The sequence below is a fragment of the Bacillus sp. OV166 genome (genome assembly GCF_900177675.1).
GTDB lineage: Bacteria > Bacillota > Bacilli > Bacillales > Cytobacillaceae > Neobacillus.
Genome location: NZ_FXWM01000001.1, coordinates 4076296 through 4133966, shown reverse-complemented (window position 1 = coordinate 4133966; position 57671 = coordinate 4076296). Strand labels below are relative to the sequence as shown.

53 protein-coding genes and 3 riboswitches (2 of these 56 only partly in view) are annotated in these 57671 nt (G+C 38.1%); of the genes, 41 read left to right on the top strand and 12 right to left on the bottom strand.

What is annotated here, in order from left to right:
* Both CCK98_RS20345 and CCK98_RS20340 read left to right on the top strand, forming a co-directional pair.
* Nucleotides 1-411 carry the end of a DUF4020 domain-containing protein gene (locus CCK98_RS20345; protein WP_088088250.1) on the top strand. It extends 3123 nt beyond the left edge of the window, so only the last 411 of its 3534 coding nucleotides appear in the window; its start codon lies beyond the left edge, outside the window; it ends in the stop codon at nucleotides 409-411.
* Nucleotides 412-592: 181 nt separating this feature from the next.
* Nucleotides 593-1702, top strand: a complete 1110-nt coding sequence (locus CCK98_RS20340) for a hypothetical protein (RefSeq protein ID WP_088088249.1) — start codon at nucleotides 593-595, stop codon at nucleotides 1700-1702.
* Nucleotides 1703-2572: 870 nt separating this feature from the next.
* Here CCK98_RS20340 and CCK98_RS20335 read toward each other — a convergent pair.
* A complete protein-coding gene (locus CCK98_RS20335; RefSeq protein WP_142292184.1) occupies nucleotides 2573-3589 on the bottom strand; it encodes a hypothetical protein in 1017 nt (338 codons plus the stop codon).
* A gap of 381 nt (nucleotides 3590-3970) precedes the next feature.
* Between CCK98_RS20335 and CCK98_RS20330 the strand changes: the two genes are divergently transcribed.
* The 4 genes from CCK98_RS20330 to CCK98_RS36460 all read left to right on the top strand — a co-directional run bounded on the left by CCK98_RS20330 (nucleotide 3971) and on the right by CCK98_RS36460 (nucleotide 6956).
* Complete coding sequence (locus tag CCK98_RS20330; protein ID WP_088088247.1) at nucleotides 3971-4240, top strand: hypothetical protein; 270 nt, start codon at nucleotides 3971-3973, stop codon at nucleotides 4238-4240.
* Complete coding sequence (locus CCK98_RS20325) at nucleotides 4203-5681, top strand: McrB family protein (protein ID WP_088088246.1); 1479 nt, start codon at nucleotides 4203-4205, stop codon at nucleotides 5679-5681. Before CCK98_RS20330 ends, CCK98_RS20325 begins: the two co-directional genes overlap by 38 nt.
* Before the next feature lie 53 nt (nucleotides 5682-5734).
* A complete protein-coding gene (locus tag CCK98_RS20320) occupies nucleotides 5735-6616 on the top strand; it encodes a nuclease domain-containing protein (RefSeq protein WP_142292183.1) in 882 nt (293 codons plus the stop codon).
* Nucleotides 6617-6707: 91 nt separating this feature from the next.
* Entirely contained in the window at nucleotides 6708-6956 is a 249-nt protein-coding gene (locus CCK98_RS36460; protein WP_256942420.1) for an HD domain-containing protein, read from the top strand.
* Between the two features lie 352 nt (nucleotides 6957-7308).
* Here the strand turns inward: CCK98_RS36460 and CCK98_RS20310 are convergent, their stop codons facing one another.
* A complete protein-coding gene (locus tag CCK98_RS20310; protein WP_142292235.1) occupies nucleotides 7309-7437 on the bottom strand; it encodes a YjcZ family sporulation protein in 129 nt (42 codons plus the stop codon).
* A gap of 364 nt (nucleotides 7438-7801) precedes the next feature.
* On the opposite strand from CCK98_RS20310, the gene CCK98_RS20305 reads away from it, so the two are divergent.
* Nucleotides 7802-8269, top strand: coding sequence for a DUF3291 domain-containing protein (locus tag CCK98_RS20305; protein WP_088088243.1), 468 nt, complete (start codon nucleotides 7802-7804; stop codon nucleotides 8267-8269).
* A gap of 120 nt (nucleotides 8270-8389) precedes the next feature.
* On the opposite strand, the gene CCK98_RS20300 is transcribed toward CCK98_RS20305, so the two are convergent.
* Nucleotides 8390-9154, bottom strand: a complete 765-nt coding sequence (locus tag CCK98_RS20300) for a DUF3891 family protein (RefSeq protein ID WP_179195874.1) — start codon at nucleotides 9152-9154, stop codon at nucleotides 8390-8392.
* Between the two features lie 202 nt (nucleotides 9155-9356).
* Between CCK98_RS20300 and CCK98_RS20295 the strand changes: the two genes are divergently transcribed.
* From CCK98_RS20295 to CCK98_RS20285, 3 genes are all read left to right on the top strand, one after another.
* Nucleotides 9357-10724 carry a sigma-54-dependent Fis family transcriptional regulator gene (locus CCK98_RS20295; RefSeq protein WP_088088241.1) on the top strand — a complete coding sequence of 456 codons (1368 nt, stop codon included), beginning with the start codon at nucleotides 9357-9359 and terminating at the stop codon, nucleotides 10722-10724.
* Nucleotides 10725-10819: 95 nt separating this feature from the next.
* Nucleotides 10820-11812 carry an agmatinase gene (gene speB, locus CCK98_RS20290; protein ID WP_088088240.1) on the top strand — a complete coding sequence of 331 codons (993 nt, stop codon included), beginning with the start codon at nucleotides 10820-10822 and terminating at the stop codon, nucleotides 11810-11812.
* A 38-nt stretch (nucleotides 11813-11850) separates the two neighbouring features.
* Nucleotides 11851-13233, top strand: coding sequence for a cytosine permease (locus CCK98_RS20285; RefSeq protein ID WP_088088239.1), 1383 nt, complete (start codon nucleotides 11851-11853; stop codon nucleotides 13231-13233).
* Nucleotides 13234-13403: 170 nt separating this feature from the next.
* On the opposite strand, the gene CCK98_RS20280 is transcribed toward CCK98_RS20285, so the two are convergent.
* From CCK98_RS20280 to CCK98_RS20265, 4 genes are all read right to left on the bottom strand, one after another.
* On the bottom strand, nucleotides 13404-13802 hold the full coding sequence (locus CCK98_RS20280; RefSeq protein WP_088088238.1) for a DoxX family protein: 399 nt from the start codon (nucleotides 13800-13802) through the stop codon (nucleotides 13404-13406).
* 378 nt (nucleotides 13803-14180) lie between these two features.
* Complete coding sequence (locus tag CCK98_RS20275; protein ID WP_088088237.1) at nucleotides 14181-15665, bottom strand: amidohydrolase; 1485 nt, start codon at nucleotides 15663-15665, stop codon at nucleotides 14181-14183.
* Between the two features lie 339 nt (nucleotides 15666-16004).
* A complete protein-coding gene (locus CCK98_RS20270) occupies nucleotides 16005-16391 on the bottom strand; it encodes a hypothetical protein (protein WP_088088236.1) in 387 nt (128 codons plus the stop codon).
* Nucleotides 16392-16629: 238 nt separating this feature from the next.
* Nucleotides 16630-17499, bottom strand: a complete 870-nt coding sequence (locus tag CCK98_RS20265; RefSeq protein WP_088088235.1) for an SDR family oxidoreductase — start codon at nucleotides 17497-17499, stop codon at nucleotides 16630-16632.
* 361 nt (nucleotides 17500-17860) lie between these two features.
* Between CCK98_RS20265 and CCK98_RS20260 the strand changes: the two genes are divergently transcribed.
* The gene (locus tag CCK98_RS20260) at nucleotides 17861-18154 is read left to right on the top strand and encodes a hypothetical protein (RefSeq protein ID WP_088088234.1); all 294 of its coding nucleotides are present in this window, start codon (nucleotides 17861-17863) and stop codon (nucleotides 18152-18154) included.
* A 378-nt stretch (nucleotides 18155-18532) separates the two neighbouring features.
* Nucleotides 18533-20281, top strand: a complete 1749-nt coding sequence (locus tag CCK98_RS20255; RefSeq protein WP_088088233.1) for an AAA family ATPase — start codon at nucleotides 18533-18535, stop codon at nucleotides 20279-20281.
* 523 nt (nucleotides 20282-20804) lie between these two features.
* Here the strand turns inward: CCK98_RS20255 and CCK98_RS20250 are convergent.
* Nucleotides 20805-21728: a DsbA family protein gene (locus CCK98_RS20250; protein WP_088088232.1), complete on the bottom strand. Its 924-nt coding sequence runs from the start codon at nucleotides 21726-21728 to the stop codon at nucleotides 20805-20807.
* 22 nt (nucleotides 21729-21750) lie between these two features.
* Complete coding sequence (locus CCK98_RS20245; protein WP_306298956.1) at nucleotides 21751-22077, bottom strand: helix-turn-helix domain-containing protein; 327 nt, start codon at nucleotides 22075-22077, stop codon at nucleotides 21751-21753.
* Between the two features lie 215 nt (nucleotides 22078-22292).
* Here CCK98_RS20245 and CCK98_RS20240 point away from each other — a divergent pair, with 215 nt between their 5' ends.
* The 26 genes from CCK98_RS20240 (at nucleotide 22293) to CCK98_RS35545 (ending at nucleotide 52005) form a co-directional block, all read left to right on the top strand.
* Nucleotides 22293-23288 carry a macro domain-containing protein gene (locus CCK98_RS20240; RefSeq protein ID WP_088088231.1) on the top strand — a complete coding sequence of 332 codons (996 nt, stop codon included), beginning with the start codon at nucleotides 22293-22295 and terminating at the stop codon, nucleotides 23286-23288.
* A gap of 77 nt (nucleotides 23289-23365) precedes the next feature.
* Nucleotides 23366-24019, top strand: coding sequence for a vWA domain-containing protein (locus CCK98_RS20235; protein WP_088088230.1), 654 nt, complete (start codon nucleotides 23366-23368; stop codon nucleotides 24017-24019).
* Between the two features lie 156 nt (nucleotides 24020-24175).
* On the top strand, nucleotides 24176-24544 hold the full coding sequence (locus CCK98_RS20230; protein ID WP_088088229.1) for a protoglobin domain-containing protein: 369 nt from the start codon (nucleotides 24176-24178) through the stop codon (nucleotides 24542-24544).
* Between the two features lie 276 nt (nucleotides 24545-24820).
* Nucleotides 24821-25516 (top strand): polysaccharide deacetylase family protein, encoded by a 696-nt coding sequence (locus CCK98_RS20225; protein WP_088088228.1) that lies wholly within the window; start codon nucleotides 24821-24823, stop codon nucleotides 25514-25516.
* A gap of 446 nt (nucleotides 25517-25962) precedes the next feature.
* A complete protein-coding gene (locus CCK98_RS20215) occupies nucleotides 25963-27534 on the top strand; it encodes a spore germination protein (protein WP_373408542.1) in 1572 nt (523 codons plus the stop codon).
* 25 nt (nucleotides 27535-27559) lie between these two features.
* On the top strand, nucleotides 27560-28651 hold the full coding sequence (locus tag CCK98_RS20210) for a spore germination protein (protein ID WP_088088225.1): 1092 nt from the start codon (nucleotides 27560-27562) through the stop codon (nucleotides 28649-28651).
* A complete protein-coding gene (locus tag CCK98_RS20205; RefSeq protein WP_088088224.1) occupies nucleotides 28648-29856 on the top strand; it encodes a Ger(x)C family spore germination protein in 1209 nt (402 codons plus the stop codon). The genes CCK98_RS20210 and CCK98_RS20205 overlap by 4 nt, the downstream gene beginning before the upstream one ends.
* Before the next feature lie 172 nt (nucleotides 29857-30028).
* Nucleotides 30029-30143, top strand: a riboswitch (TPP riboswitch).
* A 142-nt stretch (nucleotides 30144-30285) separates the two neighbouring features.
* Nucleotides 30286-32070, top strand: a complete 1785-nt coding sequence (thiC, locus tag CCK98_RS20200) for a phosphomethylpyrimidine synthase ThiC (protein ID WP_088088223.1) — start codon at nucleotides 30286-30288, stop codon at nucleotides 32068-32070.
* 470 nt (nucleotides 32071-32540) lie between these two features.
* Nucleotides 32541-33038, top strand: a complete 498-nt coding sequence (locus CCK98_RS20195; protein WP_088088222.1) for a TRAP transporter small permease — start codon at nucleotides 32541-32543, stop codon at nucleotides 33036-33038.
* 1 nt (nucleotide 33039) lies between these two features.
* Nucleotides 33040-34335, top strand: coding sequence for a TRAP transporter large permease (locus CCK98_RS20190; protein WP_088088221.1), 1296 nt, complete (start codon nucleotides 33040-33042; stop codon nucleotides 34333-34335).
* Nucleotides 34336-34388: 53 nt separating this feature from the next.
* Nucleotides 34389-35414 carry a TRAP transporter substrate-binding protein gene (locus CCK98_RS20185; RefSeq protein WP_088088220.1) on the top strand — a complete coding sequence of 342 codons (1026 nt, stop codon included), beginning with the start codon at nucleotides 34389-34391 and terminating at the stop codon, nucleotides 35412-35414.
* 98 nt (nucleotides 35415-35512) lie between these two features.
* Nucleotides 35513-37351, top strand: a complete 1839-nt coding sequence (locus CCK98_RS20180; protein ID WP_218780164.1) for a sensor histidine kinase — start codon at nucleotides 35513-35515, stop codon at nucleotides 37349-37351.
* Complete coding sequence (locus CCK98_RS20175; protein WP_088088219.1) at nucleotides 37348-38115, top strand: response regulator; 768 nt, start codon at nucleotides 37348-37350, stop codon at nucleotides 38113-38115. Before CCK98_RS20180 ends, CCK98_RS20175 begins: the two co-directional genes overlap by 4 nt.
* A gap of 390 nt (nucleotides 38116-38505) precedes the next feature.
* A riboswitch (glycine riboswitch) is annotated at nucleotides 38506-38605 on the top strand.
* Between the two features lie 344 nt (nucleotides 38606-38949).
* Nucleotides 38950-40338: an amino acid permease gene (locus CCK98_RS20170; RefSeq protein WP_088088218.1), complete on the top strand. Its 1389-nt coding sequence runs from the start codon at nucleotides 38950-38952 to the stop codon at nucleotides 40336-40338.
* 210 nt (nucleotides 40339-40548) lie between these two features.
* Nucleotides 40549-40646: riboswitch (glycine riboswitch) on the top strand.
* A gap of 149 nt (nucleotides 40647-40795) precedes the next feature.
* The gene (glyA, locus tag CCK98_RS20165) at nucleotides 40796-42046 is read left to right on the top strand and encodes a serine hydroxymethyltransferase (protein ID WP_088088217.1); all 1251 of its coding nucleotides are present in this window, start codon (nucleotides 40796-40798) and stop codon (nucleotides 42044-42046) included.
* A 15-nt stretch (nucleotides 42047-42061) separates the two neighbouring features.
* The gene (locus CCK98_RS20160) at nucleotides 42062-42574 is read left to right on the top strand and encodes a serine dehydratase beta chain (RefSeq protein WP_088088216.1); all 513 of its coding nucleotides are present in this window, start codon (nucleotides 42062-42064) and stop codon (nucleotides 42572-42574) included.
* Nucleotides 42574-43455: an L-serine ammonia-lyase, iron-sulfur-dependent, subunit alpha gene (gene sdaAA, locus CCK98_RS20155; RefSeq protein WP_088088215.1), complete on the top strand. Its 882-nt coding sequence runs from the start codon at nucleotides 42574-42576 to the stop codon at nucleotides 43453-43455. The genes CCK98_RS20160 and sdaAA overlap by 1 nt, the downstream gene beginning before the upstream one ends.
* 15 nt (nucleotides 43456-43470) lie before the next feature.
* Nucleotides 43471-44583, top strand: coding sequence for a glycine cleavage system aminomethyltransferase GcvT (gene gcvT, locus CCK98_RS20150; protein WP_088088214.1), 1113 nt, complete (start codon nucleotides 43471-43473; stop codon nucleotides 44581-44583).
* Between the two features lie 126 nt (nucleotides 44584-44709).
* Nucleotides 44710-45105 (top strand): glycine cleavage system protein GcvH, encoded by a 396-nt coding sequence (gene gcvH, locus CCK98_RS20145; protein WP_088088213.1) that lies wholly within the window; start codon nucleotides 44710-44712, stop codon nucleotides 45103-45105.
* A 1-nt stretch (nucleotide 45106) separates the two neighbouring features.
* Nucleotides 45107-46459 (top strand): aminomethyl-transferring glycine dehydrogenase subunit GcvPA, encoded by a 1353-nt coding sequence (gene gcvPA / locus CCK98_RS20140; protein WP_088088212.1) that lies wholly within the window; start codon nucleotides 45107-45109, stop codon nucleotides 46457-46459.
* Nucleotides 46452-47936 carry an aminomethyl-transferring glycine dehydrogenase subunit GcvPB gene (gene gcvPB, locus CCK98_RS20135; RefSeq protein WP_088088211.1) on the top strand — a complete coding sequence of 495 codons (1485 nt, stop codon included), beginning with the start codon at nucleotides 46452-46454 and terminating at the stop codon, nucleotides 47934-47936. The genes gcvPA and gcvPB overlap by 8 nt, the downstream gene beginning before the upstream one ends.
* Before the next feature lie 123 nt (nucleotides 47937-48059).
* Nucleotides 48060-48938 (top strand): lipoyl synthase, encoded by an 879-nt coding sequence (lipA, locus tag CCK98_RS20130; RefSeq protein ID WP_088088210.1) that lies wholly within the window; start codon nucleotides 48060-48062, stop codon nucleotides 48936-48938.
* A 31-nt stretch (nucleotides 48939-48969) separates the two neighbouring features.
* Nucleotides 48970-49272, top strand: coding sequence for an iron-sulfur cluster biosynthesis family protein (locus CCK98_RS20125; RefSeq protein ID WP_088088209.1), 303 nt, complete (start codon nucleotides 48970-48972; stop codon nucleotides 49270-49272).
* A gap of 114 nt (nucleotides 49273-49386) precedes the next feature.
* Entirely contained in the window at nucleotides 49387-50787 is a 1401-nt protein-coding gene (gene lpdA / locus CCK98_RS20120) for a dihydrolipoyl dehydrogenase (protein WP_088088208.1), read from the top strand.
* A gap of 39 nt (nucleotides 50788-50826) precedes the next feature.
* Nucleotides 50827-51696 carry a formyltetrahydrofolate deformylase gene (purU, locus tag CCK98_RS20115; protein WP_088088207.1) on the top strand — a complete coding sequence of 290 codons (870 nt, stop codon included), beginning with the start codon at nucleotides 50827-50829 and terminating at the stop codon, nucleotides 51694-51696.
* A 141-nt stretch (nucleotides 51697-51837) separates the two neighbouring features.
* Nucleotides 51838-52005 carry a hypothetical protein gene (locus CCK98_RS35545; RefSeq protein ID WP_179195873.1) on the top strand — a complete coding sequence of 56 codons (168 nt, stop codon included), beginning with the start codon at nucleotides 51838-51840 and terminating at the stop codon, nucleotides 52003-52005.
* Nucleotides 52006-52070: 65 nt separating this feature from the next.
* On the opposite strand, the gene CCK98_RS20110 is transcribed toward CCK98_RS35545, so the two are convergent.
* From CCK98_RS20110 to CCK98_RS20100, 3 genes are all read right to left on the bottom strand, one after another.
* A complete protein-coding gene (locus CCK98_RS20110) occupies nucleotides 52071-53195 on the bottom strand; it encodes a cupin domain-containing protein (RefSeq protein ID WP_088088206.1) in 1125 nt (374 codons plus the stop codon).
* A 79-nt stretch (nucleotides 53196-53274) separates the two neighbouring features.
* A complete protein-coding gene (locus tag CCK98_RS20105) occupies nucleotides 53275-54225 on the bottom strand; it encodes a fumarylacetoacetate hydrolase family protein (protein ID WP_088088205.1) in 951 nt (316 codons plus the stop codon).
* Between the two features lie 215 nt (nucleotides 54226-54440).
* On the bottom strand, nucleotides 54441-55202 hold the full coding sequence (locus CCK98_RS20100) for an IclR family transcriptional regulator (protein WP_088088204.1): 762 nt from the start codon (nucleotides 55200-55202) through the stop codon (nucleotides 54441-54443).
* Nucleotides 55203-55381: 179 nt separating this feature from the next.
* Here CCK98_RS20100 and CCK98_RS20095 point away from each other — a divergent pair, with 179 nt between their 5' ends.
* The 3 genes from CCK98_RS20095 to CCK98_RS20085 all read left to right on the top strand — a co-directional run.
* Nucleotides 55382-56578: an FAD-dependent monooxygenase gene (locus CCK98_RS20095; protein WP_088088203.1), complete on the top strand. Its 1197-nt coding sequence runs from the start codon at nucleotides 55382-55384 to the stop codon at nucleotides 56576-56578.
* Between the two features lie 131 nt (nucleotides 56579-56709).
* On the top strand, nucleotides 56710-57204 hold the full coding sequence (locus CCK98_RS20090; RefSeq protein ID WP_088088202.1) for a DinB family protein: 495 nt from the start codon (nucleotides 56710-56712) through the stop codon (nucleotides 57202-57204).
* A 172-nt stretch (nucleotides 57205-57376) separates the two neighbouring features.
* Nucleotides 57377-57671 carry the 5' portion of a TetR/AcrR family transcriptional regulator gene (locus CCK98_RS20085; protein WP_088088201.1) on the top strand. 332 nt of this gene lie beyond the right edge of the window, so only the first 295 of its 627 coding nucleotides appear in the window; the start codon lies at nucleotides 57377-57379; its stop codon lies off the right edge, out of view.

Genomic DNA, 57671 nt, shown 5'->3' with positions numbered 1-57671 from the left:
AATGAAGCTAAAACCACCATTTGGAATAAATGGATTAAAGGGTATTGGGAACAAAGAATTCTTGGTGCAGTACCTCTAAGTAAAGAAGAAGTGGAAAAAATGTTACAGTGGTCAATACAATTAGAGCCAGTTTTTGATGAAGTGGTTGATAAAATTATCAATAGTCCAATTCCTTCCTTAGAGCATACGTATTATTATAATGACCTCGAAAGTAGTAATATAATAGAAAAGTTTCCAAAGAAGGTCATCGAATTATTAGAATATTTGTTATCTGCAACGGTTGACCCTTTTTACAATTGTTCTGTTTTGGAAAATATAGTGAAAAAATTAAGGCTAGCTATTAATGGTGAAGATGAGTTGCTCCGACCTGTACGGTTACAACTTAGCAGGCTTGGATGTAACATCTCATAAAAAAATACAATGCACTTTTAAAAATAGAGGAGTTCATACTCTTGGATATTACAAGTAAAATTGAATGGGTTGGTAAAGATTGAAAAAATGTATGTTAAAATAATTGCTATTTTTTCAGACAAAGTAAATTTCAGACTATTCTACGGATATAAATGAAGAGTCAAAAGAGGTGTAGTATAGTATGATTTTAAAAGATATTGACGTCGATGTTAATTCTCATTCATGGGTTGGAAGTACTCCTCCAACTAGCTTAAGTTCCTTAACAGGAACTAACAAAATAAATATATTTTTAGTGATGATTCATATAGCTTTTAGAACCAGTCCTCCACAAAGCTATGGATTCGCATTGGGAGATATGTGGGCGTGGTTTAGATATTTTCCAGCGATATCTTTAGATTCAAACTTAAAGCTAAGACCTGAATGGCAAAATATTGACCAGCACCAAAAAACCATACTAAGTGATGATTTTGGCATGGGTTTTTCATCTTATGTTCTTACAAATGCCTTGGATTTAGTGGCAGTGATACCAACAAATTATTTATTGGATCGTATTTCTTTTTTTAGACTGGGACCAGCGGAAGGAAAAAGAGGTCCGAAAAAATCCCCTGACTTTATAGCGTTTGATAAAAGGTTGAATTTCCATATATTTGAATGTAAAGGGACACAGTCAAGTATTAGGGATTTGGAAGATCAATTCAAAAAAGGAAAGGTGCAGAAAAGAAATGTGCTTGACCCTCATCGCTTAATTGATCAAAGTCTCGTTGTGGGAATGTTCATTCCTCAAGATGGAAAAAAAGAGAAAGCCTTGTTAAAAATAGAAGATCCGGAAATTCAATTAGATTTGTCTAACTGCAATAAGGATGAATTATTAAAAATTATTACAATAGGTGAATTGGCAACTTATTTTCATTTGCTTGGATTTCCTAAATTGGGAAATGCAATTGCAGTGAATACACCCTTAAAGAATATCGAGCGGACAAGAAATGAGATATTCTCCTTACCGAATGTAATGTTTGGACAGAAGAGATACATTTATCATACTTTGATGCAAAGGTTTGATTACTATGATTATATTGTTAATAATAAAGTGTTATACGGATTAGAAGTTAAATTTGGTATAGAGGAAAATGTAATAAATACTGTACTTAAACTTGAAGATTATATACAATGTACTAACGAGTTATATAACGATTTCAGGGATTTACCATCTTGGATAATTTATGAAACGGAAAATGGTGTTAGAGTGTTTACACCATTAGGATGTTTCATGGAAATTAATATGATATTTTAATAAATATCTATTTATACTCTGGGTTGGCTGTGATGAACTGGGGACATTGAATAAGAAAAGGGGCAGTTTAAAACAAACTGCCACTATTTAGTACTTATCATTTAATTAATATTCCGTATATTAAAAGCTTCATAACAACATAATCATTACAAATATAATGGTCACACTTTTGGTCACATCTAGGTCACGGATTAGATGTTTTTGAATAGTATTAGATAAAATTAAATGAAAAGTGACTATTTAAAAAGTGCATTAAATCAGACTTTACGTCATTAGATAAAACCAAATGGAACCAAAGTAGAGTACTTCCCTCAAACTTCAAAACTGCTTGAGACCTGCGTGCCAGGTCTGGTGGGTTCGATTCCCACGCAGTCCCGCCAATTAGTCAAATGTATCAAAGGTTTTCGCAATTTTATATGATCATAGTTTCTACAAATTCCTCCACAGTCTCATTCCTATCTACTGGCAAGACTGTAGAGGGGCTGTTGCCGAGACTGTAGAGTATGTTTCCTTTAACCTCCAAATAAATATTCATTGGAGGTTATTTTTATGGAAACAAAAGTTATGCCAAAAAAGGTTAAGCCGAAAGTAGGTGATTTCTTAAAATTTTATTAATGGGTAATGTCCCATGGTTATCAAGACAAGAAGGATTAAGTCTAGAATGTATTGATGTGAATGAAAATTATGAGGCTAGTAATTGTAAGTGGAGATGCACCACCAGTTTTTAGACGTGGTGAAATAACTCTGCACTTTTCAAAAAATAGAACAGAAATTGGTGCTAGCTTTTATTGACTGTTTGCATATTACGCCCAGGTCAAAGTAGGGGAGTTGGCAGCCAAAAATAATATTCAAAATTAAAAAGCTCACCAATTAAAATGGAGAGCTTACTTCGTTTTCTTTACCAATTTGTCTGGATGATTGTTTAATAGCTTTTATGAGATCACTAAAACAAAGTATTAGTTCAAACATTAGAAGAATTATGACTACCCATACGCCTACGTTTAAGATCGTATCAATAACAAAGTGCCCAATAAACAAATGGGTATGAATAAGGGATGTTAAAGTATAAAACATTGCAAAAGTAAAAACTCTACTCCACTGCGTGACATCATAAATAAAGATAGCTTTTTTAATGCCATAGTGTTTAATCCGTTTAAAAAGCCTGTAGATTTCAATAGACTCAACCGTAATGAAAATAATAAGGGCTGCTCTCCATATCAATCTTATGGTATCAATACTAATGATGCCTGTGACTAAACAGGCAATCCCGGAAATAGATAAAGCCCAATGTAAAATGCAGTTCGTATTGTTCCAATCCATTTCAATTGACCAAGAATTTTTTATGTATCTATATAAAATAAAGAAAACACAAACAAGATAAAAACCAAACCCTATGATTAGTAAGGATAGGTTAAAGATGTCCGGAAATTCTTTGAAAACAGTGTTAAGTAAAAGGACTATCGATTGTGTGCTAACAGTAGTTAGAAGAAGAATTCCATGGACATTCCGATATGATTTTGTCCCAGAAATTTCTAAAAAAGTTTTTACACTTATCCCAATATAAATAATCCACAGGACAATATTAATAATAGCAATAATGACCGAAATAAATCCCCATTGGAAAAATTGTTTATAAAATAAAATGCTATTAATAGATGTACCAGCAATCCATGTACCAATCCCAAAACGATTGATTAGATTGGAATAATGGATGTCTTTAAATTTTCCATCCAGACTGGCAATAATAAACGAAAGAATAAAGGCAAACCAAAGGGATAGGTTAATAATGCTTAGAATTTTTCCAAAAATGTGTTGGAAGAACTGGATTCCAAAATAGTTTAATAGAACACCTTGCGTAACAATCCCAAATGCCATAACGATGGCCATGGTTGAAGTTCTAATATAAAGTTTTTTAAAAGTGAAAAATAAAATAATACAAACCATAAGGAAAATCAATATCAATAAATAAACCAAATTTATCACCATATAGTCTTAGATATTTAACAAGTATACCATCAATAGATCCGGAGGTCTGCACATTTGTTCAGACTTAATTTTGATTGAGTTGTTAAAAGTTGAACGATTCTGTCTTTAAATTTCGCTTTTTTTTCCAATTCAATTGAGAAACGGGTTCATGTAAATATTATTGTACAGTAGTCTCCAAAAATTTACATAAAAATAGGTAAAAATATGAAAAATCTAGTAAAATAGGAAGAGTAGTATTATCTAAGTATAGGAATATAGTATGAATTTTGGGAGGTATTAGTAATGGAGAGGGAAATATGGAAGTGGATATTAGAAACATTTAACGATGAAGGAATAGCCAATATCGGTCAGAATATAGGAATTAAAATACCTGGATTTCGTCAAATCAATCCCCACCAAAAGAGATTTAAGATTTTAAGACCAGCACTTATACAGGAGATGATTCATCAACGAAATTCAAAAATGCTAAAGTATTTTTTTGATGAGATTGCTGAAGATGAGGAACTAGTACCTTATGGGACGAAATATGGAGGAACTACTTCTTGCTGTTGAAGAGGAGATGGCACCGTCTATCTTATTAAGTGTGCTGCTGTCGAGCGAGGATGAGGAGGACATTGAAAAAGCAGGTGAAATCTATCGAATATTAAGAGATGAAAATAAACTAGAAGTCTTTGAAAATAGGGGAGAAGAAAAGGTTGATGAAGTTGAATGCAATGAAGAGGAAAGCAAAGTAATCCACCTAAAGGATGAGTTGAAATTTGCTTTGCAAAAAAATGTAAAACTAGAAAGGAAGCTTAAAAAACTGGATCAAAGGATTGAAGAGTTAAAGGATAAAGACTCGATGGCCCAGATTGCTATTAAAAATGAGAGAAAACAATTGAAGGATGATAAAAAAGTATTATCGCATGATAATTATTCACTTAAAAATGAAGTAGGTTCTTTAACGAAAAAAGTACTCGAACTTTCTTCTGAAAAGGAGTTAAATCTGAAGAAGTTGGAAAGACAGATGAACGCTCTAAAAGCAAAGGACGAAGAAATCGCCAAATTACATGCACAAATGCTAAAAGAAAGAACGGAGAATGAAAAAGCTTTGGCTGCCAAAGAATTAGAAGTGGCAGAGGCTCGTACAGCTGGTTCTGATGAAATGACGTTTGCTGATTTACTAGCAGCGGAAGGTCAAATAGCTGCCACCATTGAAGCAGCCCCAACAAAACAGGTTGAATCAGACCAGAAACCCCATGAACTAACTGAAGAAATATTAATGAAAGAATTTGATCGTGTAACACATGAATTAGGTCTAATATATGACAAAAAGGATCTTTATAATTTCCATACGGCGATGAAATCTTCTAATCTCGTGATTTTGGCAGGTATGAGTGGGACAGGTAAATCGAAACTTGTTCAAGCATATGGGAAGGCATTAGGTTTGTTTGACAATCACAAGATGACATTTATTCCTGTTCGCCCGGCATGGACAGATGACGCAGATTTAATCGGGTATGCGGATACCCTTCAAATGGTTTACCGTCCCGGTGACTCAGGATTGGTTAATGCTCTGATGAGTGCGAAAGAAAATAGTAAAAAGCTCCACATTATTTGCTTTGACGAGATGAATCTTGCCAGGGTTGAGCATTACTTTTCACAATTTCTTTCAGTTCTTGAGAATGAACCCGGACCACAAAGAGTGCTGCAACTATATAATGGGGATCTCAAAGATAATCTTAAAAATTCAACACAATATCCACCTGTTATCCCGATCGGAGATAACGTAATCTTTGTAGGTACCGTAAATTTGGATGATTCGACTTACCATTTTTCGGACAAGGTTCTTGATCGCGCCAATGTTATCACCTTAAATGTCTTAAACTTTGGCAATCTGAGAAAGGTATCGAAAGAGGAAAAAGGAACTACCATATTGAAGGAGAATAGAACCGTTTCTTTGGAATTATTCAACAACTATAGAAGGATGCTGGACCGTTTCGGACCGTGGTAGAAAAAGAGAGAACACTGTCTGAACTAAAAAAACTTGGTGAAGTGGCTGGCAAGATGAGAGGAGCGATTCAGTGGATTAAAACGGCTCCGTGGTTTGAAAGTATTGGAACCTACCAATCTTCAGATATTCCACCTGTTATGAATAGTGACCCGAGATATCGTGCCCTTTACCAGCTTTATCGGGAACTCAAAAATGAGCAATTCCATTTACAAATCCATCAATCCTATAGCTATCAGTGGAAACGTACTGACAAGCTCTATGAAATATGGGGTTATCTTCAGTTCATAAAGACTCTTGCTGGGGGAGAATTAGGGTTTGTTCCTGAAAAAGGGTGGTTATATAGTCAGACGCTAGACGGGAACAGTCTGTTGGTCCCGACACTTCCCGCAAATACGGAGGTGGTATTTAGAAAAGATGAGCTAAGAATGCATTTAGTATATGAAGCCCTTCTGCCATCACAAAGCAGGCTTACATCCATGGAGGATCCGTTGTACACAAGAGGAACACATAACTGCCCGGATGGACGTCTAGATGTATACAGGAATGAACTATTCATCGGTACCATCATATTCGATTTTAAATACCGCCCAAGAAACTCCATCTGGAACGAGAATTTAATTGTGAATAACCAACAGAACGAGGTCATGCGGCAGTTGGTCAGTTACGGGGATCATCTCCATTCTCCCTATTTATTTGGAGATGGCAGCCATCCGTTAGTAAGCACATTGAGCCCTGTTCAAGAAGTATGGGCCATCTATCCCAACCGTTATGGAACAACTGGGAGCAAAGAATACCCTGATCATAAAGTAAGTCTAATCGAACTGACTCCAGGATTAGATCATACCTACTTTGTTGAAAAATTAAAGTTGTCGATTGATAAACTAGTGAAAAGAAGCAAGACCATCATGGAGTTCTTGGATTATATTAAAGTTTAGTGTTTTTAATGAATTGGGGATTTATAATCTTATTAAAGATAAAATAGCTGAAGGTTATGAAATTATTTATCAGATGGGGGATTTTGTAAAAATGAGCATCATTCAAAAAGCGATTAATTTTGCAGCAAAAGCACACAAAAATCAGTATAGGAAATCGACTGATATTCCCTATATCACACATCCGTTTGCAGTCGGAATGCTTTTGCAGGAAGCAAAGTGTACAGATGCGGTAGTTGCTGCAGGCATTCTTCATGACACAATTGAGGATACTCCGACCATATATGAGGAATTGACTGAAAAATTTGGGGTTCAAATAGCTAATTTGGTTCGTGCTGCATAGATCATGATAAAAACTTGCCTTGGAGCTTAAAAAAACAACATACGATTGATATGTTAAAAGATGCAAATTTAGAAGAAATCAAAGTAATCACAGCGGATAAATTACATAACTTGACAACTATCAAGGTCGATCTCGAAGCTCCATTTTGTATAGCCTTTCAGAAGAAAATGAAATGGACCGACCAAGAGCTGTATAACCAATTCAAGAGGAATGAGTCGTTTTTATAGGTTAAACATAGAAGCTTTGCTTACATGAAAGGGACATGGGATCGTACCATGTCCCTGGCTTTTGTCATCTAACTCGACAAGATCTTTATGTTTTTTTGAAGAGCTTTTAATTAGGTCTGCCCTAATTAAGAACAGAAAGCAATTGCACCGATAATGATTAATAAAATAAACAACACGATGATAATGATAAAACTTCCCCACCCACGAACATTAACACAATGTCCTTGAAAAGGAGTCGCATATCCGTAAGACATTGGAGCCTGGGGAATAGCATTAGAGTAATCACCAAGATGAGGGATTGCGTTATTATACATTCAAACACTACCTTTCAATTGTATGGAGAGTAATTAGGCTAACACCCTTTATAATATACTTAGAGATGAAATTGGAGCCCGTATATATAAAATTTAATGGGAGAGCCAGTCATCGTCCGAGTTTCGTAGATTTTTGTCGAAATAAAAAAAGTGGAGCCACCCTTCAATGAGTGTATGGAGACTACACTTTTCTTGATTAATTATCATCGTGGAAAACAACGAATGATGGTAAGTTTGTTCAACAGGAATTAGTCTAGAGTTTCTTGAATATATGTAGGTAAAAAGTGTAAAGGGAGAGATAATTATGGCTTTTGTTGCGATCTATACTGTCGGTAGACTAAAACATCCGTATGAGCATCCTGCCTCTCGTGAGTTTTTTGAGGTGGGATACGAAGTGATTCGCCAGGCTGCTAAATCAGGGCATCTTATAGAGGAGTTTTCACCTAATGGAGTGCCATTCCCTGAGGAAGTTATCCAAGGGGAGGGTGTTCCTATTCTTACACTAACGGTATGGAAAAGCCTTCAATCTTTATATCGTTTTACGTATTCAGGTCAACACAAGCAAGCCATACGAGACAGGAACAAGTGGATTGAAACTCATCAAGAGAAACAACCTACATATGTGGTGTGGTGGACGGAGAAGGTGAAGGATGTATCCTGGGGGGAGGCATTCAAGAGATACAACTATTATATTCAGCATGGACCCACTCCTTTTGCGTTTGACTATAAGCACGCATTTGATGAAGTAGGAGAGACGTTCTTGGTTAAATAGAATGAATGATTATATTCAGCCGAAACCTGTTGTAAAACCTTTAAACCTAAACGCAGATCCTAGAAAAACAATATACCGGTGGATTGCATTTTTTCGGAAAATGCTTTCCACAGGTTTCTCCTAATTAAACGCTATCTTCCTTATAGTAACAGGGGTATCCTTGTATGCCTGTAAGATGCCATGTTCCTCTATTTGGTCTTTTCTTACAGCTCTATAAGGCAGTTTTACTTCTAATTCACCTTTCAGAGGGGAGAAGGAGAGCGAAACCGTTTCTTGGTTTTTCCAATGAGCATCGATGGGTTTGTCCGTAACAAAAGGAAATAACTGTGGAAATCCATTTCGAAAAAAGGGATGTATCCTTTTATTATCTCCAGGTTCATTTAAACAAATATACAGGGAAAGATAATCACAAAATTTTAACAGATCTAAGTGGTACATTAAAGTTTCATTCTTATTTTCGTTTCCCACTATTTGCAATCCCTTTAAAAGTTGCTCCTGTCTTTGCTTTTCTTCATTCCAAAATTCCCTGACTGCTGGCTCTGTAGCATCCTGGATGAATGATGAATAGTGTAAACTGCATAAAAGTCCAGCATACCTGCTCATTTTTTCAACTTCATTCAATCCCTTTTTATAAAAAGAAATTTTAAGCACTATCGGGTAGTCGATAAAAGAGTAAGGCATCTCCGTTTTATCATTCCATACAGGAGACGTATCCAGTTCTATCCAGCCTCTGTCATGTTCTTGGATCGCCAGTTGCACTTCTTGGGTTCGTGTATGATCAAAAAAATAATCATCTTTACAGTTTCGGGCGATTTCCCCTGCAATTTTGGCGTGATCATTCTGAGTTACCATAAAATAGCTTTGTGCTCTTTCCATTATAATCATTTTCGTTAATCCTTTCTTTGCAAAACTACACCAGTTTGTATTTCTCTTGTTTTTATATTTACCACTTATCCAGCGAAATATCTGAATGTAAAATATAAATTCCCCCTTTGTATGACATAAATGGAATAAAAAAAATTTAAAATAGTTTGAATTATTAGTCATTTTTGATTATGATTAAATCAAAAATGACTAGGTGATGAAAATGAATAAAAGCTGGGATGATTCGATACTTTTAAACCATATTTTAGAACATTCTTTTGATGAAATCTTTATTGCGGATGCAACGGGAATGGTTTTATATGCAAGTCAATCTACTGAAACAGTCTTTGGTATTCCGTGTGAGCAAATCGTTAATCATAATATTTTCGAACTTGAAAAACAAGGACTTTTTTCTCCCTCTGTCATTGCAAGCGTGTTAAGAACTAACAAGGAAGTAACGCTAATTCAAGAAACAAATCATAATAGAAAACTAATCATTTCCGGATATCCGGTTTATGATCAATCAGGAATATTAATAGGCGCTACGAGTTTTTCAAGAGATATAACCGAATTTGAGTCTTTAAGAAAAGAAAATGAGCAGGTAGCAAAGGCATTACTAAAATTTCAAGAAGAAAATGAAAAATTACGAAAACAGGCGACTCAACAATTCTTTATAAGTAATGGAAAAATGGAAAAAGTATTTGAAGTTGTGTCAAAGGTAGCAGATATAAACGTTACTGTATTACTCGAGGGTGAGTCGGGGGTTGGTAAAAACCATATTGCTTATAAAATTCATCAAATGTCATCAAGAAAGGCTGAACCCTTCATTGATGTAAACTGTGGTGCAATACCTGAATCTTTATTTGAATCAGAGCTATTCGGGTACGAGGAGGGAGCTTTTACCGGGTCTAAAAAAGGGGGTAAGAAGGGGTACTTTGAAATAGCAGGAAAGGGAACTCTTTTTCTAGATGAAATTGGTGAACTGCCATTGAATCTTCAGGTAAAATTATTGTCGGTCTTGCAAAATCAAACCCTAATAAGAATTGGAGGAACAAAAAAAATTGAGGTGAATTGCAGAATTATTTGTGCTACAAATCAAAACTTAGAAAAGATGATCATGGAAAGGAAATTTAGAGAAGATCTTTATTACCGAATCAATGTCGTAAAAGTAGAGATTCCACCGCTAAGGGAACGAAAGGAAGAAATCATTCCATTAATTTACGAGATTACTGAACAATTGAATCGTAAATATCAATTGAATACATATTTCACCCCAACAATGGCTGCTTGGCTAAGCCAGCAAAATTGGCCGGGAAATGTCAGAGAATTACGAAACTATATTGAAAAGAAGATGATCACATCTAGTGGGAACGAAATAGACCTTGATTGGGGAGAAGAGGAAACTAAAAAGGATTCCTTCTCCCCGTCAACGAAAGAAATTCCCTTAAACGATTATATAGAAACACTTGAAAAGGAGTATATTGTGCGAATGTATCATAAATATCCCAGTAGCATTAAACTTGCAGAAATATTGGGAATCAGCCAATCGACTGCCAATCGGAAAATACTAAAATATGTTGAGCAAAGGTAGTCGTTTTTGACTATAACGTTCTCTTAAACGCTGTCTTTATTAGTTGGCATGAAAATTGCATTCTTTAAGTATAGAAACCTAAAGGAGGCTATTTTATGTCAAATCAAGATGAAAAGCAATTTTTGAATTTACCTTTTACTGGTATCTGCACTTTTGGAAAATATCCTGTTTGTTCAGATATTAATCAACTAGATGCGGATGTAGCCGTTATTGGAGTTCCAAATGATATGGGTACTCAATGGAAATCTGGAGCAAGAATGGGTCCAAGAGGGATTCGTGAAGGATCTACACTTTACAGTTTTGGATTAAATGGTGCTTACGATATTGAAAGAGATATTACGTATTTGGGGCCAAGATGGAAAGTAGTAGATTGCGGCGATGTGGACATGGTTCATGGAGATATGATGCAATGCCATGAAAACACAGAAGAAGCCATTAGAAAGATTGTTTCAAAAGGAGCCATGCCGGTTGTATTAGGTGGAGATCACTCCATTACCATTCCAGTTGGTAAAGCTTTAGAAGAGTTAGGACCTTTTCATGTTATTCAAATCGATGCACATTTGGATTGGGCGGATCATCGTTCCGGGCAAAGGTATGGGCATGGAAGCTGTATCCGTCGTTTATCTGAAATGGACCATGTTCAGAAGATTTTCCAATTTGGAATTCGAGGAATTTCCAGCAGTTTAAAGGAAGATGTGGATGCAGCACGAGAATATGGAAGTGTTATTTTATCACCGCGCCAAATTAGGAAAATGGGAATTGAAAGGGTGATAGAACTACTTCCAGAAGGAGAAAAATACTATATTACCCTAGATATTGATGGTTTGGATCCTTCAGTAGCACCCGGAACAGGTACCCCTTCACCAGGAGGATTTATTTACGATGAAGTAAATGAATTACTTGAAGGAATAGCTAAAAGAGGAAACGTGATTGGCTTTGATTTGGTCGAAGTAGCACCGCCATATGACCCAGCTGGAATGACCGGTCAAGTAGGTGCACGGCTTGCATTGGATTTACTCAGCTTTGTTTTAAAGGAAAAAGAAAACATAGATGAACGCAAGTTGAATAAGGAAGAAGTTCACTCCTAAGATAAGTCACCAAATAATATATTTCAGGGGGCAGATCTATGAAAATTGAGACAAGAAGTATTGAGTATATTCCAGCTAATGAACGTCATGGAAAACCAAGAGGATTGTTTGCAGTTTGGTTTGCTGCAAATATGCACATTACCACACTTGTAACAGGATCATTATGTGTCACTTTTGGCTTAAATCTTTTTTGGAGTGTTGTAGCTATTATCGTTGGTAATTTAATAGGAGCAATTTTTATGGCTTCACATTCTGCTCAAGGACCTAAACTCGGGATCCCCCAAATGATTCAAAGCCGTGCACAATTTGGTGTGATTGGAGCCGTGATTCCCTTAATTCTAGTTATTTTCATGTACTTGGGTTTTTTTGCAAGCAGTGGTTTGTTAGGTGCACAAGTACTGAGCAGTGCCTTAAACCTTAACTTAACTTTGAGTATCATTGTTCTTAATATTATCACCTTTATCGTGACAATGATTGGCCATGATCTTATTCATAAGATGCAAAAGTATTTGACATGGGTGTTCTTTATTGTTTTCATAGCTGCTACGTTTATTGTCTTCCAATTACCTGTTCCGTCTGGAAGCTGGTCTCCAGCTGAGTTCAATCTACCAATCTTTATGTTAAGTGTTAGTGTGGTAGCAACCTGGCAGATCTCATTTGCACCCTATGTCGCAGACTACTCAAGGTATTTGCCAATTGATACGAATTACTCAAAAACGTTTTGGTATACGTATGCAGGGACTGTTTTAGGCACTGTTTGGATGATGGTTTTAGGAGTTTTATTGACAACGGCCATTCCGAATTTCCTAAGTAATTCCGGCACGAATCTCGCTAATCAGTTTGGAAGTTTTTCGTTTCTTTTAATTGCTGTGATCATCCTAGGTCAGTTCTCCATCAATGTTTTTAATTTATATGGCGCCTTTATGTCAACCATATCTACTGTTGAGCCTTTTTCAAAAATAAAAGTAACCCCAAAAGTAAGAATGTTCTTTATCTTTGGAATAGGAACAGTTGGAACTTTACTGGCTATTTGGGGTCAGGGAAATTTCTTGTCCAATTTTATCAACTTTATCTTATTTATAAGTTACTTTTTAATTCCATGGACAGCTATTAACCTGATTGATTTTTACGTCCTGCGCCACGGGGAGTATAGTATTAAAGATATTTTTGATTTAAATGGAAAGTATGGAAAAGTAAACAAAATTACTGCTGTATCGTTCCTCGTTTCAATTATCGCCGAAGTTCCATTTATGAACACCTCGTTCTATGTAGGACCTGGTGCGAAAGCAATGGGGGGAGCCGATATAGCCTGGATATTAGGATTGGTGGTTCCATCAGTACTCTATTATGTAATGATGAAAAGAAAATTGAAGGAACCGTCCCAGGTACCAATCCCGTTTGAAGAGAGTAAAACTTCTTAAAATTAGTTAAGTAATGAAGTAGAAAATGGAATTATTTTTAAAGGGGTAGGGAGAGGGAAAATGTGATTCCTTTTCTATCCTTTTTTTGTTCACTAGACTTCTGAAGTACCGATTAGCTTAATTAAATCCTTACAAACGTTTGGTACTGCACCCCAAAAAACAGGGAAATCTTAGTTGGCCTTGTATAGATAAACTAGCAAAACTAACAGTACAATGTCTAAACGAGCACCAAAAGCGAATGGAAGGAAGCCAGTGTGCAGTAAAGGAACCTTTGTTAATAGAATGGCTGCGATCATAATACCAATTAAAGGTACAACTGCATTTTTAACAGCTTTATTAACCAATAATAGAATTCCGCAAACTATTTCTAGTAAAATGATAATCTTTAACATCATGTGGGAATAGGGCAATCCTAATCCAAGAAAATGATTCGCTACTTCGGTACCCATTAATTTCATAAGTGCTGAGGTAATAAAAACATAGGCAACAGTAATTCTAATAAGTTTATTTGGATATAAAATAAAAATCCCCCCTTTGTATATCTTTATGCAAGAAGAGGGACAGACCATTACAAAAAACCAACATACAGTAAAATTGATTGAAATTAAAAGGAAAAAGTTTTATGTAAGATTTTGTTGATAATATTCTGACAGCTAGGGACGGTTTAACTCTTTGTGAATGAAATGAGTGGTAACAATAATGATGTGCATGCCTATTGGCTGAGCTACTCTACTCAAAGAGACTCTTGTTTCGATGATGGAAAATGGATAGTGATGTGCGGAGAAAACGGTGTGATGGTCACATGCATGAAGGGGAAGCCACAAAAATAGTGTACAGTAAAACTCCACAGGGAGGGTTCTCATGTTATAAATTGATATGAGTGCCGATAAAAAAGGGTTAAAAGCTTGAGGATAATTCCCTCAAGCTTCGCTTTTTTGTTGAATACATCATTCACTCGTTGGTTTTTGTTGATGATAGGGAAGTGTTTTCTCTACTTCTGCTACTTGTTTATAGATTCCTTCCATATCCTTCAGATCTTTCTTGTAATCATAGGTTTTAAGCTTTTTGTTTTCTACAATCAATTTCCCATTAACGATCACATCGATTACATTTTGCGGTCCTGCTGCATACGCTAACGTTGCATATGGATCAAAGGTTGGAAAGGTATTAGGCGCATGAGTGTCTACAATAATAATATCAGCATATTTCCCAACTTCTAGTGAGCCGATTTTTTTATCCAGCCCTAGAGCTTTTGCTCCGCCAATTGTGGCAAGTTCGACAACCTTACTTGGCGGCATCACGCTTTGATCTTTGTTGACCAATTTGTGAATTCTTGCCGCATATCCGGCTGTTCCGAATACATCCATGGTGTTCGAGCTCATTGGCCCATCTGTACCCAATCCCATCTTAATCCCTGCTTTATCAATCTTAATAGCTGGTGCCACACCGGTTGCTCCTTTTGTATTCGCTATTGGATTATGGGCAATTGTGGCTCCTCTTTGTTTAATGATGTTAATGTCTTCATCATCAATATGGATGGCATGTGCAAGCATTGTATTTTCATCTAATATTCCTAAAGAATCCAAGTATTTTATAACGGAAGGATACTTTTGACCAAACTTAGTTTCTACTCTTTGTGCTTCATCAGCAAACTCTGCCGCATGAATCGCAAATGGTACCTGATATTTTTTGGCTAAATCTTTCGATGCCTTAATCATCTCAGGGCTAACTGTGTAGGGAGCATGGGCTACCACAGATGGGGTAATTAGTTCATGATTCTTATATTGTTTAATAAAGTCCTCTGCATATTTTAGTCCGCCATATGGTTCAGGAGCATCGACTGTTGGAAAGCTAATAACCGTTTCTCCAAGAACTCCTCTAATGCCAATCTTTTCTGTCGCTTTTGCTACTTCATCTTCGTGGTAATACATATCTGCATATGTCGTAACTCCGCCCATTGCCATTTCTATGACGCCATGAATGGATGCTTTATAAATAAGGTCCCTTGAAAGTAATTTTCCTTCTAGTGGAAAAAAAACATCAAATAACCGATTGCCTACTCCTTCTTCACCAATACTTCTAAACGCAACCATTGGAACATGATTATGAGTATTAATCATTCCTGGCATCACAATATTACCATTGGCATTAATGACCTTAGATGCTTTATATTGTTTTTCCAAATTTTCATCGCCAATTGCAATGATTTTCTTATCCTTTATTACAACTGTCCCTTTGACAAATGCATCCTTTTTCGCATTCATCGTTAAGATGTGCCCATTCTTAATCACAAGATCTGCCTTTTGATTATTCCCTGGGATTCTTGCTGCTTCCACACTCATCACTTTCGTATTAGGATAAAAGGATCCTATTAAAATAGATGCTGTAACCAAAACGACCATCGATAATTTATAAAGTATTCTGAGTCTCATTTCTTTCCTCCTATAAATGTACCTTAATAACCTTCAGACTATAATAAATTACCCATCATCATCCAAAATATTTATGCGTGGATACGATATAGAAAAATATAATGATCCTTTTATTTTTATAAGAGGTTGTGTTAAAGGTAATTGCTGATATTGTGACCCTGTTGATTGGAGCGGAGGGCGCGAGACTCCTGCGGGAGGCTCCACGAACCCGCCCTCGGAAAGCGAAGCGCCTGGAGCGGAAATCAACAATCTAGTTTAAAACAGCCTAATTATAAAAAACAAAAGGACTATTCGCGTAAATAGCCCTCTTGTGTAATCTATTCATTCTTTTTAAAAATCTTAATCTCGCAATCTGTCAATGACAGTACATTCCCTTGCACCTCTGCGGATTAATCGACGTGCAGCTGCTAATGGGATTTCGACAAGAACTGCTTCGTCCGTGTCGTTTTCTACATCAAACACTGCAAATGCCTCTCCATCTACAATCAAGATACAAATAAATTCTACTTCTACATCATCCGATCTCGGTACGCGGGTTCTAATTTCACAACGATGGACTCCTGCATCTAACAATGTCCTAGCCTCTTGTCGTGATATACGAATAAACACAAATTCCTCGAATGCAACATTACCTGCTTCCACTTCTATTTCTACTAAAAGAAAAAAGCGATTTCTGATTTGAACAATGCAATTTGCTCCAATTGAAATAACGTCCTCTATACTCAATAAATTTCACCTCCCTTTTTACATTAAATGTAGGAGTAAATTGGGAGGTGTGGACAAGTTGTATTAATAATGTAAATTATTTGTCTCTCTTTTTTGCTTATGGATGGGATGGTAACCACTGTTTATAAAAGGAACCGTCCTAAACTTTTAAAATATATGCTTGGAAATGGGCTATATTTCTGTTTCAGTTCTAATTCTGGAAGGGGATGTATTGCGAATCCCTTTTTATTGTATCTACCTACCCATTAATGACTTTTCCACCATTTATATGCAGAATTTGTCCAGAAACATAGGATGAATCTGAATTTGATGAAAGGTAGACATACGCAGGAGCAACCTCTTCCGGTTGTCCAGGGCGCTTCATCGGTGTATCCTGTCCAAATTTACTTACTTCTTCCGCGGTAAAAGTAGAAGGGATAAGTGGTGTCCAAATAGGTCCTGGAGCGACTCCATTTACCCTGATTCCTTTTTCGGCTAGCTGATGGGCAAGAGACCGTGTAAAGGTTGTAATTGCACCTTTAGTAGAAGAATAGTCAAGCAGCTTTGGATGTCCTTGATAGGCAGTGATAGATGTTGTATTAATAATCGCACTTCCTGGCTTAAGGTGAGGCAACGCGGATCTTGTTAAATGGAACATAGAAAAAATATTTGTCCGGAATGTCTTTTCCAGTTGTTCTGTCCCTATATCCAAAATGCTTTCTTGAGGATGCTGTTCAGCTGCATTATTCACAAGTATATCAAGTCCACCCAGCTCATCTACTGTTTGCTGTACGGCATTTTTACAGAAGGATTCATCACCGATGTCTCCAGCAATTAATAGGCATCTTCCACCTTCCTCCTCAACCAGCTGTTTGGTTACTTCGGCATCATTGCTTTCGTTTAAATAAATAATCGCAACATTTGCCCCCTCCTTTGCGAAAGCTATTGATACAGAACGTCCAATTCCACTGTCACCACCGGTAATTATGGCATTCTTTCCTTGTAGCTTGTTACTTCCTTTGTAGTTCGAATTTTCCGTATCTGGAAGTGGCTTCATATCCTTCTCAATTCCTGGTTGCTGGTTTTGTTCCTGTGCGGGTAATTTGCTTGGGTACTGTTCATTGTTCATTTGATATTACCTCCTATAAATTTGGGATGACAATACAGTACCCATTTAACAAAGTGAATAAACCATAACAATCAATCTCACAATGATTTTCATTACCCTTTGCTAGATTCAAATAGAAAGATGGAGAAAGCGGGTGTTAATTGACTTAGAGTATGGTTTTTACCAACTATCATTATGAACATCTGTACTAAAAGGAAATGCAGCAAGACTGTAGATTAACATTTATGCAGATACAGGTTAAGAATCCAAAAACCCTTTTTTTATTTAACTTCTTATTTCTGAAAATTTTGTTAATTTAACTTGTTGTCGTCTTCACCTTACATTATTACTAGCATAGTATATTGTAAGGTGGTGATGATAAATGGGCTTTACACTTTCAGACTGGATGCTCTACACAATGTGGGCTGTATTTGGACTAATGATTCTTAATTTTCTTATTGCATTCTTCCAATCTTTTTGGGCAGGCAAGTTCGATCCCACATTTGTTTTAGATTATTTAAAGGATATCGTATATATTGTTTTGCCGTTGAACATTCTAATAACCATGTTTCCAATAGATCCAACAGGATGGATTCTGATAACATTCTATTTCATAAGCGGTATAGCAGCTGTACTCAAATATTTATTGGACATTAAAAATAAATTAATTAAATAAGCAAGGTGAAGCCTTCCTACATGGAGGGCTTTTTCATTGTTTAATAGCAATATTTTGTCCATAGGAATAGGTAAATCTATCTATGCCTTTGTAGGGAAAAGGTGCCTAGATTTAAAGAACATTTTTAATAGGGATATGGAAATTATTAACAACACTTCAACAGAAAGAAATCTTAATGTCGTTCACATAAATAAGGTATGACCTGATTAGACAACGAATAAATATCAGTATGATTCTCAAGTTATTCGCCTTAAACATAATTAAAGGTGTCCGTATATGATGGACAATTGTCTTTATTAGGTGCCTGACACCTTTCTAGGCACTTTTAGGGCTAATTCCTCATATAATATTCTGAATATTCCGAAAGGTAGTGAAGCTATGAGGAAATATCAATGGGTCAAGTGGCGTAAATCGCTTCTCTGGCTTGCGGCCATCTTTTTCTTAGGAATGATTCTCTTAAGGGGAGGGCCGGCCTATTGGCAGGTAGCGTTGACTATTGTTAGTTATTTGCTGCAGTTGCTCTTTGCAATGTTGTTTATGATTATCCAGTTTGTTGCACTTTTTTGGTTCCTGGCACGGGGACGAACTTACTGGATTCTGCCTGGCGAGACTGGTTCGACTTGGGATGATTACCGAGGAAATCCCGAAATCGTTGATAATGCCAAGCGGATTGTCGTTTTGCTAAAGGGCGTCAAGGAGTTTAAGGACATGGGTGGTGAGGCGATACGAGGGTTGATGTTATGTGGGCCCCCTGGCACTGGAAAGTCCTATTTGGCACAGGTAATTGCGAACGAAGCGCAGGTTCCCTTTGCTTACGCATCGGCTCCTAGTTTTCAAAATATGTTCTTCGGTGTCGGCAACCTGAAGGTGCTGGGCCTCTATAGGAAGGCGAGGAAGCTTGCGAAAGTATACGGCGCCTGTATTATCTTTATCGACGAAATCGATGCAATCGGAATGAGTCGTTCGGCAGGAGGCGGCGGTGGTGGTATGGGTGGGATGCTGGGCATGGCGGGCATGGGTTCGGGCCTGCTTAATGAGCTGCTTCTACAGATGGACCCGCCAAATATTGATAACTCCAAGATTGCCAAATTGCTACGTTCACTTGGGTTGCGGCGCAAAAAAGCAGAACGCCCTGCAGTGCTGACAATCGGAGCAACCAATCTGCCCGATGTACTCGATCAGGCGCTGCTCCGTCCCGGCAGATTTGATCGGAAGCTTTGGGTCGATTCCCCAGATTATGATGGAAGGGTGGACGTATTCAACTATTACCTCGAAAAGGTAAAAAGGGACGCTACTCTTACACCTGAGAAGGCTGCACTTGATACGATTGGTTATAGCCCAGCACAAATCAAACACATCGTTAATGAGTCTGTTGTAATTGCACACCAACATGGTGCGCAGTTAGCAAGCTACGAGGACTTCCGGGCCGCCATGGAGACTTATGAGTGGGGACTAAAGCAGCCTCTGAGCTCTATGATGGAAGATGAGAAGCGTAATGTCGCCTACCATGAGGCCGGCCATGCAGTCGCTCAGTATCTATTGAAGCCGCACGAACGGGTTTGGAAGGTAACAATTATCCGCAGGGGCAGTGCGCTAGGTCTTGCAGCCACCAAGCCGACAGAGGAGCGGTATAATAGAAGCGATAGCGAAATCCTAGCAGAAATCCAGGTGTGTCTGGCTGCACGGGCGGTGGAAGAAGAGTTCCTCTTCAAGAAATTAAACGGAGTCACCTCCGACCTGCAGCATGCTACGCTGTTAGCTGGCGCCTACCTTGGAATGGTAGGTATGGGAGATGAGCTGTTCAGCTGGCTGGCGATAGGTTCTCGAATCGATGGACTTAGAGCGCTCCGTCCAAAAATCAACGTGTTGTTAAAAGACCAAATGCTTCAAGTAAAGAAGCTAGTAAATGAAAACGCCGACTTTGTCCATTCAATTGCAGAAGAATTGCTGAAGCGGGGCGATTTGACAGGAGAGGAAATTGAAGAAATCTACGTGCGTTTGTATGGTCAAAGTCGGCCAGAGCCGCCAAAGGTAAAAGTTATGGAGTATTTTGATTCCCCTGCGCTGGAGGCTTCTGTTATTCCAGCAGAGGATAGCGCCGATGAATCAAAAGAGTCCGATTATTAAACGGTGTTTCCTTACGATTCAAAACAGTAAATGAAAAAAATGTAGAAAATTCAAATAAAATGGAAAACGAAAAATGTTAAAAAGTTTGAGGAATCGGGAATGATAAAGTTAGTAGAAAAAACAATTGCATCTCAGATGAATATTGTTACAAAATAAGTTGTTTAAAAACTTCTTGAAACTGAACAATACTCTAATGGGGGAATGTAAAATGAAAATCCTTAAACCTGAATGGCTTTCATTAAGTAAAGAAATAAAAGTGAAGCTAATTCGTTTAGCTATATTGGAAAACCAAAGCAGATACAATAGACTTTAAAAAAGACAAAAGGCATATGCAAAAAGTACCAATTGTGTTTTTTATGTATAAGTAATCATTATCAATTGTACAAATTTAAGCACTTATTCTGTAAAAAGCTTGAAATACCACTAAAAAATGACTATCAAATTAGTTTACAATTTGATAGTCATTTTTGGTTCCATTTTTAATGTTAGCGATGGGGAACGGAACCCGTTACTGTTTTGGTGATTATTTCTTCACAAAATAGGTTTCACCTAGAATTTCCCTCACTTGAAAACTGGTTGATGAAAGTTCTTTTTCAACAAAATCGTTAATTTCTGTTTTTTCAAGATCGTACATTACCTCAATCTCTTTCGAAAATAAAAGCTTTTCTTTTTCAAGCAGGCTAGATAGCGCTGGTTGTTGTCTAGGTTGGAGAGTCTCTGAATCTAGTACTTGTTTTAGCCCTGCAACATAGTATTCTAATGGGCGAGCACCAACAATCTTCACACCTTTATTTTCCTCATTTATCATGACAATCGTTGGAAACCCTCTGGCACCTAATTTGGCAGCTAGCACGAAATCTTCATTTAATAATTGCTGTCCGCTTGGCAGCTCCGCTTCTTTTACAATTGCTTCTCCATCAAGTCCAAGATTATTCACGATTTCAACTAAAACCGATTTTTCTGCAATATTTTGATTGAATGCGAAAACCGCTTCTCTTACGCGGCGTAAAAACACACGAGCCAAAGCTTCATTTTGTTTATGAATCACTTTGAATACAATGGAAGGGGGATAGGATGAGTGAATAGGGTTGTCATACCAAAGTGTGCCATCAATTGGCATGCGTGTATATTCACCAACTTCTCTCCAGTGTCCAGCAACATCAGACGGTTTTGCGATTCCATTTGCTGGGTCGACAGGTCCATCGCCCCATTTTTCTAATAATCCTCCCATAACCGTATGGAAGGTAAAGTTATCGCCATACTGCTCTTCAAAACGACGGAGAACTGGCTCTTGTGCCCAACAGTGGGAGCAGATTGGGTCGGTGACATAATAAAGATTAATCGTTTTTTTGGGTTGATTAAAGTCAATCATTTCCATTTCCTCGTCTCCTGCGCTGCCACAAACCCCTGTTTCCAAATCGCACATCATATTATTTTTACTATTCATTTTGATCACTCCTGTTTTTTAATTAAACCTTATCTTTATTTTCAATTGCCCATTTCTGGATAGGCTGTAAGGCAGAAACAAGTGCTTGCCCTTTTTCGGTTAATTTATATGAAATCGTTACCGTTGGTGAATCTATCACTTCTTTCTTCACTAGACCATACTCTATGAGTTCAGTTAACCTCATGGATAAGACTCTGGGCGTAATATTAGAAATTTCTTGAACCATTTCTGTAAAACTGGTTGAATTGTTTTCACAAAGGGACAAATAGTGAATGATTAACCCGTTCCACTTTTTGCCTAGTATTTGGAATGAGTATTCTAAATAAGGGCAAATCTGAATAAAAACCACCTCCAAAGAGATCTAAAAACTTGATATAAAAAGTATAGCAGATATAAAAAGTATATCAAGGGCGTGCCTGTGTCACAACCCGAATTTTGTCAAACTCACATGCTTTATTAATTGAAAGACCAGTAAAAGAGTGTTAGGCACCAACTGTTAAGAATATCAAATTTTTTTCTGATATAATGAACACTATAAAAAATGGTTTGGGGAGGGGAAAACTTATGCCATTAGAAATTGTTCGCCATGATCTTATGAAGGTGGATGCGGTTGTGAATGCTGCGAATACATCGCTGAAAATGGGTGGTGGCGTATGCGGTGCTATATTTCGTGCGGCAGGTGTCAATGAGTTGCAAGAAGCATGCGATAAAATGGGGGAATGCAAGGTTGGAGAAGCCGTTTTAACAGATGGCTTTAACATGGAGGCCAAATATATCATACATACACCTGGACCTATTTGGCAGGGTGGTTCCAAACATGAAGCAGCACTGTTAAAGGCAAGTTACTATAACTCTTTGAAGTTGGCGAAAAATCATCAATGTGAGTCCATTGCATTTCCATTAATTTCGACTGGCATATATGGTTATCCAAAGGAGGAAGCATTACAAATCGCGGTTTCGACCATCGGTTCTTTTTTATTACATCATGATATGCTTGTTTATCTGGTTGTTTTTGACAAAGGTTCTTTCGGTTTAAGCAAGAAATTATTTACATCGATTCATCAATATATTGATGAGCATTATGTAGAAGAAGTAGAAATCACGTTTAATCGTAATAGAGAAGAACGATATATATTGGAACAACCGCAAGAAGTCGAATTTGTTCAGCCGGATCTGTATAAAGAAGCAGAGTATTCCTTAGTCAACCTGTTGGACCAACTCGATGAATCTTTTTCCGAGCGGCTGCTTCGTTTCATTGATGAAAAAGGAATGACGGATGTAGAGACGTATAAAAGGGCGAATATTGACCGGCGATTATTCTCCAAAATCCGAAATGAAGACGATTATACCCCGAAAAAGAAAACCACGATTGCTTTTGCCGTTGCGTTAAAATTAACTGTGGATGAAACGATGGAGCTGCTAGCTGCAGCCGGTTATACCTTGTCACGCAGCAATAAATTTGATGTGATTATTGAGTATTTTATTCAACATGCTAATTACAATATTCATGAAATCAATGAGGCTTTATTTGCTTTTGACCAGCCAATACTCGGTGCCTGAAATGTCGCTTCCCAAGCGACCATTTCGTAATGGATTAGTGTTATCCTTTGTTTATCAAAGAACGGAGGATGATATTCATGAAAAGAAATGTAACAGAATTAGTGTTTATTTTAGATAAAAGCGGCTCCATGGCAGGACTTGAGGCTGATACAATCGGTGGTTATAATGCGATGCTGAAGAAACAGCAAAAGGCTGAAGGGGAAGCCATTGTTACGACCGTATTATTTAATCACGAGTACGAATTATTCCACGACCGAATCAATGTAAGGGGCATTTCTCCTATCACTGAAGAAGATTATCAAGTAGGCGGCACCACTGCATTATTAGATACCATTGGTTTTACCATACAAAAATTCGTGAATGTACAAAAGAGAACCAGTGAGGATGAACGTGCTGAAAAAGTACTCTTCGTTATTACCACGGATGGGATGGAAAATGCCAGCCGTGAATTCACAGCCGACAAAATCAAAAAAATGGTTCAACACCAAAAGGAGAAATATGGCTGGGAATTCCTATTCCTTGGAGCCAATATCGATGCCATTTCGACTGCTGCTCGATTTGGAATCGATGAGGACTTCGCCGTTGATTACCACGCGGACAATAAAGGAACGCAATTAAATTATGAAGCGGTAAATGAAGCCGTGGTCAACCTTCGAAGTGGCAAAAAGATAGATCGAAGCTGGAAAAAAGGAATTGAAAAGGATTATAATCGCCGTTCGAAGAATGAATAATTTAATTTATATTTTGGGGACACCTGCTGTTTAGATAAACAAAGGTGTCTTTATTCTTCCAAAAGGTCTTTTTCGTGATGTAAGTCACAAATTTGGTTTATTATTTACAATATAATAATAGTAGAAACTACTCCATTCAAGAAAAAGAGGGAATTGATGATGTCCATTGCACTAGACCAGGAAAAAGTGAATGAATTGGTTGATCGCTTTTATGATAAGCTGCTAAAGGATACATACTATATTAATATGTTTAATGAAAGAAACACGGATATAGAATTGCTGAAAAATCGGCAAAGAGTATTTATCAATCGCTTAGTTTCCGAGGAATCTATTCAGGAACAAGGTGAGCAAGTATCACAGGTTAAAGAAAGACACCCATTTCAAATAGCTCCAGAAAGGGCCTCAGCATGGTTCGGCAAATTAAAAGAGACCATGGATGAAATGGACCTTGATGATAGTGTAAAAGAACATCTTAAAGAGAAAGTAGATTTTTTGTTGAATAAGATTATAAAATTAGACCAATAGTATATGGCACTTTCCGAGATTGCAGATTCTTATCGAAGTGAAGTGGTTCGGGAGAGACTTGTTAAATAATTATATGAAAAGTGTCAGTTCCCTTTTTTGAGAACTGGCACTTTTTCACATTATCGACTTAGTAAAAGGCAGATGATGATGAAATACCATTTTAATTTACTCTAGATAGTTTTAAAGTTTTACAGTAAATACCTCATCTTGGAAAGTTAGTAGATTATGTTACTATAAAAATAGACTTTAATTAAATTCGAAAGAAAGGCTGGTTTTATGAAAAAGAAGTTAATATATAGTGGAATTGGAATTTTGTTAGTGTTCCTTTTATTACTTGGAACCTATAAGTTAATGAATTCTAGAACCTTCCAGTTATTTGGTGGACTAACCGACCAAGTGGAGACCAATCAAAAGGTAGTCGCATTGACCTTTGATGATGGACCAACAAAAAATGTAGAAAAAATTCTACCCTTGTTAAAACAATACAATGTAAAAGCGACATTATTTTTAATCGGTAATGAAATTGAAAAAAATCCTGAAGAAGCTAAAAAAATTGTAAGCGGAGGGCATCAAATTGGGAATCATACATATTCTCATCAGCGGATGGTTTTTAAATTCCCTTCATATATAAAGAAGGAAATTGAAAAAACCGACGAACTAATTCGAGAATCCGGGTATAAAGGTAAAATTGATTTCCGACCTCCGAATGGAAAAAAACTCGTAGGCTTGCCTTATTATTTATATAAGAATAATAGAGATACGATCACTTGGAGTCTAGAACCAGATACTTACTACACTTCTGCCACTGACAAAGTGAGTTATGTGAAGAAACATGTGAAACCTGGTTCTATAATCTTGATACACCCAATGTATGATGATACTGGCGAAGAGCTAAATACAATTAAAGGAATATTGCAATCATTATCAAACGAGGGATATAAATTCATTACAGTTAATGAACTATTGAAATAGGTACTATCCAAAATTTTGGATGGTGCCTTTTTTAATTAATTTTGCTTTAAATTAATGAGTTACTTTTTATGCACATCCTATAAGAGTAGTCACCGCTGCTCAGGATTGGGAAATTATATCAACAGCTTGTAGAACTTGTTCGAAATACATATAAAAACTTTGAAGACCAGGGGGATGAAGGGTTGTTATATATAATGTTTAAATTTCCACGTGTAAGCCAAAGATAATGCTATCCAAGGAACATTAAGGAAATCACTTTATTTTACATACTTTGGTTCGTGATTTCAGCTACTGGTATTTGGGCATATAAAGGTGGTTAATATGTGGAATTCTATTGTTTCCTATCTTCCAGACTGGAAAGTTTTTATACAAGCTTTTAACGTGTTTTTCATTCCGTACATGATCTTCAGATTTTTTAATTGGATTCGCAAGGAAGAGTGATGAAAATGCGAGAACGGAAATTAAAGGTTAGAAAAAAAGAAAAACAACCTAACAAAATTGAAGATCAACAAGAATCTAAGCCTCAAGGCTCAAATCATCTGATTACAGATGATTTGACTTTAAACTTAGAATTAGTTAGACAAGAAATCGGTCATAACTGGGATGTGCACTTTCGAGAGTTTAATCTTGGGCGTACTGGCATTCGAGCATCCATTATTTTTGTGGATGGATTATCAGATAAAGATCTGATTAATAAACATATTATGACATCATTGATGGTTGATTTCACAACAGAATATAAACAGGAGCTATCCTTTGTGAAGGAAAGCAATTTAAACAAATTTGTAAAAAATCATGTGCTGCCTATTAGTGAAGTAGAAGAGATTGCTTCTATTAAAGAGTTAGTATCAAAAGTATTAACAGGTTCTACCGCGCTTTTAATTGATGGATCATTTGATGCGTTAATCCTTGGTACAACAAAATTAAAAACAAGGACGATTGAAGAGCCAGTATCAGAGGCATTAGTCAGAGGTCCACGGGTCGGTTTCACTGAATCCTTAAGTGATAATACATCTTTTTTGAGAGGGAATGGTGAAATTGATAATTTATCGTTAGTAAAATTTCAAGTGGGAAAGCGTTCAAAAAAAGACTTAGTCGTCGCTTACATAAAAGAAATTGTGGATCCTGAATTAGTACAAGAGGTAGAAAAGCGAATTAAGAAAATTGATCTTGATAATGTGCCAGAATCAGGTTATGTAGAGCAGCTTATCGAAGATAATTATCTTAGTCCTTTTCCACAGGTACAAAGTACAGAGCGTCCTGATCGTGTGATTGCTGCCTTGATGGAAGGTCGGGTATCCATTTTACTAGATGGGACGCCTTTCGCTTTGATCGTTCCGGTTACTTTTAGCATGATGTTACAATCACCAGAAGACTATTATGAAAGGTGGATTCCTGGCACGTTCATCCGTTTACTTCGTTATCTAGCAGCTATCCTGGCTCTTTTTACACCGGCTTTGTATATTGCATTCCTCTCATTTCATCCAGGATTGATTCCTACTAAGTTAGCCATTTCCATTATAGGTGCGAGGTCCAGTGTTCCATTTCCTGCACTTATCGAAGCATTATTTATGGAAATATCGATCGAAATTTTAAGGGAAGCTGGACTTCGGTTACCAAAGCCAATTGGTCCAGCAATGGGAATTGTCGGTGGGTTAATCATTGGTGAAGCGGCTGTACAGGCAGGGATTGTTAGCCCCATTTTGGTGATAGTAGTGGCGTTAACTGCGATCTCATCTTTTGCCAATCCTCAATATAGTGTAGGGATTACATTGCGTATTCTTCGCTTCGTAGCCATGCTTTGTGCTGCCATACTTGGATTATATGGAGTCATTCTATTTTTCCTTTTCATGACAAGCCATTTAGTGAAACTAAAAAGTTTTGGCGTGTCTTATATGAGTCCAGCCGTTCCTTATCGTTTAAGTGAATGGAAAGATTTGATGGTTCGCATGCCCCTTATGATGATGAAACGTCGTCCAAAGATGATGCATACGAAAAATCCTATACGTAAAGGATAACCTATTGTGAAAGGAACATGAAAGGATGATTGTCAGTCCAAAAGATCGAATTACCACGGCACAAGCAGCTGTTATCATCAGCAACTTTATACTTGGTTCAGGAATCCTCACACTGCCTAGAACAGCTGCAGAGAAGGTGAATACACCAGATGTATGGATAAGTGTTATTTTAGGCGGGCTGATCGCGATAATCGCAGGGGTGATCATGGTCAAATTATGCCAACAGTTTCCCCAAAAAACCATTTATCAATACAGCCGTGAAATTGTAGGAAAATGGGTGGGCGGGTTACTTAGTTTACTTATAGTATGTTATTTTCTTTTAACTTCCGGGTTTCAACTCCGTTCAATGGCGGAAGTAATAAGGTATTTTTTGCTGGAAGGTACCCCTATCTGGGCAATTATGATGCCATTTATGTGGATAGGTCTCTATCTGATCATAGGCGGTATCAACCCGATTGCCCGTCTGTTTGAAATTATATTACCTATTACGATTTTCCTTTTTTTGCTAGTAGCCCTTATGAGCTTAAAAATATTTGAGATCGATAATTTACGCCCGGTAATAGGGACTGGTTTCATCCCTGTGCTAAAAGGAGTAAAGGCGACGACTCTCGCATTTACAGGTCCTGAAATCCTGCTGGTCATCATGGCGTTTATGCAACAGCCGAACAAAGCAATCAAAATGGTTCTAGTTGGAATTTCCGTTCCATTATTTTTTTATGTGATAACAGTTGTGATGGTCATTGGAGCGTTATCCGTCGATGAAGTGGTCACGAGGACATGGCCAACGCTTGATTTGATACGAAGTTTTGAGATAACCGGTTTGATTTTTGAACGGTTTGATTCTTTGTTGCTGGTGGTATGGATTAAGCAAATGTTTACTACCTTTACCATCAGCTACTACGCAGCTGCTTTAGGGCTGGCTCAACTTTCGAAAAAGAACATTAGTTCAGTTATGTATGGTTTACTTCCGCTAATTTACGTCATTTCCATCACCCCAAAAAATATCAATGATCTATTTAAACTTGGGGATATCATTGGCAATATTGCATTGTTTTTATTTGGTTTACTACCACTTCTCCTTCTTATTATCGCGAGATGGAAAGGAAGAAAACAATGAAGTTACCTCATAACAATATACGATTTCTCTTGGTTTCGCTGTCTGCCCTTTTACTCTTTTCTCTTACAGGCTGTTGGAGCAGTCATGAAATTGAAGAGCTAAGCTTAGGTGTAGGGGTGGCATTCGATAAAGGGAAAAAGTCAACCATAGAGAAAAAGATAAACGAACAAGATGAAGGCTATTCCAAAAAAGATCAGATTACTACAACTTATCAACTTATTACCTCACAATTAGCAAGTTCAATGAGTAAAGAAGGGGGATCGCAACAACAATCTTATGTTAATATTTCTGAAACGGGAGACTCCATCTTTCAAGAGGTTCGTGAATTATCATTAAGAACGGATCTTCCTTTTAATGCCAGTCACATGAAAGTCATTGTAATCGGTGATAAACTTGCACGATCGTATAGTTTAGATCGATTACTTGATCAATATCTTCGGGATAATGATTTTAGACCAAGCTGCCTTATGTTTATTAGTAAAGGGAGAGCTAGCAATACCCTAGTATCAAAGAAAGCAGGAGAAGTTCCAGCATTTCGTCTGTTTGGAATGGTAGATAATGCCTATCGAACGACAAGAATTTTGCCTCCTATCTCGATTATTAAATTAGACGGTAAGCTAAAATCAGGATCCAGTTTTCTTTTGCAAAATGTGATCTCGGAAAATGGAGAAGTGAAATTTGCAGGAGCTGCCGTGATAAAAGGAAAGACAAAAAAACTGCGTGGTTTTTTAAATGAAGAGGAATTGGAGGGGATAACATGGATAACAGGCAAGGGGAAAGGCGGTTTGGTAAAAAGTTTTGATAAACAGACTAGTGGGCTAATCGTATATGAGTTAGATTCTATGAAAAGTAAAATCACCTCTCATGTTAAGGGAAACTATATCTCTTTTGATGTAAACATCGAATCAGAAGGGCGATTATCTGAGAATTGGGTGGTTTCAGGTAACTCTTTTGATAATACATTTCTAAAACGGGCAGAAGAATCCACCGAAAAAGAAGTAAAACGATTGGTTGAACATACAATTAAAAAAACGCAAAGGAAATATCGAGTAGACGTTGCTGGCTTTGGAAACCGTTTAAGAATTGAGCATCCGAAAGTATGGGAAAAAGTCAAAAAAGATTGGGATCAAACATTCAGTGAGGTTCCAATTTACTACAACGTAAAAATAACAATCAAAGATTATGGAGCGTCAGGTCACAAGTAAGCCTTCTTTTTTTCGGGTACAAAAAAGAATTATACTTCTTAAAACCCAAGCAAGTAGATATCTAACCTTTCTCTCTATCCTAGACATACTATCTAAAACGACTATATCACTTTAAATAATATTATGTATTTCATTTTTACCAATACTCATATATAATGTAACTTAATTGAATATAAATAACTAGGGGTGCCCAATAAGTTGGGCTGAGAAAGAAACACGATGAAGTTTCTTGACTCTTGGGACCTGATCTGGATCATACCAGCGTGGGGAAGTTAGAATAGACAATCTTTACTGCACCTATACTTCTGCATACATATTAGCCGGGTCCAACCATTTATGGGCCCGGCTTTTTGATGTACTTTTATACGCTTATTCACTTGTTATGGTCTGTATCTCGTCCTTTATATTCAAAAAAAGGAGAGATGTATTATGTCAACGACTTCATTAAACGAACAAAATATTTCCATCATGTCAAGTTTTCCAGGAAGTAAAAAAGTATATGTAACAGGTTCGAGATCCGACATTAAAGTACCAATGCGGGAAATTGAGTTAAGCCCGACAACGGGTGCGTTTGGAGAAGAGGAAAACCTTCCAGTTCGCGTCTATGATACAAGCGGTCCTTATACGGATCTAAATTATTCTGTTGATATTACAAAAGGTCTTCCTGCCATTCGAAGCACATGGATTCATGAACGAGCAGATATTGAGGAATATGAAGGTAGAGAAATTAAACCTGAAGATAATGGGTATAACGATCAAAATGATCCTCGTGCCAATCATAACGTGTTTCCTGGTTTAAAGCGCAAACCATTACGTGCAAAAAAAGGGAAAAATGTCACACAGCTTCATTATGCTAAAAAGGGAATTATTACTCCTGAAATGGAGTTTATCGCCATAAGGGAAAATATGAAACCTGAATTTGTGCGTGATGAAGTGGCAAAAGGTCGAGCGATTATTCCTTCTAATATCAATCATCCAGAGTCAGAACCTATGATAATAGGACGTAATTTTCATGTTAAAATTAACGCGAATATTGGCAACTCGGCTGTTTCATCCTCCATCGAACAAGAGGTTGAAAAAATGACATGGGCCTCGCGCTGGGGTGCCGATAATATTATGGATCTATCAACAGGTAAAAACATTCATACAACAAGGGAATGGATTGTTCGAAACTCAGCAGTTCCTGTCGGCACCGTCCCCATTTATCAAGCACTTGAAAAAGTAAATGGTGTTGCTGAAGATCTTACATGGGAGGTTTACCGTGATACCTTGATTGAACAAGCGGAGCAAGGTGTTGATTACTTCACAATTCATGCTGGTGTTCTTTTACGATATGTTCCATTAACGGCTAAACGGTTAACAGGTATTGTATCCCGAGGTGGATCAATTATGGCACAATGGTGTTTACACCACCATAAAGAAAGCTTTTTATATACTCACTTTGAAGAAATCTGCGAAATAATGAAATCGTATGATGTTGCCTTCTCTTTAGGAGATGGTTTACGTCCTGGGTCAATTGCAGATGCCAATGATGAAGCGCAGTTTGCAGAATTAGAGACTCTTGGAGAGCTAACAAAAATTGCTTGGGAACATGATGTACAGGTGATGGTTGAAGGACCTGGACACGTACCCATGCACCTAATTAAAGAAAATATGGATAAACAACTAGAAGTGTGTCAGGAAGCACCATTCTACACACTTGGGCCTCTTACGACTGATATAGCACCTGGTTATGATCACATTACATCTGCTATTGGGGCTGCCATGATTGGTTGGTATGGTACAGCTATGCTTTGTTATGTAACGCCTAAAGAACATTTAGGGTTACCGAATAAAGAGGATGTTCGTGTAGGGGTTATTACTTATAAAATTGCCGCCCATGCTGCTGATTTGGCAAAAGGACATCCAGGAGCACAAAAAAGAGATGATGCCTTATCAAAAGCTCGTTTTGAATTCCGTTGGAGAGATCAGTTTAATTTATCTTTAGATCCTGAAAGAGCGATAGAATATCATGATGAAACTTTACCTGCGGAAGGTGCAAAAACAGCACATTTCTGTTCAATGTGTGGACCAAAATTTTGTAGCATGAGAATCTCTCAAGATATTCGTAATTATGCGAAAGAAAACAAACTTGATACGAAGGAAGCTATTGAAACAGGTATGAAGGAAAAAGCTAAGGAGTTTAAGCAATCTGGGGGCAGCATATATCAGTAACTTTCCTGGCTTGTGACTGGCACATTTTCTGTGGTAATCAAAAATTTTGCGGGACAGATCTGAAACATAGTATAGAAAAAGGCACAACTAGCAAATATAGCCTAGTTGTGCCTTTTTGCGCGCAATCTTCCGAATGTCCTCGATAAGAACCGACCCCAAGGTCTATGAATTTATATAATGCAACACTACTGATGCTATTTATAATATTCCTCTACGGTCTCGGAACCACTACTAGAATTGATAGAGCCTATTTTTTTAACCAGTTGATGGAATACCGTTAACATGGTAAGTTTAATCTATATTTAATTCGTTTATTAAACTTACAAAAATAAGTAAATAGTTTCAAATAAAAAGGATTTCAAATTCCACCTAAAAAAATCACAAATTATCCTAAAAAAAGAACATTCAAAAACATTCAAAAGATTCATAAAATGAGAGACAGGAAAACGTTTTCAAATGGGGGGAATCAAATGAATGTAATCAAAAAAGTAGGTCTAGTCATCGATGCCATTTTTGAAAAATTCACACTACTATCGTTAATTGCTTTAATTTTTGTCGTCACCCTACAAGTTTTTACCAGGAAATTATTTAATTTTGTTTTCTTTTGGTCAGAGGAAGTTACTCTTTTGTTACTAGCTTGGTTTGCCTTTATGGCCATTGCGGTGGGATTTCGAGAGTATATCCATTTAGGCATTGATTCTTTCACGAATCTATTTTCTAAAAGTTTTAATAAAGTTTTAGATAAAATTATCAGTGCCTCTATTTTTGCCTTCGGATTATACTTGGTGATCCAGGGCTGGGACTTCACGGTATTGATGATGGATTCAACCCTGCCGGCGACAAAATGGCCGAGTAGTATCACTTATGCGGTTATGCCTGTCACTGGTGTGATGATTTGTGTATATTCGCTTTTGCAATTCTTTAACATTAACACCACTCGTCACAAAGAGATAGAGGAGGGTATGTAACTTGGACAGCAACACAATTGGGATCATTATCTTACTATCAAGCTTTGTTATTTTAATCTTACTTCGTTTTCCCATTGCCCTAACGCTGATTGCCTCGTCATTACTGACGGTTATCTATCTAGGTATACCTCTTCCGGTAGTGGGCCAGCAAATGATTCAAGGGATGAATTCCTTTTCTTTACTTGCGATTCCGTTCTTTATTTTGACAGGACAAATTATGAGTGAGGGCGGCCTTGCGACTCGAATTGTGAATCTGGCAAGTTTAATGGTTGGCAGAATTCGCGGTGGGCTCGCCATGGTTAACAGTGTAGCTGCATTGTTCTTTGGAAATATCTCTGGTTCTGCCGTCGCCGACGTTTCTTCTGTTGGTTCAGTTATGATTCCGATGATGAAAAAGAAGGGATACGAAGCAGACTATGCAGTGGGAGTAACGATTGCATCGGCCATTCAAGGTGTGGTAGTTCCGCCGAGTCATAATCTTGTTTTATATTCCTTAGCAGCAGGTGGTGTTTCCATCGCCAGTTTATTTATGGCTGGGATTGTTCCTGGATTTATTATGTTAATTTCCTTAATGATCACAGGTTACATTATTGCTAGAAAACGAGGCTACCAAAAAGCGGACCCTGTTCCAAAGTCAGAAATTGGCGGGATCCTTCTACATGGACTTTTATCCTTAAGCCCAGCAGTCATTATTTTGGGCGGGATTATGAGTGGCTGGTTTACAGCAACGGAATCTGGGGCATTAGCTTGTTTGTATTCTTTTATTCTAGCGTTTGTTGTCTATAGGGAAGCAAAATTTTCTAATGTATGGAAAATATTAACCCGGACGATGAGAACTGTTTCGATGGTATTTTTCTTAATAGCAGCATCCGCTTCGTTTGGCTGGATATTAGCTTACCTGAAAATTCCTTCAATGGTAACGAACTTATTTTTAAGTATTTCTGATAACCCGATTATTATTCTATTAATTATTAATATTTTGTTGCTTCTCCTTGGAGCACCAATGGACATGGCACCAATGATTTTAATTATGACACCTATTCTCCTTCCAGTTGTTACCAGCTTTGGAATGGATCCGGTGCATTTCGGAATCGTCCTGATTTTAAATGCTGGGATTGGCCTTTTAACGCCGCCTGTAGGAACCGTTTTGTTCGTTGGATGTGCGATAGGTAAGGTCTCGATACAACAAGGGACAAAAGCAATGATGCCATTTTTCTATGCTTTACTAATTGTTCTGTTGGTTATTACCTATATTCCTGAGGTAGTCCTTTGGCTTCCTAATATGTTAGTCAAGTAACCGAAGGAAAGGTGAAAATAAAAAAATATAATTTTTAAGGGAGGGTTACAAGAATGAAGAAAAAAAAGATTACAGGAATTCTTGCAGCAACGCTTTTAATGGGTAGCATCCTAGCTGCCTGTGGGAAAGAAGCAACGACGGGTACAAAAGATGGGGGTTCGAAAGCTGAGGAACCTAAATATACGTTCCGGTTGGCAGATAATCAGCCGCCAGATTATCCAACTGTTGTTGGAGACAAAAAGTTTGCCGAATTGGTTGATGAAAGAACAGATGGCCGAATTAAAATTGAGGTATTTCCATCTGCCCAATTAGGGGATGAAAAATCCGTGTTGGAACAGGTTCAGCTTGGAGCAATTGAGTTCACAAGAATCAATTCTAGTCCACTTGCCGAGTTCAATGATCAGTTCACTGCACTAGGACTCCCATATGTATTCGAAAGCGAAGAACACTTATGGAATTTTCTTAACGGTGAAATGGGTACAAAATTGTTAGATGGTTTAGAGCAGTCAAAAATGAAAGGGCTTGCTTATTTTGATTCTGGGTCACGTAGTTTTTATTCTACTAAACCACTAAAAGGTGTAAAGGACTTAAAAGGGCAAAAAATCCGTGTGCAGCAGAGTAAAATCAATATTGATTTCATGGCAGCTCTTGGGGCAAGTGCGACACCAATGCCATATGGCGAAGTATTCAGTGCGCTGCAAACAGGAATCATTGATGGTGCAGAAAATAACATCCCAAGCTTAGACTCTTCTAATCATTATCAAGAAGCGAAAAACTTTATTTTAGACCATCATCAACGGATCCCTGAAGTCCTGCTTATTAGTAAAGCAGCATGGGATAAGCTTTCAGAAAAAGACCAAAAAATTGTGAAACAAGCAGCACTTGATTCCGTTCAAGCTCAAAGAGAAGAATGGGATAAGTGGGAAGAGCGTTCTACTAAGAAACTGAAAGAGGCAGGAGTTACCTTCACTGAGGTTGATGATATTACACCTTGGAAAGACGCTGTTAAATCCATGGTTGATAAATATTCAAAAGATTATAAAGAGGTAATGGATGCCATTGAAAAAGCACGTCCATAATCTATAGCTGGCAGTAAGCCTAGTTGGTGAATATATCCATTTACCAGCTAGGTCTTTTCTGTTTAAAAAATCACTAAAGATAGGAATGAATAACAACAATGATGAAGTGGTGGAGAAAAATCGCAGAATTCCTTGAACGATACATCCTCTTAAAAAATCAATCACTGATGATAAAGCTCTGCGTTTTCTCCAGTTTTCTGGTTATTTTTCCAGTCATTTCAGTTGGAGTTATTTCATACAATCGATCATCGGTTGAACTTGAAAATGTACTTAGACAATCGAGCAGCCAAGTAATTGATCAAGTAGAGACACATATCGAATATTATTTACAAGATTTTGAGATTACCAGTCTAAAAATTATCAACTCTCCTGAATTATCGAGCCTTTTGAAATTGAAAACGTCAGAAAATAGAGATCAATTTATTGAACCAACTCGTAACACCCTTAAAGAAGCAGAATACTCAAGAGCAGATATAACAAATATCACTATACTACTTAATAACAATCAGGTTATTGATACTCTTGGAAATAGAAATTTCTATCCTGCTGCGAAAATGAAAGAGGAATATTGGTATTCGTCAGTCCCACTTAATGGGATGAGTATGTTAGTTATGAGAAAGTTAAAATTAGAAAATAAGGAACAGCCTGTCATTTCACTAGTAAGGAGACTTTATAATCCCCAGACTCTCTTACCTGTAGGCATGCTTATTATTGATATCAATTTCAGAAGAATTGAAGAAATCTCTAACAAGGTAACAATCAGTAAAAATGGCTATTTTTCCATTTTAGATGCGAACGGGCATTATATTTACCATCCTGACTACTCAAAACTCGGGAAAAGGGTTGAATTCAAACAACTTTCAAACCTGAAAACAGAAGGAAGCAGCACGGAAATTTTAGAAAATGAACGGAGAGATTTTGTTACCTATACTTTCTCTCGAAACCTCGGCTGGAGGTTTCTATCGGCAGTCCCATACCGAGATTTGACGGGGGGAATCGTTCAAATTGAAAAAGCCATATCCTTAACCATTCTTGTCTCTTTGATCATTGCCTATTTGATCGGGTTCGGATTCGCCACAAGCATCATTCGGCCCATCCGTCGTCTGCAACATTTTATGAAGGAAGTTGAAATTGGAAAATTAGATGGCAGAGTCCGAGTGGATTCTAATGATGAAATCGGACAATTGACTGCTGGTTTTAATAATACAGTTGAGAAACTATCCAATCTACTTGAAGAAGTATACGTCTCTAAGTTAAAGGAAGCAGAAATGTCACTTAAACAAAAAGAAGTGGAATTAAAAATGCTGCAATCACAAATGAATCCCCACTTTTTATACAATTCTCTTGAAACTATAAGGGGTATGGCATTGGAAGAAAATCAGGAAAATATTGCAACCATGTCTTTCTCACTTGGAAAACTACTTCGGTATAATCTAAATAATCATTCATCTACCGTGAGTTTTAGAGAAGAAGTGAATTTTTGTGAAATGTATCTGCAGATTCAAAAGTTTCGCTTTGAGGACCGTTTTGAGTACATGTTTGATATTCCTCAATGGGTAATGGAACTGGAAATGGTAAAATTTTCCCTCCAGCCGTTGGTTGAGAATTGTTTTGTTCATGGTTTTGGTCCTAATACTAGAAAATTAAAAATTGTGATATCAGCTTTCCGTCATTCTGAATCTTCCGTTGTTATTCGCATTTCCGATACTGGTGAAGGAATAAAGGATCATATTTTAGAAGAAATCAAGAAAAGAATGGACTTAAAAACGGCCACTAGTGATGGGAAAAATATAGGAATCGTAAATGTTCATCAAAGAATTCATTATTTGTTTGGACCTGAGTATGGAATAACCATTCAAAGTGAACAGGGTTCAGGGACTGAGGTATTGATCCATTTACCGATACTAGATCATCATGTGGAGGAGGAGAGAGTATGAAGAAAAATATCTTGTTGGTTGATGATGAGAGATGGGTTCGAACAGCTCTTAAGTGGACGATAAACAAGTTGAAGCTTCCTTTGCAAGTGGTCCACGAATGTGAAAACGGGTTAGAAGCGCTCGACTGGATTAAGCATAATGATGCAGATCTAGTGTTAACGGATATTCGAATGCCGATAATGGACGGGCTATCGTTAGTAAAAGAATTGAGTCAATTGAAGAAGAAACAGGATGTCATTGTGATCAGTGTTCATGACGAGTTTCAATTTGTTCAACATGCGATTCGAACCGGGGTAACCGATTATCTTCTAAAACCAGTAGAGGAAACCGAGTTAAAAGATTGCCTTGAAAAGTGGCTAGAAATGAAATCAAAAGAAGAGACAAAAAGGAATACTCAAAAAAATGAGGATGAAAATCTTCCTTCCTCAACGATCGAAAAGGTTTTGCAGTATTTAGAAAAAACACCATTAGACCACATTACACTGAAAGATGCGGCAGAATCTGTCCATATGAATCCTAGTTATCTTAGTCAATTATTCAAACAACAGCTGAACAAAAAGTTTGTCGATTTTATTACCGAGCTGCGAATTGAGGAAAGCAAACGTTTATTACTGAATACAACCTTACGATTAGCTGAGATTGCTGAGAGAGTGGGATACTCGGATTTAGCTTATTTTAGTAACAACTTTAAGAGGCTTACAGGCTTTTCACCATCAGAGTTTCGAAAATCAGCGCTTGTAAAGGTACCGGAAAAAACTCCATAAAGGTCGACGGGCCAAGAATCTAGTTTTTGGCTTTTTTTTTTTGATTGATTTAAGTTTGCGCTTAATTTATATCAATTTTGCGTTCTTATATGTTTTAAAGCTAGGACTTTAGCTATGGGTATATATATCTGAATGTTTTAAATCTTAAAAAATACAAATTCACCTAAAATGATACGTTTAAGATTTAACTAGTTTTACACTTTTTTGTAAGTATTTAATAGGAAATCGGGGGAGAAATAGAATGAAACTATTTTCAAAAAAAGCATCAACAAGTGTCTGATAACAATGCCCTCTATATTTCTAAAAAATTATAATAATATTTAAATTCAGAAAATTCATTTGACATCATGCTTTCGATAGATTAGGATTTAATTATATTAATAATTGCGGATGAGTATTGTGGGAGAGACTAAACGCATTGTTTAGCACCGAAGGAGCAAGTCCCAAAAATTGGGCTCAATCTCTCAGGTAAAAGGACCACAATAGGACGCGTCTCTGGAGAGCGCCATGTGCCACCAAAGGAGTTATACTCTCAGGTAAAAGGACAGAGGAAAATGGGGAACGCCTATTTTTCTCTGTCCTTTTTTTGTGGAGAAAAATAGTAAGAAACAAAAAAGGAGGAGTTAAAGACAAAACTAATAATTGGAGAGGCGCATCATGATTGTCCTGTTGAATATATATTTTTTAGAAAAATGTAAGCGCTTATTTATGCCTAATTGACTAAATAAATATTAAACTTTCATTGGGATCAATTTGCAATTATTGATTTTACATATTATTTAAAGCCATCAAAAAATTGCAAACATCCTTGAAAAGTAGAGAGAGGGAATTCATATGCAGGAACAAACATTGTCAAGAGGATTAAAAAACAGGCACGTTCAACTTATCGCTATTGGCGGGGCTATCGGAACAGGATTATTTCTTGGAGCAGGTAAATCTATTCATTTAGCAGGTCCATCGATTTTATTTGCCTACTTGATTACAGGGGTCATTTGCTTTTTAATCATGCGCGCCCTTGGAGAACTGCTTTTATCCAATTTGAAATACCATTCTTTTGTTGACTTTGTAAGAGACTATTTAGGTAATATGGCAGCATTTATTACAGGCTGGACCTACTGGTTTTGCTGGATTTCAATTGCAATGGCGGATTTAACAGCAGTTGGTCTCTATACTCAGTTTTGGTTTCCAAGTGTACCACAGTGGATGCCAGGATTAATTGCACTAGTCGTTTTGCTCGTTATGAACCTTGCAACCGTAAAGCTTTTTGGCGAAATGGAATTCTGGTTCGCCTTAATTAAAGTTATTGCGATTCTTGCATTAATTGTTGTCGGAATTTTCATGATTATTAAAGGCTTTTCCACAAATTCAGGCGCATCCAGTTTCACGAATCTATGGAGTCACGGCGGCATGTTCCCAAATGGGATAAATGGCTTTATCCTCTCATTCCAGATGGTGGTGTTTGCGTTTGTTGGCATTGAACTTGTAGGACTAACTGCAGGTGAAACAGAAGACCCGGAAAAAGTTATCCCAAAAGCAATCAATAATATCCCTATTCGGGTATTAATTTTCTACATTGGCGCCCTTATTGTCATAATGAGTATTTATCCGTGGAACGCCATCAATCCAGAGAAAAGCCCATTCGTTCAAGTATTCGTGGCGGTTGGTATCGCTGCAGCTGCTGGTATCGTCAATTTTGTCGTTCTAACATCTGCAGCTTCGGCATGTAACAGCGCCATTTTCAGTACAAGCCGGATGGTATACTCACTTGCCAGAGATAAAAATGCACCTGTACCATTTGCAAAACTTACTTCTCGTCAGGTACCTTCCAATGCATTGTTCTTTTCCACTGTTGTTATTTTAATTGCCGTTGTGTTGAACTATGTAATGCCAGAAGGAGTATTTACGCTGATTACAAGTATTTCTACAGTATGTTTCATCTTTATTTGGGGTATTACTGTCGTCAGTCATTTGAAATACCGCAAAACCAGACCAGATCTTGCAAAAGTGAACAAATTTAAATTGCCGCTTTATCCATTTTCCAATTACTTAATCCTTGTCTTCCTAGCGTTCGTCCTTGTCGTACTTGCACTTGCGGAAGACACTCGTGTTGCCTTGTTCGTAACACCTGTTTGGTTTATCATGCTGATTGCGATTTATAAGATGTTGACAAAGAAGGCGGATTATGCGGATCAGGAGAATCAACAACAAGTAGCAGAAAATTAAGTGGCAACCCAAAAAAATGACTTTTATTAATAAATAATGTTTCCGCTTTCAAAAAAGCTTGACTTAGATTCCATTAACTATTATTCTGAAAATAATAAAAATAAATAAGCGGAAGATGGTTGTGGGAGAGTGCAAGTTTACACGCCACCGAAGGAGCAAGTTCCAAAAAGACCCTTGGAACAAATCTCTCAGGTAGATGGAACCACAATTGGACGCAACTCTGGAGAGCGCGTATACAGTTTACGCCACCAAAGGGGAAGGTTCTTAATCGAACTTAAACTCTCAGGTAAAAGGACAGAGAAGGGTAGAAGAAAGCCATGTGCTACCCTTTTCTGTCCTTTTTTGCGTGCAAAAAAGTATGGTTTCGCTTCAGATTTTATCTTGGGAATAAACAGATAAAATCCGAGGTTAAACACTGATAGAGGTAGCTAATACAACGAATCAAGGGGGAAACGGTTTGAGTTTACAACAAAATGATTCAACTATTTTTGAAGCAATTAGGAAAGAGCAGCATCGTCAGCATCAAACATTGGAGTTGATCGCATCTGAAAACTTCGTAAGCCAAGATGTTTTAGAAGCAATGGGAAGTGTAATGACGAACAAATATGCAGAAGGCTATCCAGGGAAGCGTTACTATGGCGGATGTGAATTTGTCGATGTGGCAGAACAAATAGCGATTGACCGCCTAACTCAGCTGTTTGGTGCTAAATATGCCAATGTTCAGCCCCACTCAGGTGCACAAGCAAATTTTGCTGTATTTTTCGCACTGCTTCAACCTGGTGATAAAGTGATGGGGATGAACCTCTCTCATGGCGGGCACTTAACGCACGGAAGTCCTGTAAGTGTTTCAGGAAAATGGTTTGAGGTAGTGTCCTATGGTGTGAGAGAAGATACTCAATTGATTGATTATGATGAACTGGAAGCGATCGCGAAAAAAGAAAAACCGAAATTGATCATTGCTGGTACAAGTGCTTACACTAGAACGATTGATTTTGCACGGTTTAGACAAATTGCAGATCAAGTTGGCGCAAAATTCATGGTAGATATGGCGCATATTGCAGGACTTGTTGCAGCTGGTCTTCATCCATCGCCGGTTCCATACGCAGATGTTGTAACGAGCACTACCCATAAAACGTTGAGAGGACCGCGCGGCGGCATTATTTTAACAAATGATGATGAGATGATAAAGGCCATTAATAAATCGGTGTTCCCAGGGATTCAAGGCGGCCCGCTAATGCATATTATTGCAGCTAAGGCGGTTGCATTCAATGAAGCATTGCAGCCAAGCTTTAAGGAATATGCAAAACAAATCATTCTAAATGCCGACACACTAGGCAAAACATTAAAAAATGAAGGTGCAGCCCTTGTTTCTGGTGGAACGGATAATCATATCGTCCTTTTAGATTTACGTCCGTGGAATTTAACTGGAAAAGAAGCAGAAAAATTATTAGAAGAAGCAGGCATTACTGTAAATAAAAATACCATTCCATTTGATCCACAAAAGCCTTTTGTAACGAGCGGTATTCGCATGGGAACAGCGGCTTTAACGACACGAGGTATGAAACAGGATGATATGGTGAAAATCGGGCAAGTTATCGCTGATGTTTTGAAGAGCAAAGGGGACAAAGTCGTACTTGAGAAAGCAAAAGAAACAACCAAAGCAATTTGTGGAGTCTATCCGTTATTTCAACAGGCAATCACAGTATAAGAAAGGGGTATGAGGATGGAATTTCAGAGTTGTTTTGACATTATTGGCCCGATTATGGTGGGACCGTCGAGTTCTCATACAGCAGGTGTCGTATCTATCGGGAAATTTATTTATGAACTGTTAGGAGATTGTCCACAAGAGGTCAAGATTGTATTTTATGATTCCTTTGCTGAAACTTATCAAGGACATGGAACAGATAAAGCACTTCTTGGCGGATTGCTTGGGATGGATACCGATGATACACGCATTAAACATTCATTGGAGTGGGCAAAAGAGGTTGGCATGCAGTACAATTTCGAATTTGAAGATATCTGTGACTACTATGACCACCCAAATACAACAATCGTGACAGTGAAACACGAAGATCGTGTTGTAAAGGTTGGCGGTGCATCACTTGGTGGAGGCTTATCAAAAATCTTTATGATTAACGAGAAGATGGTAGATATTCGTTTAAGTGCAGGCGATGACTTTACAGTCCTTGCTAGTTCTTATCAACCAAGAGGGAAAGTACTTATGGAGGCAATTTAATGAAGATACAGTCCATGAAAGAGCTGATTGAAGCTTGTGAAAGAGAACAAAAAACCATTGGTGAAATCATGTTGATGATGGAAACAGAAAAATCAGGAAGATACCAAGAAACCATTATTAGCATGATGGAAGAGCGATTGATCAAAATGAAAGAAGCCGTTGATAGCGGTATAAAAGATGCCTCAACCGCACCGAGTGGAATTTCTGGCGGGGATGCCGTGAAAATGTATGATTACGTACATCAAGGTAAATCTCTGTCAGGTAGTTATGTAAGCAATGCAATGAGCTTTTCATTGGCAACTTCTGAAAGCAATGCACGGATGGGGGTTATTGTGGCCACTCCAACTGCTGGGGCAGCCGGTATTTTGCCTGGTGTATTGTTTTCGCTTCATAAAAATGATGGCACACCCTATAAAGATTTAGTCATGGGGTTGTTTACGGCAAGTATGCTTGGGTTTGTCATTGCAAACCGTTCGTTCATTTCGGGGGCGGCTGGAGGCTGCCAGGCAGAGGTAGGATCCGCAACAGCCATGGCCGCAGGAACAATCGTTGAGTTAAAAGGGGGCACGCCACAGCAAGCAGTGAATGCGACCGCCATTGCCATGAAGTCACTCTTGGGTTTAGTTTGTGATCCAGTAGCAGGTCTTGTTGAAGTGCCTTGCATAAAGCGAAATGTGATTGGAACCTCCATCGCATTTTCAGCGGCTGATATGTCTCTTGCTGGGATTGAAAGCCGCATTCCGTGTGATGAAGTAATTGAAGCGATGTATAGGGTCGGAAAAGATATGCCTCGGACACTTCGAGAAACTGCGCTTGGAGGTCTAGCAACGACAGAAACAGGTAAACAGGTGAAGGAACGACTATTTTGTCGGAAATCATAAGTAGGGGGTCTATCAATGGGGACAGCAACAGTATTAAAGCAAACACCACTTTTTGATATTTATGGAAAATCAGGTGCGAAGGTCATTGATTTTGGAGGCTGGGCATTGCCAGTACAGTTTTCCAGCATTTTAGATGAGCATGAGGCGGTTCGAACAAAAGCAGGTCTTTTTGATGTCTCACATATGGGTGAAGTGCTTGTTGAGGGCCAAGATGCAGAGAGTTACATTAACTACCTTGTCACTAACGATGTAACAAAGCTTAGTATCGATCAAGCACAATATACAGCAATGTGCTATCCAGACGGCGGAACAGTCGATGATTTATTAGTGTACAAATTAGCAGATGAAAAATATTTACTCGTCATTAATGCCTCAAACATTGAGAAAGATTATGAATGGATGAAGCAGCATGTAAAAGGTGATGTGACGCTCCAAAATATTTCGAATGACACTGCACAGCTTGCCATCCAAGGTCCAAAGGCAGAAGGTATTTTACAAAAGTTAACGGAAGCAGATCTATCAGAAATTGGCCCATTTAAATTTGCTCAACATGTCAACCTGGACGGGATTACAGATGTGCTCGTATCTCGTACAGGTTATACAGGAGAAGATGGTTTTGAGCTTTATTTAGATGCTGCACAAGTCCAAGCACTTTGGGTAAAGCTTTTAGAAGTAGGAAGTGAGGATGGCTTAACACCATGTGGCCTCGGTGCACGTGATACGCTTCGTTTAGAAGCACGTCTTGCACTCTATGGTCAAGAGCTATTAAGTGATATTAGTCCCCTTGAAGCTGGAATCGGCTTTGCCGTAAAAACGAAAAAAGAAAGTGATTTTATCGGTAAATCCGCACTTTCAGCACAAAAAGAAGCCGGATTAAAACGAAAATTAGTAGGAATTGAGGTCACAGGCCGTGGGATTCCACGCCACGGTTATCAAGTAGTTTCAGAAGGTGGAGAGGCAATTGGTGTTGTTACATCAGGAACCCAATCACCATCTTTAAAGAAAAGCATAGGCCTTGCACTAATATCCGCAGAACATGCAGAAGTGGGAACACCATTAAAAGTGGTCATCCGTAATAAGCAAATTGAGGCGGTTGTTGTTAAAACACCGTTCTATAAAAAGGGTTAATAGAGTGATAGAGTTCTCTTGTTAATTTGCATAAAGATGATAGGCATGCCGACTGTTACGTAAACTTACATGAAATCAAGACCTGAATGATCAAACTTGAATTTACAATCGGAAGGAAGAGAAACAATGACAAAAGCGACAGCAACTTTACTATATAGCAAAGAACATGAGTGGGTATTACAATTAGACGGAAATCGAGTACGTATTGGAATCTCTGATTTTGCACAAAAGCAATTAGGAGATATTGTCTTTGTTGAAACCTTAGAAGTGGATGATGAAGTAAAAGCGAATGAATCAATGGGTACCATCGAATCAGTAAAAGCAGTTTCTGACCTATACTCTCCTGTATCAGGTACGGTTGTTACTGTAAACGAAGAGTTAGGAGATGCTCCTGAGACGATTAACGAACATCCATTTGAAGCAGGTTGGTTAGTAGAAGTGGAAATGTCCAATCCTGAAGAATTGGAATCACTTTTAAATGAAGATGCGTACCAAGCATTTATTAATGAAGGAGAGGAATAAAATGACTTCCACTTATCGATACCTCCCTGATACGAAACAAGATCAAGAGGAAATGCTTGCTTTTTTAAATATTTCTTCGATAGATGAGTTATTTGAAGATATTCCAGCTGAAATTCAACTAAAGGGTGAGCTGCCTATTCCAGCGGCAGTGCCTGAGCCGCTCCTTTTGAAAAAAATGAATCAACTGGCTTCCAAAAATAAAAATGCTAATCATTACCCAACCTTTCTTGGTGCAGGAACCTATGATCACTATATTCCAAGTGTGGTTAATCATATGATTTCACGGTCCGAATTTTACACTGCCTATACACCATACCAACCGGAAATCAGCCAAGGTGAATTACAGGCGATTTTTGAATTCCAAACCATGGTTTGTGAGCTGACAGGAATGGATGTGGCCAATTCTTCGATGTACGATGGCTTTACATCTCTTGCGGAAGCTGCATCACTTGCTATTGCATCAACACGACGTTCCAAAGTACTTGTGTCAAAGGCAGTTCATCCTGAATCACGTGCCATCTTAAATACGGTAGCAGCTGGCCAAGGTTATATAGTTGAAGACGTCAATCTTACTGATGATGAGACAAGCTTAGTGAAGCTGCAAGGACAAATTGATAAAAACACTGCTGCTGTTATTGTTCAATACCCAAACTTTTTCGGTTCCATTGAGGATCTAGCAGAAATTAAGAATATTGCGGATACAAAAGGAGCGCTTTTAATTGTAAGCGCCAATCCATTGGCACTGGCACTCTTGCAGGCTCCTGGTAAACTTGGGGCAGACATTGTGATTGGGGATATGCAGCCATTAGGAATCCCGATGTCCTTCGGCGGCCCACACTGCGGTTATTTTACGGTAAGTAAGAAATTCATGCGAAAAATCCCAGGACGAATTGTCGGGCAAACGAAAGATGAAAAAGGACAACGCGGATTTGTATTAACCCTGCAAGCACGCGAACAACATATTCGCCGTGATAAAGCATCATCCAATATTTGTTCAAACCAAGCATTAAATGCACTTGCTTCTGCAGTTTGTATGAGTGCACTTGGAAAGCAAGGAATTCGTCAAATGGCCCAATTAAACTTTGAAAAAGCCGATTACATGGCAAAATCTCTAAATAAAAAAGGCTTTACCATTATGAATAAAGCGCCATTCTTTAATGAATTTGTTGTCAAGCTTCCTCGTCCGGTAAAGGAAGTCAATGCCAAACTTCTTGAGGCAGGTATCATCGGTGGGTTTGATTTAGGAACGGATTACGGTTTAGAAAATCAAATGCTACTAGCAGTAACAGAGCAGAGAACAAAAGAAGAGATTGACCAATTTATCGAGGTATTGGAGGAAGTTGTAAATGGTTGAATATAATGACCTAATTTTTGAAATCAGTCGTCAAGGACGTGTTGGATCAAGCCTTCCGGAAAGTGACGTTGATTCTGTTGATCTAAATGATAAACTTCCCAAGCATTTGATTCGTGACCAACCAGCCGAACTCCCGGAAGTATCAGAGTTGCAGCTTGTTCGCCATTACACAGCGCTTTCGAATAAAAACCATGGGATCGATAATGGCTTCTATCCACTTGGTTCTTGTACAATGAAGTACAATCCGAAAATTAATGAAGATGTAGCACGTTTGGAAGGATTTAGCCGCATTCATCCATACCAGCCAACTGAAACAGTACAAGGCGCACTAGAGGTCTTATATGAATTACAGGAAGAGTTAGCTGTCATCACAGGAATGGATGCAGTGACTTTACAGCCTTCAGCAGGAGCTCAAGGTGAATGGACAGGGTTAATGATGGTCAAAGCCTACCATAAGCAAAAAGGAGAGGTGAGAACGAAAGTCCTTGTTCCAGACTCCGCACACGGAACAAACCCTGCAAGTGCATCGGTTGCCGGTTTTGAAACCATAACGATTCCATCCAATGAGCATGGGTTAGTCGACTTAGAAGAATTAAAGAAGCATGTAAATGATAATACAGCAGCACTGATGCTAACAAATCCAAATACTCTCGGCCTGTTTGAAAAAGAAATCGTAGAAATCGCTAAGGTTGTTCACGAAGCAGGCGGCTTATTATACTATGATGGAGCTAATGCGAATGCCATCTTAGGGAAATCTACTCCGGGTCAAATGGGCTTTGACATCGTGCACTTAAATCTTCATAAAACATTTACTACACCACATGGGGGCGGTGGCCCAGGTGCAGGTCCAGTCGGTGTAAAAGAGAAACTGATTCCGTTTTTACCAGTACCGCGTGTTGAGAAAGTGAATGAGGTATATGTGCTAGATTCTAACCAACCGCTATCGATCGGTCGAGTTAAAGGATATTATGGAAACTTCGGTATTCTATTACGTGCGTACACCTATATTCGCACAATGGGACCTGAGGGGTTACGTCAAGTGTCGGAAAGTGCAGTACTACATGCGAATTATCTGCGCAAAAAACTCGAGCCGTATTTTGAGGCACCGTATTCACAAATTTGTAAGCATGAATTTGTGTTATCTGGATCAAGACAGAAAAAACTTGGTGTAAGAACACTTGATATGGCCAAACGTCTGCTTGATTTTGGCTACCATCCACCTACCATCTACTTCCCGCTAAATGTGGAGGAATGTTTGATGATTGAACCGACAGAAACAGAGACAAAAGAAACACTAGATGCTTTTGCGGATGTCATGATTCAAATTGCAAAAGAAGTGGAAGAAAATCCAGGTGTCGTATTAGACGCACCACATACTACGGTTATTGGCCGATTGGATGAAGTACAGGCAGCTAGAACACCAATCTTGCGTTATACAAAAGAAGAAGCAGTAAAAAGAGAAACCGTAATGTCTTAAACGAATGGGTAAACATGAACCACTGAGAATGAAGATAAAGAGAAAATAAATTTTCTCACGATGTCATTCTCGGTGGTTTAATATAAACCAAAAACTTCATGACTGTTCATAGGAGTGGAAGATATGTCTATTGATTATGTTCGCAAACCGGAATGGCTAAAAATAAAATTAAATACGAATGAACAATATACTGGCCTAAAAAAAATGATGCGTGAAAAAAAGCTACATACGGTCTGTGAAGAAGCGAAATGCCCAAACATTCATGAATGCTGGGCTGAACGTAAAACCGCAACCTTTATGATTTTAGGAAGTGTATGCACGCGTGCCTGCCGATTCTGTGCGGTTCAAACAGGGCTGCCGACAGAGCTTGATTGGGAAGAGCCAGAACGTGTGGCTGGATCAGTGGAGCAGATGGGCTTAAAGCATGTCGTGATTACAGCGGTTGCTCGTGATGATTTAAAAGATGGAGGAGCCGGGGTATTTGCTGAAACGGTACGGGCAGTGAGACGCCGCAATCCATTCTGTAGCATTGAAGTCCTCCCGTCCGATATGAAGGGTGAATATGACAACTTAAAAACATTAATGGATGCCAGGCCAGCCATTTTAAATCACAATATTGAGACAGTGAAACGTTTATCACCTAGAATTCGTTCACGGGCAACTTACGAACGTTCCCTTGAGTTTTTGAGACGAGCAAAAGAAATGAATGCTACTATTCCAACAAAATCAAGCATTATGATTGGTCTAGGAGAAACAAAAGAAGAAATTATAGAAACGATGGACGATCTTCGTGCAAACAATGTAGATATTATGACAATCGGTCAATATTTGCAACCAACCAAACATCATCTTAAAGTCCAAAAATATTGGAGTCCACAAGAGTTTGAAGAACTAAAGAACATTGCCATGTCAAAAGGCTTTAGTCACTGCGAAGCAGGTCCGCTCGTTCGCTCCTCTTATCATGCTGACGAACAGGTCAATGCAGCAAAAGCGAATGCGTAATCACTTAAAATAAGGGGAGAGAGGTCCAACTATGATAAAAATGACAAAAGAAGCCATGAACAAGCTAAAGGAAATGGTAGTCAATGGAGACCAGACTCCCCGTATTGACGCCGAAGTCGCTGGCGGATGTGGTATGACTGTTAAGTTTTCCATTGTATTTGATGAACCACGACGAAACGATTTTATCATTGAGATGGATGGGATTCAGATTTTGCTGGATCGTTTTACAAAACGCTATATAAATGAAGAAACACAAATCGATTATAGCGCTGAACACGGTTTTCTAGTTGGAGAAAGCTTTGCCTCTAGTGCATGTGCAATTGAAATTATTTAATAGGTACATTGTTGAGGTGTAATATGGAATGGAGTTTTGAACTGTTTTATGATGATATTAAACCAAGTTTTCCTATAGATATAATTACATATTTTTATTAAAGGAGACACGAAGATGACAAAAGAATATGATGTTGTTATTATCGGCGGCGGAACAGGTGGGTACGTTGCTGCCATTCGCGCTTCCCAATTAGGTTTAAAAGCGGCGGTTATTGAAAAAGGAAAAATCGGTGGAACATGCCTTCATGCTGGTTGTATCCCTAGTAAGGCTTTATTAAGAAGCGCAGAAGTGTACGCTCAAACAAAAAATGTAGATAAGTATGGTGTCATTGCCTCAGAAGTTGGACTTGATTTCTCAAAAGTACAGGCTCGGAAAGAAGAAATTACGGCTCAGCTATTTAAAGGTGTCCAACATTTAATGAAAAAAGGAAAGATCGATGTTTATGATGGGAAAGGTAGTATCTTGCAGTCAAACGATGTTCTAGTGGAATTGAATAATCAAGAAGAGGAAATCATTTTAAGCCCCCGGAATATTTTGATTGCAACAGGCTCTCGTCCAAGAACACTCCATGGCCTAGAAGTAGATGAAAGCTATGTGATGACATCGGATGAAGCCTTGAAAATGGAGACGCTTCCAAATTCGATTATTATTGTTGGGGGCGGAGTAATTGGAATCGAATGGGCATCGATGCTCGTGGACTTCGGATTACAAGTAACCGTACTTGAATATGCCGATCGTATATTACCAACAGAAGATCAAGATGTATCAAAGGAAATCCAGCGTTTAATGAAGAAAAAAGGTGTGAAAATCGTCACTAGTGCAAAAGTGCTGCCTGAGACACTTGAAAAAGGTGATGGTGTTTCGATTAAAGCGGAGCATAAAGGAAAAGAAACGCCATTTTCTGCGGATAAGCTTTTAGTTTCCGTAGGACGATTACCAAATACGGAAGGCCTTGGGCTTGAAAATACAACCATTGATCTGGATCGTGATTTAATAAAAACAAATGAGTTTTATCAAACGAATGAACCAAACATTTACGCCATAGGTGATGTGATTGGCGGCTTGCAGCTGGCCCATGTTGCCTCACATGAAGGGATCATCGCGATTGAACATATGGCAGGAGAAAACCCTGCACCACTTGATTCGACTCTTGTTTCAAAATGTGTATACAGCAGCCCAGAAGTAGCAAGTGTTGGGCTCACAGAAGTAGAAGCAAAGGGAAAAGGGTATCAAGTAAAAACTGGTAAATTTTCATTCCGTGCCATCGGAAAGGCATTGGTTTTTGGTAAATCAGATGGTTTTGTCAAACTCGTTGTTGAAGAAGGAACGAATAAGCTGTTAGGAGCCCATATGGTAGGTCCACATGTAACGGATATGATTACAGAAATAGGCCTCGCTCGTGTATTAAACGCAACCGCCATGGATATTGCTCATACGATCCATCCCCACCCGACATTGGCTGAAGCAATTGGTGAAGCCGCACTTGCGGTAGATGGAAAGGCAATTCATGCATAATACAACATCAATCATAACCCTAAGGATGGTGAAAGTGCAATGCACACAAAAGTAAAGCTGAACCGTGCAAAATTATTAATTTCTTGTCCAGAAAAGCCGGGGATTATCTCGACGGTAACGAATTTTTTATTAGAACACAAAGCGAATATTGTACATTTTGACCAACATACAACGGACCCACAAGCAGGAATATTCTTTATGCGGATCGAGTTTGATTTGGAAGAATTTGATTCTACATTTGAAAAACTTGAAAAAGATCTACATGTGATGGCGCGGGATTATGCTTTGGATTGGCAATTGAGCAGTAATGAAAGAAGAAAGCGAATGGCCATCTTTGTTTCCAAAGCGGACCACTGTCTCAGTGAGCTTTTATGGCGGTGGAAATCTAATGAAATTCCTGTGGATATCCCTATGGTGATCAGTAATCATACTGATTTAAAAGAATTGGTTGAGGGTTATGGCATCCCTTTTTATCATATCCCGCTGTCTCAAGAAACGAAAGGAGATGCCGAACAGAAAGCACTTGAACTATTGAAAGGGAAAGTAGATTTTATTGTTCTGGCCAGGTATATGCAAATTCTTTCTCCTAATTTCATTTCGCATTATCCTAAACAAATCATTAACATCCATCACTCATTCCTACCGGCTTTTGTTGGGGCAAATCCTTATGTAAGAGCGTTTAACCGAGGGGTGAAGTTAATAGGAGCAACTGCCCATTATGTAACAAATGATCTTGATGAAGGACCAATTATTGAACAAGATGTACAGCGTATTAATCATCGCTATACAGTAGCGGATTTAAAGACTGCGGGGCGTCATGTGGAAAAAAGAGTTCTCGCCGAAGCCGTTTCCTGGCATGTTGAAGATAAAGTACTTGTTCATGGTAATAAAACGATTGTATTTGCTTGAGTTGATTTCATAAGGCCCTGTTTAAATGATCATTTGGTATCGGATGATAGGAGACTAAAAATGGCTGAAAAGAAAAGGAAGATGGGATATCGGGGGACTTTCGGAAACACATGTAAACGAAGATCCTAGGAGATGGTGCTAATGGCAGGAGATGAACATGTACTAGACTTTATTCATATCGTTTTAGCTATTCTTTGGATATTGATTTTTCTTCAAAATAAACGAAAGCGTACGTTAAAATACACACATATCATGCTGCTGCTTTTTGCCGTGGGTATATTACTTAATTCACTAGTGAAGTGGTCATAAAGGCTAACCTTCAAATTTGCAAATGAAAAAAACGCTCAATGTGAGCGTTTTTTTAAATCATTCTTTTAACGGAAGTCCGCTTTAAATTCGCCAGTCATTTTTTGGTGGCCGTTGTTTTCTTCAAACAATTGCTCTTGTTCTAAGTCGAAACGGTTCATAATTGGTAAATCGTTTACTGAGAAGAGGTAAGAGTCTTCTGAAGCAAAGTGTTCATACCAAGCCCAGTTTGGAACAACGAAGTAATCGCCTTTTTTCCAATCGAAGCGAATGCCATTAATGACTGTGTGACCTGAACCTTTGTGTACTTGGTAAACAGTTGAGTGTGTATGGCGTAATGCCTTGGTTTGGAACCCATGTGGTAAATGCTGCATTCGAGTGCCAAGCGTCGGGTTCGCCGATTTGCCTGTAGATGGGTTAATGTAATCTACTGCATATCCATGGAGTGGATTTGGATCGAATTCCATCAAGCCTTTAATTCCTTCTACTGTTCGATCCCATTTATAATTAGCAAGTGGAGCAACTGTGAATTTTTCATCACCAACAGGACGAACCATGCCGCCACGATAACGGATCTCTGAAAAGTTATCTGGAATATCTGGTTGTTGTAAACCATCTTCATAAGGTTCAAAGAAGGTACCACCGATTGCATAAAGAGTAGGGATATCTAAAGCATCCATCCAATACATCGGCTCTGTACCTAAATGGGCATGCCCATGCCATAAGCCCTTTGGAGTAATTAAAAAGTCGCCTTCTTCCATGAAAATACGCTGACCTTGTACGATCGTGTATGCACCTGATCCTTCAGAAATGAAGCGCAAGGCACTTTGTGAGTGACGGTGAGAGGGAGCTTGCTCACCAGGTAATAACATTTGAATAGCTGCATAAATCGTTTGAGTAGTAGATCCCCATCCCCAAGGTTCACGATAAGTTAAGCCTGGATTTTGGAAATAAATCGCACGACGTTCCCCACCGCGTTCTGGTGTGAAGATTTGAGCGGCTTCAGCCATTTTCTTTTTGAGTAATTCATCGCTCCAAAGATAAGCTTGTGCCTGAGGCTTTGGCGTTTTGTGCATAATTGCTGGAATTGCTTCCCAAAGAGGTCCTAAGTTGTATTGTTGAATATCTCTTGTGTAATCGGTTACAATTGAGCTTTTCATAAACTCCTGAACTTCTGGATTTACTTCAGCCATTTCACATTCTCCTTTATTATTCAAATTTATATCGAAAAGGGGGGGCAGCGTATGCTGCTAGACCCCATGCAAATCCTAATTATACAGTGGCTAAGACATCTGTTGCCTTTACCTTATTTTCAAGTGCACCAAGTTGGTCGATCTCAATCCGAACGACGTCTCCATCTTTTAAGAATTGCGGAGGATTCATCGCAACTCCAACACCCCCAGGAGTTCCTGTTAAAACAACATCCCCTGGCTCTAATGTCATTAAATTGGATAAGAAAGCTACTAATTTTTGAACGGAGAATACTAGATTCGCAGTATTTGTTTTTTGACGTATTTCCCCATTTACTTTTAGAACAACATCTAAGCCAGATGGATTTTGTAACTCATCGGAAGTTACTAAATAGGGTCCCATCGGTGCACTACCTTCAACTGTTTTTCCTTGTAACCATTGAAGAGTGCGTCGTTGAATATCACGATAGGTGACGTCATTTGTAATGGTATAACCTGCTACATATTCTAATGCATCTTCTTCGGAAACATTGCGTGCTTGTTTGCCAACAACAAAAGTAAACTCGGCTTCATAGTCAAGTTGGTCTGAAATTGGATAGTGTGGAATATCGTCCTCGGGTCCTAAAATGGTATTAGCGAATTTTGCAAAAATAACTGGATGGGTTGGGAGTTCACGACCCATTTCTAAAATGTGCTCGCGGTAGTTGTGACCAACACAAATAATTTTGCCTGGCCGTTGAACAGGTGCTTCTACCTTAACATCCTCAAGATTGTAAATCACTTTTTTATCAAAGCTTTCAGGATTAGCTAATATGAAATCGATTGCATTTTGCGCTAGTTGCAGTGATTCTTTACCACCTTGGTATAACTCGTCTGTATTTTCTGGCACATATGCTTTTGCGATGGCTTCGAAACGGTATTTTCCTTCTGCTTTTAACTGTGCTTGGTACGCATAGTTTAAGTCGATTACTTGGTTGTCCACGATTGCCCCTGCACGAGTATGCCCAGCGACAGTAAAATTAATAAGTTTCATTGTTGTCCTCCTTGTTTTCACTAATTGTGAAACTAGTTCACTATTTATAAAAAATATTAATATGTTTTGATAAGATTGTCAATATTATTTGTTTTCAGAAAAAATAAAATCCTATTATCCTTTCATCTCTCCCCAAATATCCAGTAATGCAATATAAAAAGCATAAACTTCTATAGAAGAACTTCATGCTAAAACACAGATGGAAGAGTAGGAGATTAATTTATAAAACCATAATATTGTGAAATTTCCTTTGCGGTTTTGAGAACGTATTGTCCAATCGGATGATCCACTGATTTTGGTACTGTCTCAGTTATACCAACGATGGTAATGGCTCCGATCAGTTCATTGTTGAAATTTAATAAAGGGACACTAAAAGAAGAGACATGATTGATTAGCGGTTCAGTTTTTGATGCAAAAAACAACTCTCTTGTTTTTTCCTTTTCATCTTGATATTGCTGTAAATCACTTTCATTGAGCTGGGATAATTCCTCTTCTTCCCATTCTTTCATGAGGACATCTTTTTCAAAAGCAGAAAAAACGACGCCGGTTGAGGAGGAGAGCGGCAAGTGTGTCCCCATTTGTGCTCCGATATTTATTCCATAATCTGCACTTAAAATATATGAAATGAGTGGGCCTTTTATCGAAGGAACAGCCAGTAGTACTGTTAGGCTCGTGTGCTCGGTGATCTTTTTGAAATAGGGTATAACCACTTCAATTAAAGAAGTTTGACCTAAAGCAATATTTCCTAACTGTACTAATTTATGTCCAAGCGTATACGTGTTTGTATGAGGATTACGATTGATTAATCCAAATTGGCATAGTGTTGCCAAATATTTATATAAATTACCTTTTGTCATAGAAGTTCGGTTTTGAATATCAGTAAACTTTAGAGGCTCTTTATCCATTGCTAAGATTTCTAATATGTTTAACCCAATTTGTAATGACTGTATACCGGTAGCTTTCGTTTCAATTGTCATAATGATCCCCCTCTTTTCAGTTGGTTTTGGATAGTGTAGTAGAAAAATTGATTAAAAGAAATTTCAGAATTTAAAAATTTTTGTATTGACGAAATAGTGAAAGATGATTTAAAGTTTACTTATTGGGAACATTGTTCACTATTTGTAGAAGATAATAACCTATTTGGGAGGAATTTTCAATGACGACTAATGTAAGCGATATTATTGTAGTAGGTGGAGGAATCGGTGGTTTAGCCGTAGCCCTATCAATCCAGGAATCTGGTAAATCAGTAGCAATTTTTGAGCAAGCACCTGAATTTGGAGAAGTAGGTGCAGGTATTCAGTTAGCACCAAACGCGTTAGAAGTGTTAGACCGTCTAGGAGTAAAGGAAGAAATTTTAAAGCATGCGGTAGTACCAAAACGTCTGGTCCTAAAAGATGTTTATACTGCAGAAGAGTTAGCAACACTTGATTTAGGGGAAGGTTTCCAAAAAGAATTCGGTCAGCCATATATCGTATTGCATCGCTCTGACTTACACAGAGTTCTTTATGAAGCATGTCAAAAAAGCAGCAATATCAAATTCTTTACAAACCAAACCATTCAAACCGCAGAACAAAATGGTGATACTGTAACAGTTGTCAACCAAAATGATGAAACGTTTAGTGCGGAAGCAGTAATAGGTGCGGATGGGGTAAAATCAAACATGCGTAAGCTATTGATTGAAGATGAACCAGTAAACTCTGCGTATGTAGCTTACCGTGGAACGATTCCAATTGAAGAAGTGGCAAATAACTCAAACTTAGACTTAGATGATGTCATCATGTGGATTGGGCCAAACCTGCACTTAGTACAATATCCAGTTCGTCGTGGAGAGCTTTACAACCAAGTAGTGGTATTTAAATCCTATGATGCTACTGTAGAAGACTGGGGAAATCCAGAAGAACTTACTCGCCGTTTTGAAAATAGTCATCCAAAAGTTCAAAATGCTTTATCTTATATTAACCGTCAATTCCGTTGGCAAATGTATGATCGACAACCAATCGACAATTGGACAGAAGGCAACATTACGCTATTAGGGGATTCTGGTCATGCTATGCTTCAATATTTAGCTCAAGGCGGCGTTCAAGCATTTGAAGATGCGTTTGTCCTAGGTGCGAAATTAAAAGAACATAATACTTACGAAGAAGCATTTAAAGCATACCAAGAAATGCGAATTCCACGTTCTGCAATGGTACAAACAACAGCCCGTAAATGGGGAGAAATCATTCACGCGGAGGACCCAACAACCATTTCACTTCGCAACTTTATTTTCGAACAACACAAACCAACAGATTACAAGATTGTTGATTTCCTATATGGCTATTTCAATAAAAATTACCAACGTGTCGATTGCTAATTTACAACTTTACGCAAATCAAAAATGCGTTAGAGCCAACTCTAGCGCATTTTTAATCTATACTTATAATACTATTTAGCACGAAAGTGTTGAAAGTTCACAATTAGTGAATTGTAGGAGGGCTTATTACGATGACGACAGCAGTACTGAATGAAAGATTAGAAACTTTTAAAAAGAGTGTAGATGATATTGTAGCGGTAGTGAAAAATACGGAAGAGGCGACACTTTATGTTAAACCTTCTGAAAAAGAATGGTCCGCCATGCAAATTGTTTCTCATATTTTAGAAGCGGTAGATTTTTGGGTAGCCGATTTGGAAGCATTGTTAGTTGTTCCAGGTGCAAAATGGGGACGGAATCATGAACATGTACGTCGTTTAGCTGCAGTAGATGAAAAGGTTGTATCTCGAATTAAGAAAGAGTATGCCATAACTAAACTACTAAACTTAGTACCGAAGGTTGAGGCATCACTTGCTAGAGTTAAAGAAGAGGATCTAGTAAAAACAGCTCCAAGTTATAATCCAAACTTTGACGGAAAACCGTTATCATTCTTAGTCGACCATTTAATCGTTCAGCATGTAACAGGTCATTTCGGGCAAATGGTACGTCATTTAGAAAAAGTTCGATAAACAAAAAGCCATCGAAAACTCGATGGCCTTTGTTGTGATTTCTATTTACAATAAATTTTGGTTGCTTTTATCGAGGGCGATAAGCTAAAATTTAAATAAACCGGGCGGTCGTTTTTTTATTTACCTTCATATATTGTATCGTGAATGATTAATAATAAGGGCGGGGATCAATATGCCACCAATTGTTTCTGATGATTATAAAGAGAAAAAGAAAAAAGAAATCTTGTCGAGTGCTTTTGTTTGCTTTGCTAAAAAAGGTTTCGAAGTCGCTACGATAAATGACATTGTAGAGCATTCTGGTATCAGTAAAGGTGCTATTTATAATTACTTTCAAAGTAAGGATGAAATTTACCTAGAATTAATGAGTACGGAAACGAATCAAACACATGACGAACTGAATCAGGAAATTTCTAAAAAGGTATCAGCCATTGAAAAACTAAACTACTTGTTCGATATTTACCTAGATA

Excerpts from the sequence above, each read along its gene's own strand:
- CCK98_RS20340 (WP_088088249.1), top strand. The coding sequence starts at position 593 with ATGATTTTAAAAGATATTGACGTCGATGTTAATTCTCATTCATGGGTT.
- CCK98_RS20335 (WP_142292184.1), bottom strand. The coding sequence starts at position 3,589 with ATGGCCATCGTTATGGCATTTGGGATTGTTACGCAAGGTGTTCTATTA.
- CCK98_RS20330 (WP_088088247.1), top strand. The coding sequence starts at position 3,971 with ATGGAGAGGGAAATATGGAAGTGGATATTAGAAACATTTAACGATGAA.
- CCK98_RS20325 (WP_088088246.1), top strand. The coding sequence starts at position 4,203 with ATGGGACGAAATATGGAGGAACTACTTCTTGCTGTTGAAGAGGAGATG.
- CCK98_RS20320 (WP_142292183.1), top strand. The coding sequence starts at position 5,735 with ATGAGAGGAGCGATTCAGTGGATTAAAACGGCTCCGTGGTTTGAAAGT.
- CCK98_RS36460 (WP_256942420.1), top strand. The coding sequence starts at position 6,708 with ATGAGCATCATTCAAAAAGCGATTAATTTTGCAGCAAAAGCACACAAA.
- CCK98_RS20310 (WP_142292235.1), bottom strand. The coding sequence starts at position 7,437 with ATGTCTTACGGATATGCGACTCCTTTTCAAGGACATTGTGTTAATGTT.
- CCK98_RS20305 (WP_088088243.1), top strand. The coding sequence starts at position 7,802 with ATGGCTTTTGTTGCGATCTATACTGTCGGTAGACTAAAACATCCGTAT.
- CCK98_RS20300 (WP_179195874.1), bottom strand. The coding sequence starts at position 9,154 with ATGATTATAATGGAAAGAGCACAAAGCTATTTTATGGTAACTCAGAAT.
- CCK98_RS20295 (WP_088088241.1), top strand. The coding sequence starts at position 9,357 with ATGAATAAAAGCTGGGATGATTCGATACTTTTAAACCATATTTTAGAA.
- speB (WP_088088240.1), top strand. The coding sequence starts at position 10,820 with ATGTCAAATCAAGATGAAAAGCAATTTTTGAATTTACCTTTTACTGGT.
- CCK98_RS20285 (WP_088088239.1), top strand. The coding sequence starts at position 11,851 with ATGAAAATTGAGACAAGAAGTATTGAGTATATTCCAGCTAATGAACGT.
- CCK98_RS20280 (WP_088088238.1), bottom strand. The coding sequence starts at position 13,802 with ATGGTCTGTCCCTCTTCTTGCATAAAGATATACAAAGGGGGGATTTTT.
- CCK98_RS20275 (WP_088088237.1), bottom strand. The coding sequence starts at position 15,665 with ATGAGACTCAGAATACTTTATAAATTATCGATGGTCGTTTTGGTTACA.
- CCK98_RS20265 (WP_088088235.1), bottom strand. The coding sequence starts at position 17,499 with ATGAACAATGAACAGTACCCAAGCAAATTACCCGCACAGGAACAAAAC.
- CCK98_RS20260 (WP_088088234.1), top strand. The coding sequence starts at position 17,861 with ATGGGCTTTACACTTTCAGACTGGATGCTCTACACAATGTGGGCTGTA.
- CCK98_RS20255 (WP_088088233.1), top strand. The coding sequence starts at position 18,533 with ATGAGGAAATATCAATGGGTCAAGTGGCGTAAATCGCTTCTCTGGCTT.
- CCK98_RS20250 (WP_088088232.1), bottom strand. The coding sequence starts at position 21,728 with ATGAATAGTAAAAATAATATGATGTGCGATTTGGAAACAGGGGTTTGT.
- CCK98_RS20240 (WP_088088231.1), top strand. The coding sequence starts at position 22,293 with ATGCCATTAGAAATTGTTCGCCATGATCTTATGAAGGTGGATGCGGTT.
- CCK98_RS20235 (WP_088088230.1), top strand. The coding sequence starts at position 23,366 with ATGAAAAGAAATGTAACAGAATTAGTGTTTATTTTAGATAAAAGCGGC.
- CCK98_RS20230 (WP_088088229.1), top strand. The coding sequence starts at position 24,176 with ATGATGTCCATTGCACTAGACCAGGAAAAAGTGAATGAATTGGTTGAT.
- CCK98_RS20225 (WP_088088228.1), top strand. The coding sequence starts at position 24,821 with ATGAAAAAGAAGTTAATATATAGTGGAATTGGAATTTTGTTAGTGTTC.
- CCK98_RS20215 (WP_373408542.1), top strand. The coding sequence starts at position 25,963 with ATGCGAGAACGGAAATTAAAGGTTAGAAAAAAAGAAAAACAACCTAAC.
- CCK98_RS20210 (WP_088088225.1), top strand. The coding sequence starts at position 27,560 with ATGATTGTCAGTCCAAAAGATCGAATTACCACGGCACAAGCAGCTGTT.
- CCK98_RS20205 (WP_088088224.1), top strand. The coding sequence starts at position 28,648 with ATGAAGTTACCTCATAACAATATACGATTTCTCTTGGTTTCGCTGTCT.
- thiC (WP_088088223.1), top strand. The coding sequence starts at position 30,286 with ATGTCAACGACTTCATTAAACGAACAAAATATTTCCATCATGTCAAGT.
- CCK98_RS20195 (WP_088088222.1), top strand. The coding sequence starts at position 32,541 with ATGAATGTAATCAAAAAAGTAGGTCTAGTCATCGATGCCATTTTTGAA.
- CCK98_RS20185 (WP_088088220.1), top strand. The coding sequence starts at position 34,389 with ATGAAGAAAAAAAAGATTACAGGAATTCTTGCAGCAACGCTTTTAATG.
- CCK98_RS20180 (WP_218780164.1), top strand. The coding sequence starts at position 35,513 with ATGATGAAGTGGTGGAGAAAAATCGCAGAATTCCTTGAACGATACATC.
- CCK98_RS20175 (WP_088088219.1), top strand. The coding sequence starts at position 37,348 with ATGAAGAAAAATATCTTGTTGGTTGATGATGAGAGATGGGTTCGAACA.
- CCK98_RS20170 (WP_088088218.1), top strand. The coding sequence starts at position 38,950 with ATGCAGGAACAAACATTGTCAAGAGGATTAAAAAACAGGCACGTTCAA.
- CCK98_RS20160 (WP_088088216.1), top strand. The coding sequence starts at position 42,062 with ATGGAATTTCAGAGTTGTTTTGACATTATTGGCCCGATTATGGTGGGA.
- sdaAA (WP_088088215.1), top strand. The coding sequence starts at position 42,574 with ATGAAGATACAGTCCATGAAAGAGCTGATTGAAGCTTGTGAAAGAGAA.
- gcvT (WP_088088214.1), top strand. The coding sequence starts at position 43,471 with ATGGGGACAGCAACAGTATTAAAGCAAACACCACTTTTTGATATTTAT.
- gcvH (WP_088088213.1), top strand. The coding sequence starts at position 44,710 with ATGACAAAAGCGACAGCAACTTTACTATATAGCAAAGAACATGAGTGG.
- gcvPA (WP_088088212.1), top strand. The coding sequence starts at position 45,107 with ATGACTTCCACTTATCGATACCTCCCTGATACGAAACAAGATCAAGAG.
- gcvPB (WP_088088211.1), top strand. The coding sequence starts at position 46,452 with ATGGTTGAATATAATGACCTAATTTTTGAAATCAGTCGTCAAGGACGT.
- lipA (WP_088088210.1), top strand. The coding sequence starts at position 48,060 with ATGTCTATTGATTATGTTCGCAAACCGGAATGGCTAAAAATAAAATTA.
- CCK98_RS20125 (WP_088088209.1), top strand. The coding sequence starts at position 48,970 with ATGATAAAAATGACAAAAGAAGCCATGAACAAGCTAAAGGAAATGGTA.
- lpdA (WP_088088208.1), top strand. The coding sequence starts at position 49,387 with ATGACAAAAGAATATGATGTTGTTATTATCGGCGGCGGAACAGGTGGG.
- purU (WP_088088207.1), top strand. The coding sequence starts at position 50,827 with ATGCACACAAAAGTAAAGCTGAACCGTGCAAAATTATTAATTTCTTGT.
- CCK98_RS35545 (WP_179195873.1), top strand. The coding sequence starts at position 51,838 with ATGGCAGGAGATGAACATGTACTAGACTTTATTCATATCGTTTTAGCT.
- CCK98_RS20110 (WP_088088206.1), bottom strand. The coding sequence starts at position 53,195 with ATGGCTGAAGTAAATCCAGAAGTTCAGGAGTTTATGAAAAGCTCAATT.
- CCK98_RS20105 (WP_088088205.1), bottom strand. The coding sequence starts at position 54,225 with ATGAAACTTATTAATTTTACTGTCGCTGGGCATACTCGTGCAGGGGCA.
- CCK98_RS20100 (WP_088088204.1), bottom strand. The coding sequence starts at position 55,202 with ATGACAATTGAAACGAAAGCTACCGGTATACAGTCATTACAAATTGGG.
- CCK98_RS20095 (WP_088088203.1), top strand. The coding sequence starts at position 55,382 with ATGACGACTAATGTAAGCGATATTATTGTAGTAGGTGGAGGAATCGGT.
- CCK98_RS20090 (WP_088088202.1), top strand. The coding sequence starts at position 56,710 with ATGACGACAGCAGTACTGAATGAAAGATTAGAAACTTTTAAAAAGAGT.